This is a genomic window from Ilumatobacter sp. (assembly GCF_046290335.1).
Taxonomy (GTDB): Bacteria; Actinomycetota; Acidimicrobiia; order Acidimicrobiales; family Ilumatobacteraceae; genus Ilumatobacter_A.
Genome location: NZ_JBKAGH010000004.1, coordinates 57,672 through 114,514, shown reverse-complemented (window position 1 = coordinate 114,514; position 56,843 = coordinate 57,672). Strand labels below are relative to the sequence as shown.

The window sequence follows — 56,843 nt, the reverse complement described above, 5'->3', positions numbered from 1 at the left end:
CTTTCCGCAGGTGTGGGAGCAGCCCGACTCGTGTCTTCCCGAGGCGGCCGTCGCCACCTGGCAGGGCTTCGTGTTCGTCAACATGGCCGAGGATCCGCAACCGTTCGACACCTACGCCGACAAGTTGATCGAGCACTTCGAACGCGATTTCGACATGACCGGTCGTTACCGCGCCTTCTGGGCCACCAAGGAGGTGCCAGCGAACTGGAAGGTGTGCATGGAAGCGTTCGGCGAGGGCTACCACGTGATCGCCACGCACCCGCAGATCCTCGAGTTCACCGCCGACGAGAACAGCGAGTACTCGATCTGGCCCGAGTCTCCCCACGTCACACGCTTCGTCAACGGCTTCGGCGCGCAGAGTCCGCACCTGTCCGAACTCACGCCGCAGCAGGTCGTCGACGCGTACCTGGCCTTTGCTGCGAACTCGCCGAAGGGCAAGGTGCCCGACGGCATGCGCATCGACGTTCCCGACGACGCGAACCCGAGGGCGGTCGTGGCCGACATCTTCCGAGCGGCGATGTCCGATCGATTCGGCGTCGATCTGTCGGATCGATCCGACACGGAGTTGCTCGACGCGACGCTGTACCACCTGTTCCCGGCATTTGCCCCCTGGGCGGGGATCGGCCAGTCGCTCGTCTATCGCTGGCGACCGGGGAGCACCCCTGACACCTGTTTCATGGACGTCATCCGCATGGCTCCGAATCCTGACGACGGCTCGGTGCCCGAGCCCGCACCCCAGCAGCGGCTCACCCTCGAGCAGCGGTGGCACGAAGCGGAGGGGATGGGTCAACTCGCGGACGTCTTCCAGCAGGACATGGACAACCTGCCGCGTGTGCAGGCCGGGTTGAAGTCGCGTGGCAAACGCGGGGTGAGCTTCGGCGTCTACCAGGAGACCCGGATGCGGATGCACCATCGGATGATCGACGCCTACATCGACGCCGGACTCGCCCGCGACGTTCGTTCGGCCGACGAACTCGACCCGTGGCGGACCCCGGCGGGCTGACGTACCGGTCGCTCGCCGTCGGTCGGTCGCCGTACAGTTCGCTCCATGGCGGTGCACGAGTTCACCTTGAGCGGTGACGCGGACGACGCGAAGCAGGTGACGAGCGACGCGTTCGTCGAGCGCGGCTTCGCAGTGTCATGGGACGACGAGTGGACGTTCGTCGCGACGCGTGGCTCGCGGATCAAGAACATCCTGTTCGGTGGCTTCTCGCCGTATGTACGCGTCGACGTCGCGTTGCGTTCGTGGGACGACGACACCACGGTCGTGCGTTTCGACCGTCGCACCGGCGGCTGGGCGGGTGGCATCGCCGGCATGAAGAAGACCCGCGATGCGTCGTCGGACGTGCGTGAGCATCTCGCCGACACCTTCGAACGAGCGGGCGTGCTCGTCGATCGACGAGACGGCGGTCGTTGACGCGCGCACCGTCTCGCGGCAGCACCCGAAAAAGGCGAGAGCTCCGGCGGCGCTGCCAGACCGAAGTCGGCGCGCCTTCCGGAGCCCTCTTGGGACGTATCCACCATCGGTCGTTCGCTGGGCGTTAGCCTGCTGCTCGACCTGTTCACATCGCCCGTCTCGCTGCCCCGAAAGGCGGCGCGGCGGGCGATGTCCGTTTGTCAACACCATTCACGCTGACCCGGTTGCCCGTGCCGTCGATCTCGGCGCCGACCGAAACGTCGTTCCTGGCGACCAGTTGGGGTGGTCACCGCTCACTTCGCTCCGTGCCACGTGCGCTGCCAGCTCCGGTTGCCCATCGCCGCCAGCAGGTCTCCGTCGACGCCGGTTCCCCGTCGCCCCGGTCTGACCCGACGCCGCCGCAGTTACCTGCGTCGATCGTCGCCTCGCCCGCACCGATCCGGTTGCCCGATTCGGGTGGCCGAGGTGGCCGGTGTACTCGTCCCTGTCCCGATGCCGCTGTGACTTGCGCCATGCGCTCTTCGGAACAAACATCAGTCAAGTCGATGCAAAACCCCAGGTCAAGAGGTATTCACAAAGTCACAGACTTACCCACAGAACTTTTCCGTTATCCACGGAGTTCACCTCGTCATCCACCACGCGTCCACTGATTTTCACTCGATGTTCACCACGACCACACAGGTTTTCGCACATCTTGCACGCGTGCAATTCGCTCCAGCGGGTGATGCGACGCGTGATGTGACCGGCGACCCGACGCGGCCGGCACGCGTCTGGCGCCGGTGATGACTGCGTCGTGGCGGTCGTCACCCGGCAGACTTGTGGGATGCGACGCGTCGAGATCTTCGATACCACACTCCGAGACGGGCTCCAGGTGGAGGGCGTCACTGCGACGGTCGACGACAAGCTCCGCATCGCGGAGCAACTCGACCTGCTCGGCGTGCACTACATCGAAGGCGGGTGGCCAGGAGCGAACCCGAAAGACGTCGAGTTCTTCGAACGCGCGCAGCGCGAACTGACGTTGAACACCTCGACGCTCGTCGCGTTCGGCTCGACGCGTCGCCCGCGCGGCAAGGTCGACGACGACGCGACGTTGCGTAACCTCATCGAGGCGAACACGGCGGCGGTCTGCATCGTTGCGAAGAGCGCCGAGTATCACGTCGTCGAGGCGTTGCAGACGACGCTCGACGAAGGGGCCGCGATGATTGCCGACTCGGTTCGGTTCCTGCGCAACGAGGGCCGCCTGGTGTTGGTCGACCTCGAGCACTTCTTCGACGGCTACCGGCAGAATCCCGAGTTCTCGCTTCGTGCGATCGAGGCAGCCGTCGTCAACGGCGCCAGCCACCTGGTGCTGTGCGACACCAACGGCGGCACGCTGCCTCACGAGGTCGCCGCGATCGTGCGAGACGTCTCGGCGCACGTGGGTGGTGACGCCACGATCGGTATTCACTGCCACGACGACACCGGATGTGCGGTCGCCAACTCGATCGCCGCGGTCGAAGCCGGCGCCCGCCACGTCCAGGGCACGCTCAACGGGCTCGGTGAGCGGACCGGCAACACGAACCTCACCACCGTCATCCCCAATCTGCAGTTGAAGATGGACTACGAGTGCCTGCCCGAGGGGCGACTCGAACTGCTGACGTCGGTGAGCCATCACGTCGCCGAGACCCTGAACCGTGCCGTCAACCCGCAGGCGCCCTACGTCGGCTCGTCGGCGTTCGCACACAAGGCCGGGCTGCACGTGTCGGCGATCGCTCGCGCGAAAGATGCCTACGAGCACATCGCTCCCGAGGCGGTCGGCAACGGCACCCGCTTCGTCGTGTCGGAGATGGCCGGTCGCGCGACGATCCAGATGAAGGCCGACGAGATCGGCATCGACATCGACGGCCAGCAGATCAATGCCGTGATCGACGACCTCAAGCGCCTCGAGCACGAGGGCTACCAGTTCGAGGCCGCCGACGCCTCCCTCGAGTTGCTGATGCGTCGCACGGCCGGTTCGGTGCCGGAGTTCTTCCGCGTCGAGTCGATGCGCGTGATCACCGACGAACTGCCCGGCGATGTCGTGCCCGGCAAGTTCAGCACCGAGGCGACCGTCAAGGTGTGGGTGGGGCCCAACGGTCCCGACGGGGCCGACGCTCAGCGTCACGTCTGGACGGCCGAGGGCAACGGCCCGGTCAACGCCATCGACACAGCGCTGCGCAAGGCGATCCAGCGATCGCTGCCCCACGTCGCCAACATCCATCTCACCGACTACAAGGTCCGCATTCTCGATGGGGGAAGCGCAACGGGGGCAACGACGCGAGTGCTGTTGTCGGCCACCGATGGCACGCGTGACTGGACCACGATCGGCGTGAGCCCGAACATCATCGAAGCCTCGTGGCGCGCCCTCGAAGACAGCCTCGTGTTCGGACTCCTTCACGAGACGAGTTGACTTCTCGAACGGCCGACTCACGTTCCGTGTCTGTCTGGTGACCAAAGGTGGGTTTCTTTCCTGCTGACATCGAACTGGTGAACACGAACTGACAAACTGGCCGAATGGGAGAGATGGATGGAGACTCACTTGATGGCCGTACGCTGCGCCGAACCAGAAATCGAACGGCCGTGCTCGACGCGGTACTCGAATTGTTCGAAGGCGGCTCGATCGAACCGTCGGTCGACGAGGTGGCGGCTCGAGCCGGCGTCTCGAATCGGTCGATCTATCGGTATTTCGAGGATCGAGACGGACTCGTTCGAGCGGCGGTCGCCCACGCACTGAACCGCTACGGGCCCGAGATGTTGCTCGAGCAGTCGGGCGTCGGATCGTTCGAAGAACGCGTCGACCACTTCGTCGATCATCGTTTGCACGTCTACTCGGCGATGGCACCGATCACGCGAGCCGCGAAGGTGGCTGCGTTCAACGAGCCGACGATCGCGCACCAGTTCGAGATCGGCCGGCTCAACATGCGTCAGCAGTTCCTCGACCATTTCGCCGCCGAGTTGTCACCGCTCGCGCCGGGCATGCAGACCCGGGTCGTCACCGCAGCGGAACTGCCGTTCCAGTTCGAGTCGTTCGAGTTCTTGCGACGATCGACCAACGGCATGTTCGACGAAATGCGCACGATTCTCGTCGACCTGCTCACGATGTGCCTGGGGCGCTTCCGGGCGTCGGTGGCCTGACGCGTTCCGACCCAGCCGACAACGCCAGCAACACCGGCACCGCCGAAACCGACGGAGTGGCCTCGGACGCGCTTGACTAGGGCCATGGCAGCTCCCAAGTTCAGCCCGACGGCCCCGACCGCTGTCGCGCGCGCGTACACGTCCCCCGACCACGTGCCGTCCGCCTGGATGCCCGATCGTCCAGCGGACATCGAGGGATTCCAGCCCGTCGGTGATCGACTCGGTTCGCAAGGGCCCGATCAAGGGTTCGCCATCAAGATCGCCAACTCGCTGCGCTCGAAGCTGCACCTGCAGCCCGGCGAACATCCCGACGACGTCATGCGCGGTTGCCTGGGCGTCGGCCTGCGCCGAGCCTCGCTGTTCTCTCGGGCGCCCGTCGTGCACGATCTCACGATCGCCTACACGGTGTGGGGGTTCATGGATACCGCACCGGCGGCCGATCTGGTGGCGATGCGTTCGGCCATGTTCGAAGGCCTCCGCCACGTCGGCCATCACTACGTCGAAGCGCGACAGGTCGTCGACGCGGTGCGCGAGTCGACGCTGCGGATGACGCCAGCCCAGGTGCAGGACGCGTACGCGTCCGACTGGCGCTCGCTGCTCGACGTGTGAACCGAACCCTCGAGGTCGGCGACATCGATCTGCGCTCGACGCTGCAGATGATCGGGATCTACGGGGCCGATCCGACTTTTCGCTCGGCGGGTCGCGAGTTCGCGAAAGCGGTGCTGACGCCCGACGGCCCCGGGACGATGCGGTTGCGCTGGGACGACCGCGGCCGTGTCGAAGCCGAGGCGTGGGGAAGCGGGGCGTCGTGGCTGCTCGACCGGGCCCCGCACTGGGTCGGTTTGCACGACGATCTCGCCGGATTCGACCCGTCGTTGCACCCGCGTGTGGCGGAATGGTGGCGGCGCCATCGCGGCGTGCGTCTCGCAGCGTGCGGGGTCATCTGGCAAGAACTCGTGCTCGTGCTGCTCGGCCAACGGGTGACGACGCAGGAAGCGTCGAAGAGCTGGAATCGCATGTGCCGTACGTGGGGCGCGCAGGCGCCAGGACCGTGCGAACTGCTGGTGCCGCCGACCCCGACCGCCATCGCCACGCTGTCATATACCGATCTGCACCGGATCAACGTCGAGCGGCGTCGCGCCGAGGCGATCCTGCTGGCGGCCAAACGTGCGAATCGTCTGGAGGAGGCAGCGACGATGCCCGCCGACCAGGCGATCGAACGCTTGTCGGCGCTGCCCGGCCTCGGCATCTGGACGGCGACCGCAACCGTCATCGCATCGCACGGCGATCCCGACACGATCGTGCTGCGTGACTACGGGATGCCGACGCTCGTCAACTACGCGTTCACCGGCGACGCCACGCGTCTCGATCCTGATGACGGTGGTGATGCCAGGATGTGCGCGCATCTCGAACCCTGGCGCGGTCATCGACAACGCATCATCCGGCTGCTCTACGCGGCGGGTGTCCATGTGCCCCGCCGTGGCCCGCGAGCGTTCAACCCCGACATCCGACGTCTCTGAACGCGCGTCCGAGACGACCGAACCTGACGCAGGCGCCGACGCCGTGCCTCTTGATCCAATAGCCTCGGCGACGATGAGTGACTACCTGCCGCCAGTCGAGGACATCCGATTCGTGATGAACGAGGTCGCCGACCTGGGCGATCTCCTCGCGACCGAGCGCTTCGCACACGTCGACCCCGCCACGCTCGCCGAGGTCGTTGCCGAGGTCGGGCGTTTCATGGCCGAGGTGGTGGCGCCGACGAACGTCGACGGTGACCGGATCGGCGCTCGCCGCCAGGACGACGGATCCGTCGTCGTTCCGGAGAGCTTCCAGCGAGCATTTCACGGCTGGGTCGAGTCCGGTTTCGGCGCGATGCCCTTCGAGAGCGAGTTCGGCGGTGCCGACTTCCCGTGGATCTCGGCGATCGCGGTCCAGGAACTGTTCACCTCGTCGAACATGGCACTCTCGCTGTGTCCGCTGCTCACGCAGGGCGCCATCGACGCGATTCTCGCCCACGGCTCCGACGAACAGAAGGCCACGTATCTGCCCAAGATGCTCACGAGCCAGTGGACGGGCACGATGAATCTCACCGAGCCGCAGGCAGGGTCGGACGTCGGTGCGGTGACGACGAAGGCCGAGCCCAACGGCGACGGCTCGTACGCGATCACCGGCCAGAAGATCTACATCACGTTCGGCGAGCACGACCTCGCCGAGCAGATCGTGCACCTCGTGCTCGCGCGAACCCCCGGTTCGCCTCCCGGCACCAGGGGCATCTCGATGTTCCTCGTGCCGAAGTTCCTCCTCGACGGCCAGGGAGCCCTCGGCGAGCGCAACGGTATCGAGTGCGTGTCGATCGAACACAAGGTCGGCATTCACGGCTCGCCGACGTGCGTGATGCAGTTCGAAGGCGCCACCGGTTGGCTCGTCGGCGGCGAACACGAGGGCATGCGCAACATGTTCACGATGATGAACAACGCCCGGCTGTCGGTGGGGCTGCAGGGCCTGGCCGCCAGCGAGCGGGCGTACCAGCAGTCGCTGCAATACTCGCTCGACCGAGAGCAAGGCACCGCGATCGGCGCGCCGAAGGGCTCGTCGAGTCCGATCATCGAGCACCCCGACGTTCGCCGGATGCTCATGACGCAGCGAGCGTGGCTCGACGCGATGCGCTGCCTCGTCTACACCAATGCTGCCGCGCTCGACCGGGCCACCGCAGCCACCGACCCCGACGATGTGACCGCCTGGCGGGAACTGGCCGACCTGCTGATCCCGCTGTCGAAGGGGCTGTGCACCGACGTCGGCAACGAGATGACGTCACTGGCGCTCCAGATCCACGGCGGCATGGGCTACGTCGAGGAGACCGGCGTGGCACAGCACTACCGAGACATTCGGATCGCCGCGATCTACGAAGGCACCAACGGCATCCAAGCCGCCGACCTCGTCGGTCGGAAGCTGGCGATGCGTCACGGTGCGGTGATCACCGAGTTGCTCGACGAGTTCGCGCAGCGAGCGGCGACGTTGTCGAGCATCGAGGGGCTGGCTGGCTTCGGGGCGCATCTCCAGGATGCGCTCGGCGTCGCACGGACAGCGACCGAGCACCTGCTGTCGATCGCTCGCACCGATCCCCGATCGCTACTCGGCGCATCGACCCCATATCTACGGTTGCTGGGTACGACGGTGTGCGGAGGCCTGCTCGCCAAGTCGGCGATCGCTGCGACGGAGGCAACCGGCTACGACGCCGGGTTTCTCGCCGCACGACTCGAGAGCGCCAAGTTCTTCGGCGAGCAGATCCTGCCGACCGTGGCCGGACTCCTGCCTGCTGCCACGGCCACGGCTGATGGTTTGTACGCGCTGTCGCCGGCGCAATTGCGCTGAGCCCCGATGTCCGCCACCTTCGATCCGACGCAGCATCCTCACCGACGGCGCAATCCGCTCACCGGCGACTGGGTTGTCGTGTCGCCGCAGCGCACGAAACGCCCGTGGCAAGGTCAGCTCGACGACGCGGCTGCCGACCAGACGCCGCGCCATGACCCGGAGTGCTACCTGTGCCCGGGCAACGAGCGCGCTGGCGGCGTCCGCAATCCCGACTACGAGTCGACGTTCGTCTTCCAGAACGACTTTTCCGCGCTGCTCCCCGGCGTGCCCGCGCCGATCGGCGATCCGGCAGACGACCTGTTCGAGATCGATGCGGCGGACGGCGAATGCCGGGTGATCTGCTTCTCGCCGCGTCACGACCTCACCCTCTCGAAGATGTCGCTCGACGAGATCGCCGTCGTGATCGAGCTCTGGCGCGACCAGCTGGCCGACCTGTCGGCGACCTACGAGTGGGTGCAGCTGTTCGAGACGCGCGGCGCGATCTCCGGTGCGTCGAACCCCCACCCGCACGGCCAGATCTGGGCGTCGAAGTATCTGCCCGACGAAGCGATGCGTGAGGTCGAGTCGCAGCAGCGTTACCGGTCCCTGCACGGCTCGTCGATGCTGCTGGACTACGCCGAGCGTGAAGCTGTCGACGGCTCACGAACGATCGTGGCCAACGAGCACTGGATCGTCGTCGTGCCGTACTGGGCGTATTGGCCCTACGAGACGCTGGTGCTGCCGCGGACGCCGGCGAGGACGCTGCTCGATCTCGATGACGCATCGTCACAGGCGCTGGGGGAGGCGCTGCGGGTGATGCTCGGTGCCTTCGACCGGCTCTTCAACACGCCGTTCCCGTACTGCTCGGGTTGGCACAACGCTCCGACGTCGTCGACGACCGACTTCCAACTCCACGCGCACTACTACCCGCCGCTGCTGCGTTCGGCCGACGTCGCGAAGATCCCGGCGAGCTACGAGCTGCTTGCGAATCTGCAACGCGACCTCACGCCCGAGACCGCCGCCGCGAATCTCCGCGACGTGCTCTGACCCGGGACGTTCGTGCTGCGACCCGGGACGTTCGTGCTGCGACCCGGGACGTTCGTCCCTGGTCGCCGCGGCTCGTTCGACGTAGGTTCGGCGAATGGCCCCCGGATTTCGCGAGCCGCTCTCTGCGACCGATGCCTCGTTTCTCCGGATCGAGACCGAGCACGAGCCGCAGCACGTCGGATCGTTGTCGATCCTCGAGGGAGCGCCGCTTCGCGACGAGCGAGGTGCGCTCGACATCGATCGACTGCGCCGGCACGTCGGGAGCCGGCTGCATCGGGTACCGCGGCTACGCCAACGGATCATGGAGGTGCCGCTGTCGCAGGGGCGCCCGGTCTGGGTCGACGACGACCGCTTCGACCTCGACTATCACGTTCGGCTCACGGCGCTCCCACGGCCCGGCGACGACGAGCAGCTGTCGACGCTGATGTCTCGGCTCCAGTCGTTGCCGCTCGATCGCCGCCGCCCGCTGTGGGAGATGTGGCTGATCGACGGTCTCGAGGGCGACGAGGTCGGTCTGATCATCAAGACGCATCACGCGCTCGGCGACGGCATCGCCAACGTCGATCTGGCGATGGCACTGGTCGACGTCGAGCCACACCCTCCGGCAGCTGAGCGCGACCCCAGCGATCGGTCCGACGTCGTCTGGGAACCACGCCCTGCGCCGTCGAGCCGCGACCTGCTCGGCGATGCGATCGGTCGCCAGCTCACTCGACCGCTGCGGGTCGGTCGCGACGCGCTCGCGTCGGCCGTTCGGCCTCGCTCGCTCGTCGACGCGGCCTCCAATGTCGTGCGGACAGCGGCGAGCTTCTCGAAGCGGCCCCCGAGTGCCCCATGGAACGTCGCAGTCACGCCTCACCGGCGCTGGGTCCACGCCGACGTGCCCTTCGACCTGGCGGCAGCCATCCGCGAACGCGTCGACGTCACCTTGAACGACGTCGTGCTCGCGGCCTGCACGGGGGCGCTGCGGCGATTCCTGCTCGCCCGAGGCGACGACGTCGAACACCGCACCCTACGCGCGATGGTGCCGGTGTCGAAGCGAGGCGATGACGAACACGGTGACACGCTCGGCAACCGGATCTCGCTGATCATCGTCGATCTCCCGGTTGCCGAATCAGATCCGGCGGTTCGTCTCGAGCGCCTGCACGAGACCACGAGGGCGCTCAAGCGCGACGACGGACTCATGGATGGCGCGCAGCGAATCGTCGAACTGGCCGATGCCGTCCCGATCCTGGCGACGGCGCTGACCAGATTCGTGAGCCGATCCATCCCGATGAACCTCGTGATCACCAACGTGCCGGGCCCGCCGATTCCGCTGTATCTGCTCGGCGCGAAGATCCTGCGGACCTATCCCTACGTGGAAGTCATCGACGGCGAAGGGCTGACGATGGCCGTCGTGTCCTACGACGGGCAACTCTGCTTCGGTGTCACGTCGGACCGCGACGTGCTGGCGGACCTCGACGACCTCGCCCGAGCCGTCGAGGAAGAATTCGAGGCGCTCCTCGCTGCCGTCGACGATCGGGTCGACGATCCGACCAGTGTTCCGTTCAGCGCGGACTGACGCCGGTGGCGTCGAGCGCAGCGAGAAAGCGATCGTTGCCCGCTCGATCGCTGATCGTGATCCGCACGCCGACGTCGGGGAACGGCCTCGCGACGACGCCGTGGCGTTCGAGCGCCACGCCGAGGTCGCTCGCAACGTCGCCGACGGGAAGCCACACGAAGTTTCCCTGTGGGTCGGGTGTCGTCCAGCCGCGGGTTCGCAGCGCATCGCGCACCCGTGCTCGCTCTTCGATGACCATCGCGACACGGACACGCATCTCGTCGACTGCCGCCAGGCTCGCCAGCGCCGCACGCTGAGCGAGTTCGTTGATCGCGAAGGGGACGAGCGTGCGGTCGATCATCGCGATCGCGTCGCGGTGGCCGACCGCGTAGCCGACCCGCAACCCGGCGAGGCCGTGGGCCTTGCTGAACGTTCGGGTGATCACGAGGTTGGCGTGCTGCTGGAGCAGCGGTGTCGAGTCGGCGACGCGCGGGTCGTCGACGAACTCGTTGTACGCCTCGTCGAGCACGACGAGACACGTGTCGGGCACGGCCGCGAGGAAGGCGGCGATCTCGTCGGTGCCGACGACCGTACCGGTCGGGTTGTTCGGGTTGGTGACGAACGCGACTTTCGTCTGTGGTCCGATCGCGGCGGCGAGCGCCGGGAGGTCGAAGACCTCGTCGCGCAGCGGCACGCGGATCTGTTCGGCCTCGACGAGCATCGCGAACACCGGATACGCCTCGAACGACGGCCAGCACATCGCCACCTCTTCGCTCGTGTCGACGTACGCCAGGACGATCTGCTGCAGGATGCCTGCCGACCCGGCCCCGATCGCCACCTGGTCGAGGTCGACGCCGACGTGCGCGGCGAGCGCCTGGCGGAGCGCGGACGCTCCGTGGTCGGCGTAGAGGTGAAGGTGTTCGATGCCCGCCGCGATCGCACCGGCCACCGACGGCAACGGCCCGAACGGCAACTCGTTCGAGGCGAGTTTGATCGCGTCGACCACGCCGTGGTCGGCTTCGGCCGCGGCGGCGGAACGTCCGGGGCGGTACGCAGGCAGCGCGGCGATGGCGGGTCGAGGTCGTCCGGTCATGGGCGCAGTCTGCCAGCACGTACCCGCTGGCGCGGTGCTTGCCGGCTGGCTGTCTAGACGACGCTGCCGAGCCACGAACCGATCAGCCACGTGACCGCACAGGCTGCAACCGCCCAGGTGACCTGGCGGAGCGCCGTGCGGAACTTGGAGCGTTCGGTGAAGGTGGCGAGCACGATGCCGACGATCGTGGCGGCCAGGAGCCCCAGGAGCGCCGACGCGATCACCGCACCGTTGCCTTCGGTGAAGAACCAAGGGAACAACGGGATCATGGCGCCGATGGCGAACGCGAGGAACGAGCTGATCGCGGCGGCGACGGCGTTGCCGGTCTCGTCGGGGTTGACGCCGAGTTCTTCGCGAGCATGGACCTCGAGGGCGACCTCGGGGTCGAGCATGACCGCTTCGGCCATCTCACGAGCTCGCTCCTCCGAGAGACCTCGACTGCGGTAGATGGCGGCCAGCTCTCGCGTTTCGGCGGCGGGCTGGCGGGCCAGCGAGCGACGTTCGATCGCGAGTTCTCGTTCGACGAGTTCGGCCTGGGCCTTCATCGAGACGTACTCGCCGGCGGCCATCGATGCGGCGCCGGCGAGGAGCCCGGCGACACCGGCCACGAGGACGCTCGATCGGTCCGACGCGGCGGCGGCCACGCCGAGGATCAACGCCACGTTGGAGACGAGCCCATCGCTGACACCGAACACGGCGGCACGCGCCGTACCGCCCGTGACATCTCGGTGTCGGTGAACCATGTGTGAATGCCGGTGATCGTGATGATCGTGATCATCGTCCGGGTCGTGTTCGTGTTCGTGCTCGATGAGCTCGTCGGACATGAACCCCACGGTACCCAGCTTCGACGGGGTCCGGTGAGCCGAGTGAGTTCGGATCTCGCACCGACTTGGTTCTGGAAGCGAACTCACTCTAGGTTGTCGACGTGTCCGATCCCGATCCGTCGTTGCCCGCTGTCTCGGCGTGCTCGATCCAGGCCAGTCTCGACGTGCTCGGCGACCGCTGGACGATCTTGATCCTGCGCGACGCATTTCGCGGCGTGCGTCGCTTCGACGACTTCCGCAAGGACCTCGACATCGCCCGCCCGGTGCTGACCGATCGACTGAAACGGCTGGTCGAACACGGCGTGCTGATACGTCAGCTCTATTGCGAGCGACCGCCGCGGCACGAGTACCGCCTCACACCGAAGGGCATGGCGTTGTCGCCGACCCTGGTCGCGCTGATGCGGTGGGGCGACGACTGGCTGTCGTCGGACGGCCCTCCGACGGTGCTGACGCACGAGGCGTGCGGCCATCCCCTCGACCAGCAGTTCGTCTGCTGGCACTGCGACGAGACGTTCACCCCTCACCAGATCGCCAGCCGCCCCGGCCCTGGCGCCCCCACCACGTGAGCCCACCCTCAGCCCACCCGATCCTCCCGGAGCCCCGATGACCCACCACCACGAACTCCTCGACGCGTCGCTCGCCGACCTGATGGCACTGGCTGCTGCTCGTCGCGATGAACGCTTCGGCACCCGGGTGACCTACAGCCCGAAGGTGTTCATCCCGCTGACCTTCCTGTGCAACGACACCTGCGGCTACTGCACGTTCGCGCAACCTCCGGCACGCGTCGAGACGCCGTACCTCGAGCCCGAAGCGGTGCTGCGCATCGCTCGCCAAGGCGCACGCAACGGGTGCCACGAGGCGTTGTTCACCCTCGGGGAACGGCCGGAAGACCGCTACGAGGTGGCGCGTGCCTGGCTGCGTGAACGGGGCTACGACTCGACGGTCCACTACGTCGCGGCGATGGGTGAACTGGTGCTCGCGGAGACCGGACTGCTTCCGCACGCCAACGCCGGGGCCTTGTCGATCGACGAACTGCGTCAACTGCGGCCGTGGAGCCCGAGCCAGGGGATGATGATCGAGTCGGTCGCCGACGATCTCGAGGCGCACCGTGGCGCACCCGACAAGACCCCGGCACGACGCCTTGCCACGCTGGAAGCCGCCGGCGAGCTGCAGATCCCGTTCACGACCGGTCTGCTGATCGGAATCGGCGACACCCGCGCCGACCAACTCGCCGGGCTGGAGGCGATCGCCGCCTCGCATCGTCGCCATGGCCACGTGCAGGAAGTCATCGTCCAGAACTTCCTCCCCAAGTTGCGCACCTCGATGAAGGGCGTGCGGGCGTGTCCGAGCGACGACTACCTCTGGGCGATCGCAGCGGCGCGCCTCATCCTGCCGGCCGATGTGCACCTGCAGGCACCACCGAACCTGTCGGACGACTTCGGATCGCTGCTCGACGCCGGCATCGACGACTGGGGAGGGGTCTCGCCCGTCACCGCCGACCACGTCAACCCGGAACGGCCCTGGCCGGACCTCGATCGACTGCGCGAGGTGACCGAAGCCCGCGGCTTCGCCTTGGCGCCGCGCCTCACGGTGTATCCCGAATTCGTACGCGATCGCGCAAGGTGGATCGACGAGTCGCTGCACTTCGCCGTCATCGATCGTGCCGACGCCGAATGGCTCGGGCGCGACGATCCCGGCCAGTTCTGGCCCGAGAAGACCACCGCCGCCGACACCGTCGCCGACGGTGCCGAGTTCGTGCTCGTCGGCCATCGGTCGACGGCGTGGTACTCCGGATCGGACAGCACGCCGCCGACGCTCATCCCGGCGCCCCCGTCGCCGGCCCCGCTGCGCGGTGCGGTCGCCGACGTGCTCGCCGGCATCGAGTCCGGCGACGAGATCGGCATCGACGAGATCACCACGCTGTTCGGCGCCCGCGGCCCGGAGGTCGGTGCCGTCGCCCGCGCCGCCGACGATCTTCGTCGCGAACTCGTCGGCGACACCCTGACGTGGGTCAACAACCGCAACATCAACTACACCAACGTCTGCACGTTCAAGTGCAAGTTCTGTGGGTTCTCGAAGGGCCCGTTGTCGCTCAATCTGCGCGGGACGCCCTATCTGCTGACGCTCGACGACATCGCCCAGCGAGCACTCGAAGGCTGGGAGCTCGGCGCCACCGAGGTCACGCTCCAGGGCGGCATCCACCCCGATTTCGACGGCGACTACTACATCGACGTGACGAAGGCCGTGAAGGACGCCGTGCCCGACATGCACGTCCACGGCTTCACGGCGCTCGAGGTCACCGAAGGGGCCAAGCGTCTCGGCGAGGATCTCCCGACGTACCTGCGGCGCCTCGAAGACGCTGGCTTGGCGTCACTGCCGGGCACCGCGGCCGAGATCCTCGACGACGAGATCCGAGCGATCCTGTGCCCCGACAAGGTCGACACCGAAGAGTGGCTCGAGGCCCATCGCGCAGCGCACTCGGTGGGGCTGCACTCGAACGTCACGATGATGTACGGCGCCGTCGAGGAGCCGGTCCACTGGGCGCGACATTTCGTGCGGACCCGCGAACTGCAACGCGAGAACGCCGCCGCGGGGCGGGTCGGTTTCACCGAGTTCGTCGGCTTGCCGTTCGTCCACATGGCCTCGCCGATCTACCTGCAACGACGCGCTCGGCGCGGCCCGACGTTCCGCGAGAACCTGCTCGTCCACGCGGTCGCTCGCCTCGCATATGGCGCACTGATCCCGAACATCCAGGCGAGCTGGGTGAAGGTCGGTCTCGTCGGCACCGCGCAGATGATCAACGCCGGATGCAACGACCTCGGCGGCACGCTGATGGACGAGAACATCTCCCGGGCCGCAGGTGCCAGCCACGGGCAGTCGATGACCGTGCAGAGCTTCCACGACTTCGCCGCCTCGGTCGGGCGCCCGATCGAGCAGCGCACGACCGGCTACGGCCGCGTGGTGGCGCCGGCGTGAGCCTCGTCCAACGGGTCGGCGACGCTCGCCTGCCGACCGAGCACGGCGAGTTCCGAATCGTGTCGTATCGGGCCGTCGACGGCCACGAACACGTCGCCATGGTCGCCGGGGAGATCGCCGGTGCGGGCGTGCTCGCCCGGCTGCACAGCGAGTGCCTCACCGGTGACGTGCTCGGCTCGCAACGGTGTGACTGCGGACCACAGCTCCAGGCGGCGTTGGCGCAGGTCGCCGACGCCAGCCGCGGCGTCGTGCTGTATCTGCGCGGTCACGAAGGCCGCGGTATCGGCCTGGCGAACAAGATCAAGGCCTACGAGCTGCAAGACAGCGGCCTCGACACGGTCGATGCGAACACCGCGCAAGGTCTGCCCGTCGATGCTCGCCAGTACGACGTCGCCGCGGCGATCCTCGGAGATCTCGGCGTCACGTCGGTGCGCCTGCTGAGCAACAACCCGGCGAAAGCGGCGGGTCTCGTCGAACACGGCATCGCCGTCGACGAACTGGTCGCGCTCGCGGTCGAGCCGCATCCCGAGAGCCTCGCCTACCTGCAGACCAAGGTCGCTCGTCTCGGTCACCTCACCCGGTAGCCCGCAGGCCCACGCGGTCGGGCGACGACCTCGAGTGGTGGGTCCCGTCGGGGAGGGTGACGGTGAGGTGACGGGTGGCGGCGTCGAGGTCGACCCGCCATCGGCCCTCGTGGAGTCGATGGTGGTGGAAACCGCAGACCGGGAGCAGATTGTCGAGGTCGGTCGGGCCGTGGTGCTCCCATTCGTGGATGTGGTGCACGTGACAGCGATCGAAGTGCTGATCGCAGCCGTCGATGGCGCACGTTCGATACATCGCACGAAGTGCGCTTCGTTGAGCTGGGGTCGCCAACCGGCTCGCCCTGCCGACGTCGAGGACGTCGCTGTCGGCGCCGAGGACGACGGGGATGATCTTCGCCTCGCAGGCATGCCGGCGAGCGGTCTCCGCCGGGATGGGCGAGCCGTCTGAGTACTCGCACACGGTGGCGGCGTGTCGGCCATCGGTGAGCGTGCGGAGGTCGATGAGCACGGCCACCTCCGCCGGACCCATTCCTTGGGTGACGGCGTCGCCGACGACGATGTGCTCGAGCGCAGTCGCCAGCAGCTGGTCGCGGCGGAGCCCGGCAGAGCGTTCGAGCTTGGCGAGCGCCGCCGCTTCGTGATCGAGAGCCCGCCGGATGCGGTTGCCGGCTTCGGGGGTGAGTCGTGCGTACAGCGTGTGCATCCCGGTCTCGTCGTCGATCTTCATCGACACGGTCGCGTCGGCTTGCTGGCGGGCGGCTCGGTCGAGTCCGTCGTCGTCGGTGATCTCGTCGACGATCGCGTGCAGCTTGCGGCGAAACGATTCCGGCGACAGCGAGGCCGCGAGTTCGGTGATCTCCTGATCGCGTCCGAACAACGCGGTGCGCTGCTCGTCGTCGAGCCGACCGGCGGCTCCGGCGAGCGCGTCGGCGTGTTCGGCGCCGACCTTGCCCTTGCCGAGTGCCTCGTTCAGCCGAGGTACCTCGCCGAGCGCCTTCGACCGTCGATCGGCCTTCTCTGCCGATCGCCGGGACGCTCGCCCCTGGCGACCGAGCACGTCGGCAGCCGGGACGGCGTCGCCGATCTCGTGCAGCTCGCTGATGCGTCGGGCGATGGCTGCTTCCAACTGGTCGGTCTTGCCACGGACGACGGCGAGGTCACGGAGTGCCGCGATGGCGGCCCCTGCCGACAACGCCGACACGTCGAGTGCCTCCAACCTCTGGAGTCGTATTCCCACTGACATGACATCATGGTAACGAACGTGTGTTCGATCATCAAATCGAAGATCATGCAGGATTCTGATGGGCTACGTTCCGGTGATCGCTCCGAGCGATACCTCCCGTCACTCGGGAACCGGCGACGAACCGAGGACGTCGAATCAGGTATGAAATCTCTGCTGCGGCCCGCCCTCGTCGCGATCGGCGGGCTGACGCTGGTGGCGTGCGGGGGCGCCGCCGTCGTGGAGGGGCCGGCTGACGCGGATCTCGCCGACCGACCGCCGTACGGGCCGGGGGTCGAGGTCGGCGAGACCTACGACTACGTGCTCTACGTTCATTGCGGAGTCGAATGGGCTCGTGTCGACGGTGTCTGGTGGCGGACGATGCCGATCGACGACGGCAACGCCAACCCGCCAGCGGGTTGGGGCAATCCGTACGACGCCGGCGAACTGCTCGTCCTCGACGACGTCACGGCGGTCTATCGCGGCGGGCCTGACGTTGCGGTCGAGTTCGCGCGAACCGACATCGTCGAGGCGCCGGACGCCTGCGAGTGACGGTGAGTCAGTCGAGGACGACGTCGAGGCGCAGGTCGTCGCCGATTCGGCGGACGTCGACGAAGCGGCCGCGACGCAGGTCGTCGATGGTGGGGCCGCCTTCGCCGACGAACATCGGCTGGGCGTCGTCGCCACCGAACATCGCCGGGGCGATGTAGATGACAAACCGGTCGACCAGCCCTTCGGCGTGGAACTGCGCGACCGTGCTGGATCCGCCTTCGACCATGAGCTGCAGCACGCCCTCGTCGCCCAGCCGGTCGAGCAGGTCGGTCAGCTCGCCGCGCCATTCGAGGCACGGGTGGACCTTGGCATCGGGGGCCGCCGCGCCGAGCACGACGCGGCGTGGATCGGGACCGTCGACGAGGCGGGTCGTCAACTCGGGGTCGTCGGAGCGGATCGTGCCGGCGCCGACCAGGATGGCCTGGCTCTCGGCGCGGAGTTGGTGGGTGTCACGGCGAGCGTCGTGGCTCGTGATCCAGCGGCTCGACCCGTCGGGAGCCGCCGTGCGCCCGTCGACCGTCGTCGCCAGCTTCACGATCACGTAGGGGCGGCCGGTCCGGCGATGGTGGAGGTACGGCGTGAGCTGTTCGGTGATCGCGTCGACGAGGATTCCCGTCTCGACCTCGATGCCAGCGTCGCGCAGCGTGGCGACACCGCGCCCTGAAACCTGATCATCGGGATCGAGCACGCCGACGAGCACACGAGCGATGCCCGCCTCGAGAATCGCTTCGGAGCACGGCCCGGTGCGACCGGTGTGCGCGCATGGTTCGAGCGTCGTGGCCAGGGTGCCGCCTCGGGCCGCCGTGCCGGCAGCGGCCAGCGCGACGACTTCGGCGTGGGCCCCGCCAGGCGGCTGGGTGGCGCCGGTGAAGACCTTTCCATCGACCGTTCGAACGGCCGCGCCGACCCAGGGATTCGGCGCCGTCGACGTCCGGACGGTGGCCGCGGCCTCGTAAGCGGCCTGCATCAGCGCATTGTCGTCGAATACCACCCTGCCATGATGGCCGCTCGGAGCCCGTGGGTAAAGATGAGTGCATGTCCGACACGCCGCACACCCCGCTCGACAACCCGCCCGACACCCCACCCACCAGCCCGGCCGACTCGACCTTGGAGCTTCGATCCACCGTCGCGGGCGACGGCTCGGTCACGCTCGCGGTGCATCGCGCCGACGTCGCGGCGCCAGCGCCGGACGAGGTCGTGGTGCGCGTCGAAGCCGCTCCGATCAACCCGTCCGATCTCGGCATGCTGTTCGCCGGCGCCGACATGGCCAGCGCCACCGGTGTCGCATCACCGTCCGACGAATCGCTGCCGGCAGTCCGAGCGATGATCCCGACCGGTACCGCTGGCCTCGAAGGTCGCCTCGACACCGCCATGCCGACGGGCAACGAAGGCGGCGGCACCGTCGTCGCCACCGGTGACTCCGACGACGCACGCGCCCTCGCCGGCAAGGTCGTCGGGTTCCTCTCCGGCAACGCGTACGCCGAGTACCGGACGATCAAGGTGTCGAGTTGTCTCGCGATGAACGACGGCACCGACCCCGAGGACGCGGCCGCCTGTTTCGTGAACCCGCTCACCGCGCTCGGCATGGTCGAGACGATGCTGGACGAAGGGCACCGCGGGTTGCTGCACACGGTCGGTGCCTCGAACCTCGGGTTGATGCTCAACCGCATCTGTCTCGCCGACGGGGTGCCCCTCGTCAACATCGTCCGTCGCGCCGAGCACGTCGAGTTGCTCCGTGGGGAAGGCGCCGAGCACGTCGTCGATTCGAGCGCCGAGAGCTTCGTGAGCGACCTCACCGATGCGTTGCGGGCGACCGGCGCGACGATCGCGTTCGACGCCATCGGGGGCGGCGATCTGGCGAGCGTCATCTTGTCGCGGATGGAGAAGGTCGCGAGTGAGGGCGATCAGTTCAGCCGGTACGGGTCGAGTACGCACAAGCAGGTCTACGTCTACGGCGGTCTCGATCGGAGCCCGACGATCCTCAACCGCAACTTCGGGATGGCGTGGTCGGTGGGCGGTTGGCTGCTGACTCCGTTCCTGATGAAGGTCGGCCCCGAGGCCGCTGAACGACTGCGCCGCCGCGTCGCCGACGAGATCACCACGACGTTCGCGAGCAGCTACGGGATGCGCCTGTCGCTGACCGACGCGGTCGACCCCGAGCAGGCTCGCCGCTACGCCCGGATGGCGACCGGCGACAAGGCGCTGATCACACCACACGCAGCCGATGCGTGAGTCTCGACATGGGTTTGGGAAGCTGACCGGATGGAAGATGAGCGAATGAACGTCACCGAAGCCGTCAACCGTCGCAAATCGATCCGCGCGTTCCGACCCGATCCGGTCGACGACGACGTGTTGCGCGAGTTGTTGACCGCGGCCTCACGGTCGCCGTCGGGCGGCAACGTGCAACCGTGGCGGATCTACGTCGTCAACGGCGAGTCGATGGCACGGTTCCGCGAGTTCATCGCCACCCGCCAGCCCGGCGCGCCGGCGTACGACATCTACCCGCCCAGCCTGCACGAGCCGTACCGGTCGTCGCGGTTCAAGATCGGCGAGCAGATGTACGCGTCGATCGGCGTCGGTCGTGACGACAAGGCGGGTCGCCTCGCCCAGTTCGCGAAGAACCTCGACTTCTTCGGCGCGCCAGCGGCGATCTTCTGCTTCGTCGACCGAGTGATGGGGCCACCGCAGTGGTCGGATCTCGGCATGTTCCTCCAGACCTTCATGCTGCTCGCGCAGGAGGCAGGCCTCGATACCTGTGCCCAGGAGGCGTGGGCGGTTCACGAAGCAGCGGTGAGCGAGTTCGTCGGTGCGCCCGAGGAGCAACAGATCTTCTGCGGTGTCGCGATCGGCCAAGCCGACTGGGACCATCCGATCAACTCGGTCGACTCCGAGCGCGAGCCGTTCGACGTCTTCGCCCGCTTCGTCTGACGCTCCACCTCAGGCCGCGGCGACGGCCTGAGGTCCGGGGAGACGAGCGAACAACCGGTCGAACACGTTGACTCGATCGAACTGCATGCCGTACTCGCGAGCGGCGGCTCCCCAGCGGGTTCGTTCGCCGGGCGACAGACCGAGGACGATCTCGTTGAGCGCGTTCGCGATCGCGTACGGATGCGACGTCGGGACGATCTTCGCGTGCGGCCCGACCGCCTCCCCGATGCCGCCCGTGTCGCAGGTGATCACCGGCCCGCCGCCGGCCAGCATCTTTTCGACCAGCGCGATGCCGAACGTCTCGACGAACTCGGGTCGCGGTTTGCTGGGGAGGGCATACGCCGCTGAAGCGGCCATCAGGTGCGGCTTCTCGTCGTCGCCGACGTCGTCGAAGAACACGATCCGGTCGGCGTGCGGGGTCGATGCCGCGAGCGCTCGCAGTTCGAATGCTTCCGGGCCGTTGCCGCAGATCACGAGCTTGGTCCGTCGGGCCGCCGCGCTCATGGCGAAGCCGTTGATCAGATCGTCGACGCCTTTCGCCTTGCTGAGTCGCGAGAGGAACATCACGTAACCGTCGCGCTCGAGGCCGCGCCGAGCGAGGACCGCATCGGTGTCGGCCGGGTCGAGCGTGGTGTAGGCGCGGCTGTCGATCGCCGGATACGAGATGTGGACTCGCTCGCTGCAGGCATCGGCGAACGACGTGCCCCAGCGCGCATCGACCTCCGTGGCCGCGGCGACGATGAGTTCCTTGGTGTACTCGGAGACGGCGACGCACAGATCGTTGGACAGATAGGTCGTGAGCACCTGTGCAGCGGCGCCGAAGCGGCCTTCGTCGACGGCGGTGCGCACGACGTTGGTGATGTCGGAGCCGACCGCTTCGGCGATCGTGGTGAGCGGCGCGCACATGCCGGTCGCCCGGGCGATCTGAGCGGCCTGTGAGACGGCGGTGTCGTGGGGCGTGAGGTACAACGACATCGCGGTCGTCGGGACGCCCTCGGTGAAGAGTTCGACGAGGCGACCGACGATGCCGCCCAGATGGCGGCCATCGGGCACCTTGTAGTCGCCGACCGGTTCGGGTCGTTCCACGGTGATGCCGGGGGAGTAGGGCAGGACGGCATCGAGGGGCTTGAGCGGCAGGCCGGCCGCTTGGAGGGTCGGGATCGACCAGGTCACGATGCGAACGTCGTCGTAGCCGCGGGTGAGGGCCACCTCGGCCAGGTTGCGGGCCTCGCCCGAGTGCCCGCAGATGACGGGATCGGCGCGCACCACGATGACGAGACGTTTCGTCGGATCCGACGGCGGCGCCTCCGATTCGGCAGGTGGCAGGCCGGGGCCGGTGTGCTCGATGTGATCGGTGAGCATGGTCATCGGGTGTCCTCCATGTCGTGGTGCGGGTCGTGGCGGTTGTCGCGGTGTGGGTCGCGGTGTGGGTCGCGGTGAACAGATGGCGGTCGCCCGGTGGTGCCCCAGTCGGATGGGGTCGGCCCGAGTTCGATGACCAGGCGGCCACCTCGGTGCAGTTCGTGCAAGGTCAGCCAGGTCCGCTCCAGCGGTACGCCGTCGAAGGTCACCGATTGCACGTACTGGGGTGGGAGGTCGGGTTCGGGTTCGACGAATCCGACCGTGTCGATCGTCAATGCGCTGGCGCCGGTGCGGAGCCGGACGTGAGCGAACGACGGTGTGTTGACGAACACGATCTGCTGCCCGGCGACCGGAAGCAACCCGATCGATGCCCAGACGTACCAGGAGCTGAGTCCGCCCGAGTCGTCGTTGCCGGGCAGCCCACCGGCACCGATTCCGAACTGGTTCATCACGATGGCGTGGACCATGTCGGCGGTTCGGTCCGGTCGACCGATGTAGTGATACGACCACGGCGCTTCCATGTCGGGCTCGTTGTTGAGGCCTTCGAAGCGGTCGAGCGCATACCCGGCTGCGACTTCGTCGGCGCTCGGTGCGTGGCCGAGTTGCTTCACGGGCTCGGCGCCCACGCCGAAGAACCGGTCGAGCAGTTCGCCGTAAGCCGCTTCGCCGCCGGCTAGTTCGATTCGCCCGGCCATGTCGTGTCCGAGGCGGAACGAGTAGTTCCACTTGCCGCCCTCGTAGAACCCCGAGTCGTGGACGAGCCCGGTCGCCGGATCGTACGCATTGCGCCAGCGCGTGGCGAGGGCTTCGAACTGCTCGGCCAACGCGTCGTCACCGACGTGGCGGGCGACGAGTGCCGTGCAGCGGTATCCGAACGCGAGGTCGAGCGTGTGCGTGATCGGGTGGGCGACACCGGTTTCGAGGAACTCCTCGCCGTACTGGCGGCGCAGGTCGGTGTCCATGTGGACCAACGCCCAGTCCCAGTCGATGCCCGGCAGGCCGAGATCGCAGACGTCGGCGAGGAACGTGTGGGCGAGCGCACTGCCCTGCCGGAAGAAGCGGTCCGCTCCCTTGGCCATCCGATAGCCGATCGGCAGGTTGCCCTCCTCCTCGCAGATCCGGACCAGCGCATTGGCGAGCTCCACGGCACGGTCGGGGAACAGCACCGTGAGGAGCGGCAACTGCGTCCGGTAGATGTCCCACATCGTGCAGATGTCGAACACGTAGGGCCCCGACGCCGGCCAGAACGGGCTCTCGTCATTCGCGAAGCACGGCTTGATCATCGAGTGGTACAACGCGGTCGAGAACACCGTCTGGCGCTCGGTCGCCAGCGCCGACGACCCGGCATCGACACGGATCCGGTCGAGGTGCTCGGCCCAGACGGTGCGGGTTTCGGCGCGCCGCTGATCGAAGTCGAACGTGTCTCGCGCCAGATTGGCGGCGGCCTGCTCCCGGCCGCGCATCGAGAAACCGATGCGTAGCTCGATCGTCTGGCCCGCTTCGGCCGGGCCCGCCCAGATCGTGCCGAAGGGGCGCAGGGTCGTGGGTCGGATCGAGTCGAACTGGAGGCTGGTACCGCCCGCCATGAGGCGTCGGTCGTACCAGAGCATCTGGCGCCAGTCGGGTGTGTCGCACTCGATGTGGAACGCGAGCGGCACGCCTTCCATCACGACGTCACCTGCGACCACCCCGGGTTCGATCGCCTCGAGGGTGGCTCGCAGCGGGACGGTCGCGCCTCGGTCGATCGCCAAGCCGCCGTGCGACGCGTCGAGCACGATGCGCGCGTTGCGATGCGCCGGGAACGTGTAGCGATGGACCGCGCTCTTGGGCCCGACGGTCACTTCGCAGCGCACACCGTTGCCGAGCGTCGCGGCGTAGTAGCCAGGCTCGGCGACCTCGCTCGTGAGTGCCCAGTTCGTCCCGAGGTCGTCGAGCGGGTCGAGCATCGGCGTGACGCGGAGGTAGTTGTAGTACTTGCGGATCGCGCCGGTGCCCGACTGCTGGAAGTGGGTGAACCCCGATGCCACCGGGCGGTCATGCAATTGCCCGGGGATTCCTTCGGTCGAGCGTTCGTAGAGCCCGTAGCCCGTCGGGTACGCGCCCGAGTAGGCGCACGCCGAGACCATCCCGAACGGGTAGGTCGCACCGGGATGGGTGTTGCCGACGGCCGGCTTCGGCCACCACCAGGTCGCGGCGAGTCCGTCGGGCGTCGGCAGATCGGCCGGACGACTCCCGATGAACGGATCGACCGCGTCGATCACGTCAGCCGGGTGCCCTCGCTCTGTGCCACCGGTGCTGCCGGTGTTGCCGGTCGTGGCGTCCTCATGACGAAACCGTACGAAAGCGATGTGTTCGCAGTGTTTCGACGCCATGAACGCGTCGTCAGCGCTGCCGTTCTCGCGATGGTTCGCGGTCGCGCCGATGCCCTACGGTCGGCGCATGACGTTCTCGATCCGTGCGACGGTGATGCAGACGCCCGATCCGTCGACGCTCGAGGTGCGTCGCGACATCGTGATCACGGTCGACGACGCGGGCATCATCGCCTCGATCGATCCCGCGTCGGAACTGCTGTCGGACACCACGCCGCCGGGGATCCCGACGGTGACGCTCGAGAGCGGCGCGGTGCTGATTCCGGGGTTGATCGACACCCACCTTCACGCGCCGCAATGGCCGCAGCTCGGCACCGGGCTCGACTTGCCGCTGGAACGCTGGCTGTTCGACAACACGTTCCCGCTGGAGGCGCGTCTCACCGACCCGGAGTTCGCGTCGGTGGTCTGGCCCGCGATGGTGTCGACGTTGCTCGCGCACGGCACGACGACCGCGGTGTACTACGCGACGATCGACGTCGAGACGACCACGATGCTGGCAGCCGCGTGCGCAGCTGCCGGACAACGCGCCTTCGTCGGTCGCGTCGGAATGGATCACCCGGACGGGACGCCCGGGTGGTATCGGGACGCGTCGGCGGCGGCGGGCGTGGCGGCATCGCAGGCGTCGATCGATGCCATCGACGCGTTGGGTTCGCCACTCGTCGCCCCGATCATCACCCCGCGATTCGCGCCGGCCTGCACCGACGAGTTGCTGCGCGGCCTCGGTGAACTCGCGGCTGCGACGGGGGTTCGTGTTCAGACGCACTGCTCCGAGAGTGACTGGGAGCACGGCTACGCGTTCGAGCGCTTCGGCTGCTCCGACACCGAGGCGCTCGACCGTTTCGGTCTGCTCGCCGACCACACGGTGCTCGCTCACGGCGACCATCTCGGCGATCAGGACCTCGCGACGCTCATCGCTCGGGGCGCCGGCGTCGCGCACTGTCCGCTGTCGAACGCGTACTTCGCCAACGCCGTGTTCCCCGCCCGCCGAGCGCTCGACGCCGGCCTGCGACTCGGCCTCGGCACCGATGTGGCCGGAGGCGCACAGCCTGGGCTGCTCAGCCAGTGCGCCGACGCTGTCACGATGTCGCGGTTGCTCGACGAGGGAGTCGACGCGCGCCTCCGTCCCGACGAGCGTGGAGTCGCGGGGTCGCGGATCTCGATCGTCGAGGCGTTCTGGATGGCGACGGCAGGCGGCGCGGAGCTGTTGGGGATCCCGTGTGGCGTGCTCGAAGTTGGTCGTTCGTTCGACGCGGTCGCGGTCTCGACGCAACGGCCCGGTTCGGCGTTGCGGGTGTGGGATGAGATCGACACCGACGAGCGGGTCTTCGAGAAGATCGTCCGACTCGCGTCGCCCGCCGACATCACCGACGTCTGGGTGGCCGGCCGCCGAGTCGCCGGCTGACACGTCGCGCCGGGGAATGCGATCCACGGCGGCCGGCGCGTACGGTCGGGGGATGGACTTCGCGCCCGATCCCGATCACGAGGCGATCGTCGACGCCGTCGACGCCGTGTGCTCCCAGTTCGCCGACGCCTACTGGTCGGCATGTGATCGCGAGCACCGCTTCCCGTGGGAGTTCTACGAGCAGATGGCGGCGGGTGGATGGATCGGCATCGCCATCCCGACCGAATTCGGCGGCGGTGGGCAGGGGATCACCGAAGCGGCGCTCGTCCTCAACCGCATCGCCGCGTCGGGCGCCGGCATGAACGGGTCGTCGGCCGTGCACCTGACGATGTTCGGCCTCAATCCGGTGGTGAAGTTCGGCAGCGATCGGCTCAAGGCCGAGTTCCTCCCGCGGGCAGCGACCGGCGACCTCCACGTCGCGTTCGGCGTGACCGAACCCGACGCAGGGACCGACACCAGCCGGATCGCCACCCGGGCGGTCGACGACGGCAGCGGCGGATTCGTCGTGACCGGCCGAAAGATCTGGACCACGAAGGCACTCGAGTCGGAGGTCTGCCTGCTGCTCGCCCGGACCGACGGCGAACCGGGCAGCTTCGACGGACTCTCGCTGTTCCTGGTCGATCTCGACGAGCGCCACGTCGACATCGCACCGATCCCGAAGCTGGGGCGCAACGCGGTCGCATCGTGCGAGGTGGCCTACGACGAACTGCCGGTGGAAGGCTGGCGGCTGGTCGGGGAGCGGGGGCGAGGTTTTCATCACATCCTGCACGGCCTCAACCCCGAACGGATCCTGCTCGCCGGCATGGCGTGTGGCCTCGGGGAGGTCGCCATCCGGCGCGCCGTCGCGTACGCGAAGGAACGGGAGGTGTTCGGTCGTCCGATCGGAGCCAATCAGGCGATCGCCCATCCGCTCGCCCAGGCGCACATGGAACTCGAAGCGGCCAAGACGATGATGCTGCTCGCGGCGTGGCGCTACGACCACGGTCTCGACTGCGCCGAACACGCGAACACGGCGAAGTATCTCGCTGCGGAGGCGAGCTATCGCGCAGCCGACCAGGCGTTGCAGACGCACGGTGGGCTCGGCTACGCGGAGGAGTATCACGTCGAGCGGTATTGGCGAGAGGCTCGGCTCCAGCGACTCGCCCCGGTGAGCCAGGAGATGACCTGCAACTTCATCGCGCAGAAGGTCCTCGGCCTCCCTCGCAGCTACTGACCGCGACGCCCGGGATCAACACCTGGGGTCTGACCCCAGGTGTTGATCACCTGGGGTCAGACCCCAGGTGTTGGGGCGGGCTACGGGGCGGGAACGATCACCAACGAGGGTGATCCGTCGGTGGTCTGGACGTCGATCTGGGCGGCATCGAGCGCTTCGGACACCTCGGGATCGACACACAGCGGCAGTCCGTAGGCCGTCGCGGTGTGGTCGCCGCTGAGCGGCCGCTCGACGAATCCGAGCGAGATGCCGGCATCGTCGCCAGCTGCCGGCGCGACCCGCAGCACGGCATCGTCGGGTATTCCTTGCTGCGAGCGCGACTCGCTCAGCAATGTGGCAGCATTTTCGGAAAGGGTCAACAAGGTGATCATCCTCCAGGACGGTCGTGGGTGGACGTTCGAAGACGTACCCCTTCGAGTCGGGTCAAAACCTGTAGTCCGGTTCGGTGACCGCCTTTGCGCCGATCACCCGGCCCGGGATTCGATCACGCTGAACGCGTGCGGAACTCGTCGACCGGGACCCAGCGGTTGGGGAGCTCGCGTTCGATCGCGGCGCGCAGCGTCGCGGTGTCGTCGTCGGTGAGCAGGCTCCAGACCAGTTCCTTCGTGTCGAGGTGGGTCGTGCCGTCGAGCTGGCGAGCTTCGACGAGAAACGCTGCGACATAGAGACTCTCGTTGTGCGTCGTCTGCACGAACGAGCCGTTGTAGAAGCTGAAGTTCGCGGCACGCGGGAACGTCGTCCACTTGGTGACCTGCCCGATCGGTACGGCGGTGCGTTTGTTGTGCCGCAGCACGTCGCCGTCGCGGGTCAGAACCGGGTTCGACGAGCGGCTGAACCCGTCGATGAACACCCAGCCACCGAGCAGTACGCCGAACAGGCCGAAGAAGATCAGTACGCCCAGCGCGCCGAACGGCTCGGTGACGACGCCGACGATCACGGCGAGGACGAGGACCGGAACGCAGTACCAGAGGTAGAACTTCCTTCGGCGCCCGGCGATCGCGGCTCGATCGATCGTTCGCTGCCAGATGACCTCACCCGCCTGACGTTCTCCCATGTCGCCGCAAGTTACTCCGCCGACGTGAACCGATCGTGATCCGCTCGTTCGTCGCCGAGCGGGTCGATCTGGGAAAGTGGGGAATGGCCATCGACTTCTCGCTGACACCCGAACTCGAAGAGATCCGGTTGCGGATCCGATCCTTTGTCGACGACGTGATCAAGCCGGTCGAGGCGCGGATCGACGGAACCGGCGGCACCGAACCGCTCAGCGGTCGCGAACGGATCGAGGAACTCATCGCGCTCCGCAAGCTCGCGTACCAGGCGGGTATCTGGCTGCCGCACATGCCCGAGGAGTGGGGCGGCATGGGGCTCGGGCACGTCGAGCTGGCGATGGTGCAGGCCGAAGCCGCCAAGTCGCACTACGGGCCGTGGGTGTTCAACTGCCAGGCCCCCGACGAAGGCAACATGCACACACTGCTCCACTGGGCGACCGACGAGCAGAAGCAGAAGTACCTCAAGCCGCTGTGTGACGGCACCGCGTGGTCGTGCTTCGCGATGACCGAGCCGGAAGTCGCCGGTTCCGACCCGACGCTCATTCAGACCCGCGCGTACCAAGACGGCGACGAGTGGGTCATCAACGGCCACAAGTGGTTCATCTCCAACGCTCGCCGTGCCAACTTCGCGATCCTCGTGTGTCGCACCGAGGACAACCCCGACATCCCGCAGGCGGCGAACTCGGCGTTCATCATCGACCTGCCGAGTGAGGGTTGGAACGACGTGCGCGAGGTCGAGACGATGCACGGCGGCACCGGCCACTCCGAGATCGTCATCGAAGACCTGCGGGTCCACAACGATCAGATGCTCGGAGGCCGCGGGCAAGGCCATCTCCTCGGCCAGTACCGGCTCGGTCCGGCGCGTCTCGCGCACTGCATGCGCTGGATCGCGCAGGCCGAGACGGCGCTCGACATGATGGTCGACCGGTCGCTCAACCGGTACTCGCACGGCTCCCTGCTGGCCGAGAAGCAGGGCATCCAGTGGATGATCGCCGACTCGTCGATGGAGCTGTACCAGGCCAAGCTGATGGTGTTGCACGCCGCCAGCAAGATCGACAAGCAAGAAGACTTCAAAGGCGAGGTGTCGATGGCGAAGCACTTCGTCGCGAACATGCTCAACCGGGTGATCGACCGGTCGATCCAAGTGCACGGAGCGCTCGGATACTCGACCGACACGCCGCTCGCGCACATGTATCAACATGCTCGCTGGGCTCGGTTCGCCGACGGCGCCGACGAAGTGCACCAGATGCGGATCGCACAGCGCACGATCGCCGCCTACACCGACGAGGGCTCGACCCGCCGGGCGACGGGCAACCTACCCATCTGAGCGAGAACGACGCAACGACGACCATGACACGAACGCTCGTCGTCACCGGCGGTCACCCGTTCGAGCCGGCACCTTGGAACGAGGTGTGGGCCTCGATGCCCTTCCCAGTCGAACACATGGCGCAACCCGAGGCACTCGAGCGGATCGTGCCGGGGCGCGTCGACGCGGACGTCGTGATCTTCTACGACATGCCCGGGCTCCGGTTCACGAGGGATCCGTCGGACCCGCTGGAGCGGATCGATCCACCGTCGGGCTACCTCGACGGTCTGCGTCGACTGCTCGCGGGTGACGGATGCGAGCGCGTCGGCATGGTGTTCCTGCATCACGCCGTCGCGAGTTGGCCGGCATCGGAGGAGTTCGCGGAACTCGTCGGCGGACGATTCCACTATCAGCCGGGGACGCTGCGCGGCGTCGAGTATCCCGACTCGGGGTACGTGTTCGACGTGCGCCACACCGTGGAGGTGCTCGATACCGACCATCCGATCTGCGCTGGCCTTCCCGCGTCGTTCGAGCTCACCGACGAGCTGTACCGATTCCCGGTGTTCGAGGAGTCGGTGACCCCGCTGATGCGCACCACGTATCCGATCAACGCGTCGACGTTCTTCTCGGCCGATCTCGCGATCCGAGGCGAACGCAACAGCGACCGAGGCTGGTCGCATCCCGACGGCAGCGACCTCGTGGCCTGGACCCGCGACGTCGACGGCGGGCGACTGGCCTACCTCCAGTTCGGCGACGGACCGGTCACCTACGCCGACCCGACGTTCCGCCAGATCCTCGCCAACGCCGTCGCCTGGGCCGCCGCAGCCTGAGGCGTATCGGTTTGTGTCTGACACAAACCGATACGGTGTCGGCAGGTTCAGCTCGACACAGCGTGTTGCTGCAGTTCGGCGAGGTCGACGTACTCCAACGTCGAGACGTGCGTGGATTCGAGCACCACGTCGCACGCTCGGCCAGCGTCGAAGGCTTCTTTCCACCGCATCGCGCACACGCACCACTGATCGCCGGGGTTGAGACCGGCGAACCCGTACTGCGGCATCGGCGTGGACAGATCGTTGCCGCGCGACGCGGAGAACTCGAGGAAGTCCTCCGTCACCCGGCAACACACCGTGTGCATTCCGGGGTCGTCACCGTGATTCTCGCAGCATCCCGTTCGGTAGTAGCCCGTCATCGGGTCGTAGGAGCATGGCATCAGTTCGGTGCCGAGGACGTTGATCTGCTGCATCGACCCATCTTGGCCGACCCGGCGTCAGCGTGGTGAAACCGTGACCGGCAGCGTCGTCAGACCCCGACCGAGGATCGTGGCACCCCACGACAAGGCCGACTCGTCGACGGCGAGTCGCAGCCCCGGGAGCCGGTCGACGAGTCGTCCGATCGCAACGTCGGTCTCGAGCCGGGCGAGCGGTGCGCCGAGGCAGAAGTGAAGGCCATAGCCATAGCCGAGATGGCGATGTGCGTTGGGTCGTGCGAGGACGAGATCGTCGGGACGCTCGAACACCGCCGGATCGCGGTTGGCGGCACCGATGCCGAGAAACACGGTGTCGCCAGCAGAGATCTCGACGCCGCCTCGTTCGTGGTCGACAGCCGAGCTGCGAACCATCACCTTCGAACTGCCGTCGAACCGATGGAGTTCTTCGAGCGCTCGACTGCGCCCATCGCGATCTTCGAGGAACGTCGCGTGGGCCCCAGGGTGCGTGAGCAGCGTGTGCACGCTGTTGCCGATCAGGTTCGTCGTGGTCTCATGGCCGCCGAACAGCAGCAAGGTGCAGGCCCCGACGAGCTCTGTCGCTTCCAACGGTGGATCGGCGACGGCGGCGGCTTCGATCAGCGCGGATACGAGATTGTCGCCGGGGTCTCGGCGGTATCGCTCGATCAGGTCGGTGAAATACGCCGCGAACCGAGCGCTTCCAGCCGCCGCGGTCGCTGCCTGGTCGGGACGGTTCGATGCACCGAACACGATCCCGGCGAGCTGATCGCTCCACGTCTTGAATTCGTCGCGGTCCTCGCTCGGCACGCCGAGGAGTTCGGCGATGACGATGGCGGGCACCGGGAATGCGAACTCTTCGATGAGATCGACGGTGTCGCCGTCGAGCAGCCGTGCCTCGAGTTCATCGAGGTGCTCGTCGACGATCTCGATCACCGGATCTCGAAGCCGTTCGACTGCCTTGGGGGTGAACGCTCGACGGACGGGCCCGCGCAGGCGCTCGTGTCCGGGCGGATCGTGGAACACCATCCAGCCGCGCAGCAAGTCGAACGTGTTGCCGAGGAGTGCCTGGTTCGTCGGCGACAACCGAGCCTCGAGCGGTGAGAGTCGATCAGACGACAGTCGCGTGTCGCGGAAGGCCGCGTCGACGTCTGCGTGGGTCGCCACGAACCACGCGTGATGCTCGGGAAGCCAGGTGATCGGCGCGTGCTCGCGCAACCCGCGGTACACCTCGTACGGGTCGCTGATGGCCAGAGGGTCGAGCAGATGGGTGATCACCGACGCCCGTTGTAGTGCATCGGCAGCTCGTCGGCACGACTCGTCAGGTCCACCAGCCGGTGAGGTCGGCGACGAGATGGCCTCCCGCGGAGCTGAACAGGCAGGCCTGATCGCCGTCGTCGAGTGCAACGATCGCACCGTTGGCGGTCACCGTTCCCGGCACCGGGTTGAGCGCGGAGGCCTCCGGCATCGGTCCGCACTGCCAGGCGGTCACGAACCCGGGTCCGGGGTGTCCGATCGACGCGAGATTGAGGCTGGCCGCAGCGGGACGCTCGAGCCCGGTCGGCCGTGGAACCGCCACCGTCGTGACGCCACGGGCCGAGAGCGACCCGGTCTCGCGAGTGTCGAGCAGGCGTGTCGGTGTCGCCGGGACGTAGCGGCGTCCGCCCGGGGCGAAGGTGCCGGTGATGTCGATGGTGACGTCACTCGCGGTCGAACTCGTCACGCACAGTTCCTGCCCGGATCCGAGTTCGAAGATGCCGTTGTTGCCACGTGTCTGGCCAGCTGCGAACGTGAGCGACGCAGTGTTCGTGTCGCCGTTCGTGCAGGCGTCGATCCGGAGGAATCCGTTGGACAGCGGCTTGATCGCAGTGACGTTGACGGCGACGGCGGTCGCGTCCGCATCGACGATGCCGCGCAGGTCGATCGTCTGGGTGACGCCGGGTCGCAGAGCGCCATCGAGCCCGAGCCCGCTCCGAGAGTCGGCGACACGTCGCACGTCGAGGTCGCTCAGGCCGATGGCGCCGCTCTCTGAGATCACGCCCGTCATGTCGACGGCGAGGTCGGTCGCCGTCGAGGTGAACACGCACAGGGCCCCGTCGTCGTCGAGCGTGGCGATCGTCGAATTGGAAGTGTTGCCGCCCTGAGCAAAGTTGAGCGAGGAGGTCGGCGTGTCGTCGGCGGTCGTGCTGCAGGGGGTGAGACTGAGGAAACCATTGCTCGCCGGGCCGATCGCTGCGACGTTGACGACGGCTGCTCGAGCATTCGTGGGAATGCCGTTCGTGCCGGCGACGGCGAGGCGAATCGTCGCGCCAGCGGTGAGGCGAGCGTGGGCGGCCCCGGTCTCACGAGTGTCGAGGAGTCGGGTCGGTCGGATCGGATCGAGGTAGAGCATCCCGCCCGCGGGGGTGATCGGCGGCTCGGGCGGCTCGGGCGGCCCGGGCGGCTCGGTCGGCGGGGTGGTCGTGCCCGGTGTCGTCGTCGGCGGCGGCGAGTCACCGGTGCCGCCGGGATCGACCGTCGGCCCGCCCAGCGCCGCCACCGACACCCGGTACGAGCCGATCGATGCGTAGGAGCTGAAGCCGGTGGAGGGCGTCTGCCAGCCGATGCTGCGGATCTCGACGTCGTACTCGCCGGGATCGAGGTCGTCGATGCGCAATGTCCAGCCGGTCGGGGCCGTGGGGGTCACCGTGATCGTGTCGGCCGCAGCGGTGCTGCCCGCGCGACGCACGGTCAGGCGGGCGAGCAGGTTGGTGGTTGGTGCGTCGGGTTCGACGAGGATCGACGCGTTCGTGCCCGTGACCGTCAGCGTGTAGTCGGACACGCCGCCTCCGGTGCCGATGGTTCCGACCGTCGTCGAGTCGACGTCGAGCGGAATCGGTGCAGCCTCGCCGACCGTCGAGCCGCCGACCGTCGAGTTGCTGTCACGGCCAGGGAGGAAGTTGTCGATGATCGCCAGGTCGTCTTGGGTGTTGTTGGCGCCGGGGTATTCGCCGCTCGACCACTGCGTCACCGGCCGGCTGTAGCCCGACCCCATGATCGGAGCCCAGTCGCCGTGGCCGGAGTAGTACGACGATCCGCCCTGTACACCGTCGTGTGACAGACCCAGCGTGTGGCCGGCTTCGTGTGACGCAGCCTCTGCGACGGACTTCGGACGTCCTCCGACGATCTGGTTGGTCGCTGGATCCTGTTCCTGGAGCCGGTTCGAGAAGACGAACGCAGGGGAGTAGTAGGGGTTGCCGAAGCCGCCGACGTAGGCGACTCCACCCGCATTCCCGTACCAGGCCGAGTCGTGGGTGATGACGATGCGGGTTCCGTACTGCTGATCGCTGCTGTTGCTGCGCGTCAGCGCGGCTTCGCCGGGATCCTGGGTGGTGACGTTGACGTGCCACGGTGCGAAGTCCTCGGCGACTCTCGCCCAGATCTCGACGATCGCATCGAGTTCGCGTTGGGTGAAGCTGTCGACCTCGAAACCCGGTCGCTCCCGGGAGTACGGCCCGACGTCGAAACGCGCATTCGACCCGTTCCACGCCGTGTCGGTGACGGAGTGGCCGTTCACATCGAGAAAGATGACTCGATCCGCGCCGGGGCGAGAGTTGAGGCTGAGCGCCTGCGCTTCGGTCACGGACGATCCCGCCTCGGCGATCTCGATGCCATCTCCGATGTCGGGTGGCAACACGAAGGGATCATCCGCAGCCGGTGCTGGCGGTCCGATGGGGACCGGTTCCTCGACGAGGATCGCACCGTCGATCAGACCGAAGGTCGGGTCGTCGTCGAGGCTGTCGAAGAGATCGTCGCGGTGGTCGTCGCCATGTGGTTCGAGAAGTTCGAGGTACTCCGGGTCGAGGAGCGGGACATCGGTTGCCGCGAGGTCAGGTGTCTGGGTGGCAGCGAACCCGATCGTCGCCAGCGTCACGACGAAGACCGCCGTGCCACCGCTGCGAAGCGCTCGAACTGCCATGTACCAGACCAGTCCGACCGGCCACGCTCTGTGCCGAGCGCGTCACGAAGCTTGACGAACTCTTCATCGCCGTGCTGATCGCCCAGACGCTCGTTCGGCGTCGCTGTCACGTCGAGATAGCGTCGCCGTGGCATGACCTCCGGCCCTCGTTTCCGTTTCGCCCCATCACCCACTGGGATGTTCCACGTCGGAGGAGCGCGTTCGGCGCTGCACAACTGGGCGCTCGCCCGACGCCTCGGTGGCACGTTCGTGCTGCGGATCGAAGACACCGACGAAGCCCGCAACAACCCGGAGTGGACGCAGGGGATCATCGACGCATTGGCGTGGATCGGCATCTCATCCGACGACCCCCACTTCGAAGGCCCCAAATTCCAGAGCGCCAACGCCGACGCTCATGTCGCGGCAGCGCAGCGGCTCGCCGACGCCGGCCACGCCTACTACTGCGATCTGACCGGCGAGGAGGTGCAAGATCGCGCACGCGAACTCGGCATCACCGGCTACGACGGGTACTCGCGCGACCGAGGCCTCGAGCCCGGGCCGGGCCGGGTGTTGCGCTTCCGGGTGCCCGACGGCGAGACCGTCGTCGAGGACGCGGTGCGAGGTACGGTCACCTTCGACAACTCGACGATCGAGGACTTCGTGCTGCTCCGCGGCAACGGCTCGCCGGTGTTCGTCCTCGCCAACGTCGTCGACGACATCGAGATGGCGATCACCGACGTCGTGCGCGGCGAGGAGCACCTGCCGAACACGCCCAAGCAGCAGATGTTGTGGTCGGCGCTCGGTCACGAGCCACCGCGCTGGGCGCACGTGCCGGTGCTGGTCAACGAGCAGCGCAAGAAGCTGTCGAAGCGGCGCGACAAGGTGGCGCTCGAGCAGTACCGAGCCGACGGCATCCTTCCCGATGCGATGGTGAACTACCTGATGACGCTCGGCTGGACGATGCCCGGGTCGGAAGAGGCCGGTAGCGAGATCTTCCCGTGGTCGGAGATGGAGGCAGCGTTCCGTCTCGACGACGTCACACCATCTCCGGCGTTCTTCGACGTGAAGAAGCTGATTGCTTTCAACAAGCAGTACATCAAGAACATGGGTGTCGACGCGTTTGTCGCAGCGGTCGACAGCGAGCTTCCCGCCGAGTGGGATCGGGCCCGGTTCCGCGAGATCGCCCCGCACATCATGGAGCGACTCGAGACGCTGCGCGACGCTCCCGCGCTCGTCGACTTCCTCTTCCTCCCCGACGGCAGCGACCCCGTCGTCGATGACGCGTCGTGGGACAAGGCGATGCAGCCGGACTGGGCACCGGCGCTGCTCGCCGAGGTGACCGATGCGTATGCCGAACACGACGCGTCGTCGTGGAACGCGGACACGTTGAAGGCGGCGATCGAAGCCGTGATGGAACGCCACGAGGTGAAGCTCGGCAAGGCGCAGGCGCCGGTTCGCGTGGCCGTGACCGGCCGTTCGGTCGGGCCGCCTCTGTTCGAGTCGCTCGAGGTGCTCGGCCGTGACGAGACGTTGCGTCGATTGCGTGTCGCGTTGACGCGACTCGGCGACTGAGCTGCGACAGACTGTCAGGTGATGTCATCGACGTCGCCGCCCCATGAGGTCTCGTCACCGAGCGCCACCAGCCCCACCGGCGACGCAGCGACCGTCGACGCCGATCGCGACCGATCCGTGGGCTCGCGCTGGCGGCGTGTCCTGCTCGGCGCTGGTCTCGCCGTGCTGCTCGGTGTGGTCTACTTCGTCGTGTCACTCGTCCAGGTGTGGTCGGTCGGTCGGGCCGATGAGCTCGATCAGGTCGACGCCATCGTCGTGATGGGTGCGGCACAGTACGACGGCCGACCGTCTCCTCAGCTCGCCGCGCGGCTCGACCACGTCGTCGAACTCTGGCCGCAAGGCCTCGCTCCGCTGGTCGTCGTCACGGGCGGCAACATCCCGGGTGATCGCTTCACCGAAGCCGACGCGTCTGCGGCGTATCTCAGCGATCGCGGCGTGCCCGACGACGTCATCTTGCGAGAAGACCAGGGGTCGTCGTCGTTCGAATCGCTGCGTTCGGTCGCGGAGATGCTGCGCGGACGCGGCCTCGACCGCGTGTTGATCGTGACCGACCCCTACCACGCATTGCGGAGTCGTGAAACGGCCGAAGAACTCGGACTCGACGTGCGCGTGTCGTCGACCGACACGTCGGTCGTGCGCGGCAGTGATTCGTTGCGACGTCACGTGCAGGAGGCGGCCGGTGTCGCCGTCGGGCGCATCATCGGTTTCGAGCGCTTGGCCGACCTCGTCGACTGATTTCGTGTTGTCGGACGCGCCAGCCCGGACAACGACGAACGGCCGCCCCGGAGGACGGCCGTTCGAGTGGCTGGGGTGAAGGGAATCGAACCCCTAATAACAGAACCAGAAACTGTCGTGTTGCCAATTACACCACACCCCAAAGTGTGAGCGACGAGCACGATATCGCCAATCCGGCGTCGCTCCGACGCACACGACGCGCAACCTCGACACGTGCCAGGTCCGCAACCTCGTCGCGGGCGCGTGGGAAGCGATTCGACGGGCGCTATCGTCAAGGTCCGCATCGGCGTCAGCCGCTGCAGCAGCTTGGCCCGTTCGTCTAGAGGCCTAGGACACCACCCTCTCAAGGTGGCGGCACGGGTTCGAATCCCGTACGGGCTGCCAAGAAAAAACCAGGTCAGAGCCACCCTCGGGGGTGGCTCTCCTGGTTTTCTGGACTCGTTGCCAATCCGTTGCCAATCCGTTGCCAATCTCTCACCGAGGAGGAATCGGATGAAGGGCTTCATGAGGCAACGAGGGCGTCGTGGGAGCTGAGGGTGTACACGGGTCGCGATCCGGTCACCGGCAAGAAGCGGTACTCCACCAAGACGGTGCGGGGTGGGAAGCGCGAAGCCCAGTCGGCGCTGGCATACGAAGGTCAGAGAATCGGAGCATGAGGAGGCCGACGGCGTCGAACCGCATCGTCCGACATCGCCGCGAGGTCGACGCGCTCTGCCGACGGTTCGGCGTGGCACGGCTCGATGTGTTCGGTTCAGCCCTTGGTGAACGTTCGATCTCCGGGTCGATCTGATCACCCGACCGCGCTCCTCGACCGGCTCGATGCCTTGCTGCCGGCCGACCGCACGTCGTAGCTCATCGCTGGCCCCGCACGCTTCCCTCGTCCACGCCCGCATCGCCGACCGCACCGTTGCCGAGTCGGATGAAGGATGGGTTCGCCTCCGCGGTGCGTCAACGGTGGGGATCGTCGACGAGGCGTCGGATGAGTTCGGAGAGCTGGTTGCGGACCCGGGCGCGGTCGTTGTCGGTGTAGCCGGCGGTGCGGAGCCATCGGTCTTCGGTGAACGCCCATCCGGTGGTGAGAGCCATGAGGGCGACGGTGAGGACGTCGAGGTCGATGTTGCCGAGGTCGCCGCCGATCGTGGTGCGTTCGAGCCGGCCGCGATGGACGCTGAACGCGTTGAACGGGCCCTCGCTGGACGCGGGGTGGCTGCCGTCCATGAGGGCACGCGCCATCGTCTGGAAGCTCGCCGGGTGGCTCGCGACGTGCTCGAGGCCGCGCATGAAGCCGTCGACCGGGTCGTCGGTGTCGCGCACCGCGTCGGCGTACTGCTGCATCGTTCGTTGCAGGACTTCGGCGACGAGTTCGTCCTTGGAGCCGAAGTGGCGGGTGATGAGTGAGTGCTGGAAACCGCCGTGACGGGCGATCTGCCGGAGCGTGACCTCGGAAGGTGCTCGGGTGGCGAGCAGATCCTCGGTTGCTCGGAGGATGTCCTCGCGTACCTCATCGCGCTTGCGGTAGGGAGCCCGTTCGACCATCGTGTGGACCAGGGTACTGCGGGGGACGCTGCCGACTTCGGGGAGGTCTCAGCTCGTCATGCCGTTGAGGCCCACGAGCGCTCGGGCGTGTTCGATCTCGCCCATGTGACGCAACCCGTGCTGGTACCACCAGCACTCCATTGCGTCCAGCAGCGTGATCCCCACGTCGCCGGCGACGCGGGCGGAGTAGGTGTCGGCGATGACCGGAGGAAACGGACGCGGGACGATCACCGTGTCGAGCCGGTCGGCCTCGAGATCGGCAAGGAAGGCTTCGGTGCGCGACCACACGGCGTCCATGTAGGCGACGAATTCGGCGTAGTCACCGATGCGCTGCTCGACCATCTCCTCGGGTGTGTGCTCCTTGCCGTGGTCGTCGATGGAGAGCTTCACCCGGGACGCCCAGTCGTCGTCCCAGATCGGCGAACCGCCGCCCGAGATCACCGCGTAGGTGACGTCTTCCATGTTCACGTAGTGGAACAGCGAGAACGCGATCGGCAGGACGGCGTCGCGCTCGACGTGGTTGACCTGATCGAGGTCCATCGTCGCCGTCGCGTCCTCGTACAGCGAGTGCATGGCTCGCATCCGTCGCCGAAGCGAGTCGAGGATCAGTTCGCCACTCATGGTGTCATCGTCTCGGTCATGTCATCGACACTATCATATTTGTATACAACTGGATACAAATATGGTACGGTGCTCGGATGAGCGCCGACCAGAACGCCACGCCCTTTGCACGCCGCCACGAGTCCGGCCTGTGGGAGGACGAGTTGGGTGGGCTCGGCCCGGCGAAGCCAGGGCACGGACCGCGGCAGGACCCGACCGGGGAGTTCCCGACCGGACCCGATGTCGGCGTGCGTTTCCCCGACGTTGTCGCCACCTCGCCCGCCGGCGAGATGATCGACCTCCACCCGCACCGTGGCGATCGGGCGGCGGTGTTCGTCTTCTACCGGTCCGCCGTGTGGTGACCGCCGTGCCGCACGCAGCTGGTCGAGCTGCAACAGCACGCACACGCATTCGCCGACGCCGGCATCGCTCTCTACGCGCTCAGCTACGACGAGGCCGATGCGCTGGCCGACTACGCCCGCGCCCACGCGATCACGTTCCCGTTGCTGTCCGACCCGGACAGTGAGGTCATCGAGCGGTTCGGGATCCTCAACACCTTGATCGACCCCGACGACCATCCGTGGTACGGCATTCCGTTCCCCGGCACGTACGTCATGGACGCCGGCGGCACCATCACCGCGAAGTTCTTCGAGTCGAGCCTCTTGCTGCGACCATCGGCGGAACAACTGCTCCACGCCGCGCTCGGCGAGACGATCACCCTTCCGCCGGTCGACGCACCGCCCGGTCAGGTGGCGTTCGACGTGACCTTCGACGGCGAGGTGCTGCGAGCCGGCGTGATGCACGACCTGGTCGTGCGGTTCGTCGTCCCCGACGGACAGCATCTGTACGGAGAGCCCGTTCCTGCGGGGATGGTCGCCACCTCGGTCGAGATCGCGTCCGACGTCGGGCTCGTCGTCAAGCCAGCGATCCTTCCCCCGACCACGCCACACACCCTCACCGGCACCGGTGAGACGCTCCAGGTCTTCGAGGGCGACGTGCTCGTGCGAGTTCCGCTCACGCACCTCGGGCGGTCGCTGACGCGGCTCGACGACGGCGCCCTCGTGCAGCGCGTGACCGGCACGGTGACGTGGCAATCGTGCGACGACGACGTGTGCCACCTTCCGCGCCGGGAGCGCTTCACCATCGACATCCCCGCCGCCCGATACGACGGCCCGGGCAGCGAGCTCACACAGCCGAACGGCATGGACATCCCGGCGCACCTGACCAGGATGGTCGGCCGCCGAACCGACAAGGCGCTCGCCCAGGTCCTCGCCGAGATGGCTGGCGACGCGCACCCCGACGAATCACCCACACCGGAGAGCTGACGACATGACCGACCTCCTCGACATCACCACCCACGATCGGGTCCGCATCATCCGGCTCGACCGCGCCGACCGGATGAACGCCCTGAACGACGAACTGGCGTGGGGGATCATTGCGGCGATCGACGAGGCCGCGCACGACGACGACACCTGGGTCATCGGGTTGACCGGGACGGGTCGAGCGTTCTGCGCCGGGCTCGATCTGACCGGCGTCGCCGGCGATGGCCCACACCCGTCGGGTCTCTCGGACCAGGACCTGCTCCTCGACGATCTGCACTGGGTGGGACGGTTCTGCCGCGACCTGCGCGAGCGATGCGACAAGCCGATCGTCGCCGGCATCAACGGGGCCGCGGTGGGTGCCGGACTCGCACTCGCCCTCGCTGCCGACATCCGACTCGCGGCGCGCGGCGCCCGGCTCGTGGCCGGCTACCCCGCATCGGCGGCTCTCCCGACGGCGGCATGTCGTGGACGCTCGCCCAGCTCATCGGCTACGAGCAGGCCATTCGATTCCTCCTCGAGAACCGAACCGTCACGGGAGAGGAGGCGGCACAGCTCGGGCTCGTCGGCGAGGTGGTCGACGATGACCAGTTCGAGCAGCGGTTCCACGCGTATCTGCATCAACTCGCCCAGATCTCACCGATCACGTCACGCTCGACCAAACGCGTGATGCGGGCGGCGACGGCGCATCCCGATCTCGAGGCCCATCTTCGCTACGAGCTCCAGACCATCAAGCGGGCCTTCGCGAGCGACGATGCGCGAGAGGCTCGCACAGCGTTCCGGGACAAGCGTGACCCTGCCTTCCAGGGGCGGTGACGAGCATGGACACAACTATCGACGACGCTGCCCCCGACGGCACGATCGACTGGATTTCGCTCACTGGGCGTGCCGGTAGCGCCGGCCACGACCTGGTCGGCTGGCTGATGTGGGACCCGGACGCGATCGGCCGCTTCGAGGCACTGGGGGTGCCGAACGGCGCAGGCTGGTTGCTCTCGTGGCGGATAGCCCCGCTCGGCAACGTCTCTCCGGCCGCGGCAGCGGCCGCCACCTACTCGGTCAACGCCGCGGTGATCGAGTTCGTGATGGGCCTCTACAGCGACGTCACCGACGTCGACGCCATCTGCGCAGTGCGCGACGAGTCGGTGGTATCGGGCCTCGGGTCGATCGCCCCAGGACTCCTGGATCAGATCGCGCCACTCGCCGATGATCTGTGGCGCGGGGTCGACTCGGTTCACCACGGTGGCCGGCCGATGTTCGCCGCCTTCCGGGCCAGACCTCGGCCACCCCGCGACGAGCGCGCACTGTCGGCATGGTTGGCGGTCAACTGCCTGCGCGAGCTGCGGGGCGACAACCACTGGGCGCTGTGCGCCGCCGCCGACCACGACGACGTCGAGGTCGGCCTGCTCCATTCGGTGATGGTCGACGTCGACGAGTACGGCAGCGAGGAATGGATCGCCCGCAGCCGCGGCAACGACGACGCAGCGATTCGCCGAGGGTGGGATCGTCTGGAGGCCAAGGGTCTGGCCACCGATGCCGCGGTGAACGCCGCCGGGCGCCGGTTCCGAGTCGACCTGGAGCGGCGAACCGACGAGCTGACCACTCCAGCGTGGCAGGCTGTGGGAGACACAACGACCCGCGCCCTCTGCGTCGCCGTCGAGGCACACCACGACGCCCTCCTCGCCCGCATCGACGCCACGGCCGGGCCCCGCTGGATGCCCGCTGCTCGTCAACGAGCGACCGAGCGACATCGCTGACCCGCCGTCACGCGGATCGCCGAAACCGGCTTGAACAAGCAGCGCTCCGAGTTCGTTGCGGTCCGACCCGAGGGTCCGTGATTCATCGTGAACCTTCGGACGCCGCGTGTTCAGCGCTGGGTTCTTGTCGAGGATGTCTTCGGTCTGGCAATACCGAGAGCACGATGACAACGTCGACGACCGCCGTCCGATCGTGGAGGCCATCAGACCCTCCTGTTCCATCCACGCTCGATCGACGAAGTGCCGAGCTGACATCGTGGATCCTGAGCGGGATCAGGCCAGGGCGCGTGCGGCGTCGGGGATCGAGGTCCGGCCGGACACGACCTCGACGGTGACGTCGGCGCCGCGCTCGGAGTCGATGAGTTCGGCGAGGACCTCGGCGACGTCGCCGCGAGGGATTTCGCCGCGACCGGTGTGCTCCGCCAGTTGCACCGACCCAGTTGGCTCGTCGTCGGTCAGCGCACCGGGCCGAACGATCGTGTGGACGAGTTCGCTCCGTTCGGAAGCGGAGCGAACGGCCTCGTCGGCGTCGTGTTTCGCCCGCAGGTAGACGCTGAAATCGTCGCTTTCGTCGGATGGGTCGTCGGGCGGATCGTCGGCTCCCATCGAACTGACGATGACGAAGCGCCTCGCTCCGACTCTGACGGCCGATTCGACCGATGCGATGGCCCCGTCACGATCGAGTGTCTGCTTGCGGTCGGGTCCGCTGCCCGGTCCCGCCCCCGCCGCGAACACGACGACATCGGTGCCCGTGAACGCGTCGTCGAGTGCGTCGTCATCGACATCTTCGAGATCGCACAGCACTGGTTGGGACCCGTCGTTTCGCAGGTCGCTGAACTGATCCTTCGAACGCACGAGTCCGCGGACGTCGTGACCGCGATCGACGAGCTTGCGTGTGAGGAGGCGCGCGATCTGGCCGTGTCCGCCGACGATGCTGACGAGTTGCGACACGCTCACGACTCCGCGGTCGTGGCGTCCGTGACGCTGCCGGACGCACTGGAGCGCTGCTGTGGACGCTCCCCGCCGTCGCCGCCGGGACTGATGCCGACGGTGCTCGGGTCGTGCAGAGCCAGATCGATGTTCGTCGTCGAAGTCATGACGACGGCGTACCCGTCCGCACCGGATGGCCAAACCGATCCGCTCCGATGTCGAACCCGCGAAACCCACTTGATCGACGCCCCTGCGATGGGGCAGTGTCTCGCTCCACACGAAAGGAGGTGCCCATGTCGATGTTCGACACCAACGTGAAGATTTCCGGCCCGGCGCCTCGCGCCGTGTGCCCGCTCGCCCTCTGACGACGCGGGATCTCCTTGCGCCGGCGGCGCTCTCGTTCGTGGATTCGTAGGCCCTCGTGGCCCGCGTCTGCACCGCGATCTGCGTCGTCGCGCGCTCCCATCCACGCCCCGACACGGGGCAGAAAGGACATCGAACGATGTTCCATGGACTGCAACCCGAGATGCTGCGCGCCGAGATCCGTGCGCGCCATGCACAGATCCGTGCCGACTTCGAGCGGTCGCGTCGTTTCCGACTCGCTCGCGGTCGGCCTCGGTTCCGCTCCAGATCTCGACATCCGTAGATGTCGGACGAGTGTGCGTGGCGGATGCCGTCGTGGGCGTCATCCGCCACGCACTCCGCACGCTCAGGCGGTGACGAGTTCGACGACGGTCCAGAGCGCAAGCGAGGCGAAGACGCCGGAGGCCACGTAGTTGATCCGATGCACGGGCACGCGGGCGACGATCTGACGGCCGAACGTCGCTGCCAGCGCGGCCACGCTGGCGAGAGCGGCCAAGGCCCCGATCCACACGGCGACCGGCTCGTCGGATCGTGCCGCGAGGCCGGCCGTCGCGAGTTGGGTCAGGTCGCCCCACTCGGCGAGCACGACGAGCCCGAAGCTTCCCAGCACCGCGGCGCGCGCCGACGGGGCTGTCACCGGCGCGGCGGCGTCGTCGATGCGATCACGTCCCGCCCGCGCGGAGCGGAACAGCACGACCGCCCCGGCGGCGAACATGACGGCGACGACGGTGCCGACCACCGCATCGGGCAGCAGGCCGATCGCACTCCCGGCGGCGACGGCGATCGTCACGTGGATCGTGAACGCCGCCACCGCTCCGACCCACACCCACAACGGGCGACGAAATCTGGCGACGAGCACGACCGTGGCGATCATCGTCTTGTCGGGCAACTCGGCGGGGAAGACGGTGGCGAATGCTCGCAGTACGTCGGTGATCGGCATGTGGCTCCTGGTCGATTCGGCTGGTCGTGCGGCGACCGCCGTGACCGGAGAAGACCTCGGCCGCGACAGACGTCGATGGCCGAAGGTCTCGCCCACCCACGATCACATGGGCCCACCGACCGGGCCCGGGTATCGGGGCCAGTGTGTCGACCGGTGGAGAATCGGGCTACTCCCCTTCGTCGCCCCCCAGGCTAGCGGCAGCTGCGCGGGGCCTCACCAACTTCTGCGGGAGTCGCGATGCGAGCAGCACCCCGCCGAGGGCGACCGTGGCAGACAGCACCCAGGCCGTCGCGGTTGCGTCGCCGCTGCGCCACCCGGCCCCGTCGCCGAACGTGACGATCGCCCCGACCACGCCGGTGCCGAGCGCGATGCCGAGGTTGTCGAACAACTGCAGTGACGCGGTGGTCGCCCCCACGCTGTGTTCCTCGGCGGAGCGCAGGGCCAATTGCGAGTGCGCCGCATACGCGAGCCCCATGCCGAACCCGGCGAGCCCTCCACCGAGATGGATGAACCAGAACGGCACGAGACCCGGGAGCGCCCCGGCGGCGGCGGTCACGATGCCCGACGCCAGCACGCCGAAACCGACGCGGATGAACAGCGCCTCACCGAGTCGCACGATCCAACGGTCTTGAATCCACGTCGCCACCGTCCAACTCACCGTGACGACGGTGACCGCCACACTGCCGGCGAGCGTCGAGCGGTCACGGCCGTTGGTCAGCGCGAACGGGATGAAGGCGTCGAGGCCGAAGAACGCAAACGTCAGCACGCCGCGGGACGCGATCGCGGCGGGCAGGCCGGCTGCGCCCCGCAACGTCCCCGGTGGGGTGAGGCGTGACAGCGGGCGAAGGCCGACGATCGCGCCAGCGATGGCGCCCGGGAGCAGGAGCCACAGATCGGCGGTGAGCGCGCCGACGACGATCGCGGCGCCGACCGCCACCCGGATGGCTTCGACCAGACGGAGCCGGAGGAAGGGGGTCGCGAACGCGCCCTGCTCGTCCGGGTGCTCGGTCCGGTCGACCGGTCCGAGACGCATCATCGCGGGCAACACCAACGCTCCGGCGCCGATGACCAGCGGCAACAAGGCGAGAAACACCCAGCGCCACCCGACCGCGGCGGTGATCCGTTCGGCGAGCACGGGTCCGATGAGGCCGGGAACGACCCATGCCGTCGACAAGATCGCGAACATCCTCGGCCGTTCCTCGACGGAGAACGCCCGCCCGATCGCCACGTAGCCGATGGCCGGCACGACACCGGCGCCGAATCCCTGGACGAAGCGCCCGACCACGAGGACCGGCATGCTCGGCGCCAGCCCGGCGATCACGAGGCCGATCGCGAACAGCACGAGGCCGAGAAGGTAGGGCGGCCCGGCGCCACGCCGATCGGCTTGCTCGCCGGCGAAGACGATGCCGATCATCGTGCCGAGGAAGAACGCCGTGGTCACCCAGCCGTACCAGGCGATACCGCCGAGGTCAGCTTCGATTTCCGGCAGGATCGTCGTGACGGCGAGCGCCTCGAATGCGACGAGCGTCACCACTGCGACCAGTCCGATCTGCAGTGAGCGTCGCCCCGCGAACACGGGTGGCGGTTGCGAAGCCGACGGTGATGCGCCTGCCGTCACAGTGACACGTCCGCGGGACTTTGTGCCCTAACGGCCCGCGGAGAACTCGGAACAATGGGAGGTGTCCACAACGACGACACATCCTCCCGAAGCAGGCGCCGTGCACCCCAGTTCGAATACCTCGTCATCCCGACCGACTCGTGCCGCTGACCGGCGGCGGCCGGAAGGGGTGCGCTGATGGACGCACTCGATCTGGCTCGATGGCAGTTCGGCATCACGACCGTCTATCACTTCTTCTTCGTCCCCATCACGATCGGGCTCTCGCTGATCGTTGCGATCATGCAGACCCGCTGGTTGAAGACGCGCAACCCGGAGTGGCTGCGCCTCACCAAGTTCTTCGGCAAGTTGTTCACCATCAACTTCGTGTTGGGCCTGGTCACCGGCATCGTGCAGGAGTTCCAGTTCGGGATGAACTGGTCGGACTACTCCCGCTTCGTCGGCGACATCTTCGGCGCGCCGCTCGCGATCGAAGCGTTGCTCGCCTTCTTCCTCGAGAGCACGTTCCTCGGACTCTGGATCTTCGGCTGGGGGCGCATCCCCGAGCGGTTGCATCTGAGTGCGATCTGGATCGTGCACATCGGCACGCTCATCTCGAGCTATTTCATCCTGACCGCGAACTCGTTCATGCAGAACCCGGTCGGCTACCGCAACAACCCCGAAACCGGGCGGGCCGAACTCACCGACTTCGTCGCGGTGCTCACCAACAAGGTGCAGCTGATCACGTTCCCGCACGTCATCGCGGCGGCGTGGATGAGCGGCGGTGCGTTCGTGCTCGGCATCGCCGTGTGGCACGTGTGGCGCAACGCGACGCCGAGCGACGACAAAGCGATGTACCGCCGCGCCGCTCGCATGGGCGCCGTGTTCGTGCTGGTCGGCGGGATCGGCACCGCGATCACCGGCGACTTCCAGGGCAAGGTGATGACCGAGGTCCAGCCGATGAAGATGGCGGCGGCCGAAGCCCTCTACGAGACCTCGCCCGAAGGTGAAGGCGCTGCGTTCTCGATCATCACCATCGGCACCCCCGACGGTCAGACCGAGAAGTGGGCGCTGACCGTTCCCGACCTGCTGTCGTTCCTCGCGACCGGCACGCTCGACGGTGAGGTCCAGGGGATCAACGACCTCCAGCAGGAATACGAACTCGCGTACTCCGACCAGGCGCTGACCGCTGCTGACAACTATCGCCCGATCATCCCGGTGACGTACTGGACGTTCCGTTGGATGATGGGCACCGGTGCGGTCGCCGCCGGCCTCGCAGCGCTGGCGCTCTGGGCGATGCGCAAGGATCGTCCGCTGACGCATCGGGCGTGGCCATGGATCGCGGTGGCGGTCGTGCTGATGCCGATGGCCGCCAACTCGTTCGGGTGGATCTTCACCGAGATGGGGCGCCAACCCTGGCTGGTGTTCGGCGTGATGACGACGGCGACGGGGGTGAGCCCCGGCACGACCGCCTGGGAGGTCGGTATCTCATTGGCAGCGTTCACGCTGCTGTACAGCGTGCTCGCGTACATCGAGGTCAAGCTCATCTTGCGCTACGGGCGGGCCGGCGCGGAGCCCGCGCCCACCGAATCGCTCGATCCGTCCGAACGCAGCGACGACGAACCGTTCGTCTTCTCGTACTGAAGCACTGAAGGTCTGACATGGAACTCACCACCGTCTGGTTCATCCTCATCACGGTCCTCTGGACCGGCTACTTCGTCCTCGAAGGCTTCGACTTCGGTGTCGGCATGCTGTTCCCGATCCTCGGACGCGGCGACGGCGGCCCCGACGACATCGAACACGACGGCGAGACACGTCGGCGCGTCATGCTGTCGACGATCGGGCCGGTGTGGGACGGCAACGAGGTCTGGTTGCTCACCGCGGGAGGTGCGACCTTCGCTGCGTTCCCCGAGTGGTACGCCACCCTGTTCTCCGGCTTCTACCTGCCCTTGCTGTTGATCCTCGCGGCGCTGATCGTGCGAGCGCTCGCGTTCGACTACCGCGGCAAGGTCGACGATCCCGTGTGGCGTCGGCGGTGGGACCTGGCGATCATCGTCGGATCGTTCGTCCCCGCGTTGCTGTGGGGTGTGGCGTTCACCAACATCGTGCGCGGGGTCCCGATCGACGCCGACAAGGAATACACCGGTTCGCTGTTCACACTGCTCAACCCCGCAGCCCTGCTCGGAGGGGTGGCGATGGTCGCGTTGTTCATCGCCTACGGCGCGATGTTCCTCGCGCTCAAGACCGACGGCGCGATCCGACATGACGCTCGCCAACTGAGTCTGCGTGTCGGCGTGGTTGCCACCGGGCTCGTCGCCGTGTGGCTCCTGATCATGCAGGGGTCGACCGGTTCCGGCTGGTCGTGGCTACTGACGCTGGTCGCCGCCGGGTTGCTGATCGGTGCGCTCGGCCAGGTGCGTCGGGCTCGCGAAGGATGGGGCTTCTCGCTGACCTTCGCAGCGATCGGCGTGGCGGTGATCTCGCTCTTCGTCGCCCTGTTCCCCGACGTGATGCCCAGCTCGACCGACCCGGCCTTCTCCTTGACGACGACCAACTCGGCGTCGACCGACTACACGCTGCGGATCATGACCTGGGTGGCGGTCATCTTCACCCCGGTCGTGTTGCTGTACCAGAGCTGGACCTACTGGATCTTCCGGCGTCGGGTCTCGGGCCATCACATCCCGACCAAGGTCGCCGCCGCTGCTCGCAACCAGCCCGTGACGGAGCGGACCGAGGTCGAGCGCTGATGGGGCCGGTCGACCCGGCCTTGTTCCGGGCCGTTCCGAGTGCGCGGCGAGCGGCGATCCGGCTCGCGGTCGTCGGGGTCGCGTCGGGCGTCGCCTCGCTCGGCCAGGCGTTGAGCGCGGCGTGGGCAGTCGCGTCGCTCGTCCGCGGCGACTCGCTCGTCGGGCCCCTCGCGACGCTTGCGGTGCTGATGCTCGCCCGGGGCGTGCTCGCAGCGATCGGCGAGATCGTGGCGCGACGAGCCGGGCACGACGTGAGTGCTGCGGTTCGTGTGCATCTGGTGCGCCATTGGTTGTCGAAGCCGGTCGAGGAGCGGCCGTCGCACGACGAGGCGATCAGCCTCGCGGGCGCAGGCGCGACGAGTCTGGAGCCGTACGTTGCGCGCTACCTGCCGGCGCTGGTGACCGCCGCGATCGTGCCGGTGCTGGTGATCGTCGTGCTGCTGTGGGTCGATCCGTGGAGCGCGCCCATCCTGATCCTGACACTGCCATTGCTGCCGTTGTTCGCCGCGCTGATCGGACAGCACACCGCCGACGAGAGCGAGCGGCGCTGGTCGGCAATGCACGTGCTGGCCGGGCATTTCCTCGACGTGGTGCGCGGGCTGCCCACGCTGGTGTCGTACGGCCGTGCCGAGCACCAGGTGGAGCGAGTCGAGGCGGTGGGGGATCGGCATCGGCGGGCGTCGGTGTCGGCGCTGCGCACGGCGTTCACGTCGTCGACGGCGCTCGAACTGCTCGCCACGATCTCGGTGGCGATGGTCGCCGTCGCCGTCGGGTTGCGCCTCGCCTATGGCGTGATGGACCTCCAGGTCGGCCTCGCCGCCATCCTGCTGGCGCCGGAGGCGTACTGGCCGATCCGCCGCGTGGGCCAGGAGTTCCACAACGCCGCCGACGGCGCGGCCGTGCTCGAACGGGTCGGGCCGACGCTCGGGTCGGATGCGACGCTGCCGCGCGTCGACCGCGTCGACGACAGCCGTCTCGACCCGGTGCTCGTCGAGGACGTGACGTTCGGGTACCCGGATCGTGCCGACCTCTTCGACGAGCTCACGTTGGCAACGCCCGCGGGGCCGGGAATGACGGTGTTGGTCGGCCCCTCGGGGAGTGGCAAGAGCACGGTGCTCGACCTGCTCGCCGGCATCCGGACACCCGGCTCGGGTGTCGTCGTTGCGCCCGCGTCGCATCTCGCGACGCAGCGACCGCTGGTGCTCCCCGGCACGGTCGCCGACGCGTTGCGGCTCGCCGCACCCGATGCTTCCGACGTCGAGTGTTCTCGCGCCCTCCAGTCCGTCGGCCTCTGGTCGGCGCTCGCAGAGCGTGAGGGTCTCGCGACGCGCCTCGGCGACGACGGCGTCGGACTCTCGGCAGGTCAGCGAACGCGACTCGCGCTCGCTCGGGCGATGCTGACCCGTGCCCCGCTCGTGCTGCTCGACGAGCCGACCGCACACGTCGACCTCGACGACCTCGACATGCTGCGCGACGCGATCGTCGCGATGGCGGTGACCCGACGGGTGATCGTCGCCACACACGACATCGAGTTGATGACCCGCGGCGACAGTCGCTGGGAGATGCCGGTCGAATCCGTGCACGACACGTCGGCACACACCGCGACGACGCAGGATCCGGAAGGTCGTGGTGCGGGGTCCGGAACCTCTGCGTCGACGGAGCCGTTGAGCGGTTGGCAGCAACGCAGCGTGCAGCGACGCCTGGTGATGGCCAGCGCGCTCGGTGGGATGTCGATGAGCGCCGGCGTGGCGCTCACGGCGACGTCCGGATGGCTGATCGTGCAGGCCTCGACCATGCCCGTCGTGCTGACGTTGCTCGTCGCGATCGTCGGAGTTCGTACCTTCGGCATCGCCCGACCCGTCCTGCGCTACGCCGAACGCGTCGTATCGCACGATGCAGCACTCGAGACGCTCGCGCAGCGCCGAGTCGACGTGTACCGACGGCTGATCCCGCTCACCCCGGCCCGACTGGGTCGCCGCAACCGGGGCGACGTGTTGACGGCGGTCGTCGCCGACCTCGACGATGCGGTCGACGAGCAGGTGCGAGTGCGAGTTCCGTGGTGGTCGACCGTGATCGCGAGCGCGAGCGCGGCGGCCATCGTCGCGATCTTCGTGCCGTGGGCGGCGGGGATGATCGTCATCGGCGCGTTGCTCGCGTTCGCTGCGGCGCGGCGCGGCGCGATCGCGGAGCGCGCCGCGCACGACGATGCGGTGCGAGCTCGTGGAGCGGCCCAGCAGATCGTCACGGCGCTCGTGGATCGCCTCGATCAGGTCCGCGCGGTGATCGACGACCGCTCCGGCGACGCAGGTCCGGCATTGCTCGGCGGGGTCGACGCGGCGCATCGTTCGCAAGCGGTGGCCGAAGGGCGTCTGATTCGCACCCGCGCGATCACGCTCGTGGCGCTGTGGAGCGTGCTGGCGACGACCACCGTCGTCGTGTCGATCGTCGCGGCGGCGGCGCTCGGCGCTGGCACGATCTCGGGTCCGGTGGCTGCGCTCGTCTCGCTGTCTCCGATCGCGCTCAGTGACGGGTGGGTCGGGCTGGCCGAGATCGGCGGCGCACGCGCCCGAGCGAACGCCGCCGAGGCTCGCCTCGCCGCCGTGCTCGATCAGTCGCCCGCGGTCGACGACCACGGGGAACGGTCGCTCCCCGACGGCGTGTTGCCCGTCGTCGCCACCGACCTCTCGGCGGCGTGGACCGACGAGCAGCAGCCGCTCGGCCCGTTCTCGCTGCCGGTCATCGAGCCGGGCACACGTGTGCAGCTGACCGGGCCGAACGGGATCGGCAAGTCGACGATGCTCGCCGTGCTGGCACGCCACCTCACGCCCGTTTCCGGGACGCATCTGCTCGCCGGGGCCCCGGCGTCGGAGGTTCGCCTCGCCGACGCTCGCGCCGACATCGCGATCGTCGACGACGAGCCCCACGCGTTCGCCGGCAGCATCCGCGCCAATCTGGTGTTGGCCGCTCCCGGTGCGAGTGACGACGAGCTGCTCGCCGCGCTCGACGCAGCCGATCTGACGCGCTGGTTGCGTCGCCATCCCGACGGCCTCGACGCCACACTCACCGGGCTGAGCGGTGGCGAACGCACCCGTCTCGCGATCGCCCGTGCCGTGCTGTCGCGCCGTCGGCTGGTGTTGCTCGACGAACCAGCCGCCCACCTCGACGAGGCGACGGCGTCACGTTCGCTGCGAGCGGTGATGAACGATCCCGATCGAGCGGTCGTCGCCGTCAGCCATCAGCCACTCCCGATGGTGGACGATCTCTCGATGACGACGCTCACCTCCATCACGCCGTCCGCCGGCCACACCATCTCTCCCCGGTAGACAGCGGACCCCGGCTGGCCGGATGGCGTAGCGGCGGCGGGCCCCGCGGTGACTCGACGCGGGGACTCGACGCGGGGACTCATCGGTGGCTCATCGGTGGCTCATCAGTGATGCGTAGGTTGCGGCGTGGTGGACATCTGGGTCTGTCGTGATGTGAGGGAGTTGTGATGTCGAAGTCTGTTGTGGGTCGTGGTCGGTTGGCGTTGGTGGGGTTGGTGACGGTGGGGTTGTTGACCGCTGGGGTAGCGGTGCGGGCGCAGTCGGATGGGGAGTCGGGGTCGGTGTTCGTGCCGGTGGTTCCGTGTCGTTTGGCGGATACGCGTCCGGCGCCGGTGGGTGTGGGTTCGGTGTCGACGTTGGGTGCGGGGTCGTCGTCGACGTTCGAGGTGTGGGGCGACAACGGTGAGTGCGAGGGGATCCCGTCGTCGGCGACGGGGGTGTCGTTGAACATCACGGCGTTGGGTGCGTCGGCTCCGAGTTTCTTGACGGTGTGGCCGTCGGGTGATCGTCCGACGGCGGCGTCGTTGAATCCGTTTCCGGGTCAGCCGCCGGTGCCGAATGCGGTGGTGTCGTCGTTGTCGGGTTCTGGTTCGTTCGACGTGTTCAACAATGCGGGGTCGGTGAATGTGGTGATCGACGTGAACGGTTACTACATCCCGTCCGAAGGCGGCCCAGCGGGCCCTGCCGGTCCGCAGGGCGATGCCGGTTCGCAGGGCGATGCCGGTCCGCAGGGCGATGCCGGTCCGCAGGGCGATGCCGGCCCGCAGGGCGAGAAGGGCGACACGGGTGATGCTGGCGCTGTCGGCGAGAAGGGCGACACGGGTGATGCTGGCGACACCGGCCCGAAGGGCGACATCGGCGACGCTGGCCCGCAGGGCGACACTGGCCCGCAGGGAGATCAGGGAGATCCTGGTGCGGCCGGTGTCGATGCCGAGTCGCCGGCCCGCGTGATCTGGGTCGCCGACGACGGCACCGGTGACTTCCTGCTGTTGTCCGCAGCGCTGGCATCGATCACCGACGCATCGTCGAGCAACCCGTATCTCGTGAGGATCGCGCCCGGCATCTACACCGAGACGTCGGTGGTGGCCCTGAAGGACCACGTCGACGTCGAAGGTTCCGGCCAGGGCGTCACCGAGGTGACGTGTGCGTGCGGGACGGCTGGGTTCCCGGGCGCTGCGGTGACGGCGGGGAATCTCACCGCCGAACTCCGCCAGATCACCATCACCAACACCGGCGGCAGCACCTTCGCGACAGGTGTGTATGTGACAAATGCGTCCGACGGCACACTGAAGCTGAGCGACCTGACCGCCACTGCGTCGGGCAGCACGAACCTCATCGGTGTCCGGAACCAAGCGTCGTCGCCGGTGATGAGCAACGTCGTTGCCACGGCAACCGGCGGCGCGGCCACTCAGGGTGTGTCCAACGACTCGTCGTCGTCCCCGACGATGAACGACGTGACCGCGATCGGTACCGGCGGCACCACATCCTCCGCTGGCGTGGCCAACTCGACAGCCTCGTCGCCCACGATGAACAACCTGACAGCGATCGCCTCCGGCAGCCCCGTCAACAACGCCGTGAACAACTTCGCATCCTCGCCGACCATTCGCAACTCGTCGATCACCGGCGACGTTCTCAGCAATTTCGGGTCCGTGAAGATTGCCGACACCGTGCTCGATGGTGCTGCGCTCGGCATCGGATTCGCCTGTGTCGGTGTGTACTCCGCAGCGTTCGTCGAGCTCGACGCGGCCTGCACCTGAGCTGGATCGCGTGAGCGAGCCGAGCGACGATGCCGTCGTCGCTCGGCTCGGGGACCACTCCGAGTACGTCAGCCGATGCGCGGGAACTTGGTGGTCTTGCCGGAACGACGTTGCGAGCGGATCCATGCGAGTCCGGCGCCGAACACGCTGACGAGCACGAGGAAGACGATGGCCCCTTCGAGGGTCAAGGTCGACCCGTCGTCACCGGTCATCGCGGGATCGAGAGCAGCCAGCCACATGGCAACAGTCTGGAACAGTCGACGTCGGCGTGGCTCGTCGCGCCGGACGATTCCCGAAGCGCGGGATCGCTCGGGCCGTCTACGAGCTGGCTGATCGACCCTGTTCGAGGTCGGCCGTCATCGATGTGAAGGCGTGGTTGCGGTCGCCGATCACCTCGTTGGCCTGATCGACGACCAGGGTGTGCCCGAGCACGAAGCTGGCCTCGTCGGAGGCGAGGAACAGCACCGCGTCCGCGATCTCTTCCGGGCGCGCACCACGACCGAGCGGGCCGCGTGTGCCGATTCGCTTGCTGGCTCCTTCGACGTCGTCGGCGTCGCCGGTCGCGAGCTTGGAGGTGAGCGCCGTGACCGTGCCGCCGGGTGCGACGGCGTTGACGCGGATGCCGTGGCGCCCGAGTTCGGCGGCGACCGATCCGGTCAGGCCGACCACGCCGTGTTTGGCAGCCGTGTAGACGTGCGGTCCGAGCCCGGCTCGCAGCCCGGCCGTCGAGGTGGTGCTGACGATCGCGCCAGAGCCCTGCGGGATCATCACGCGCGCCGCGTGCTTGATCCCGTAGAAGACGCTCGACAGCAAGACGTCGATCGTTCGCTGCCAGGCGCCGCCGTCGATGTCGGCGATCGGGCCGACTGCGCCGAGGATGCCGGCGTTGTTGAACATGATGTCGAGCTTGCCGAACCGCTCGACCGCTTCGTCGACGACCGCAGCGATGTCGGCTTCGACCCCGACGTCGGCGCGGTGGAAGTGCGCCGCCTCGCCGAGTTCGTCGGCGACGGCTTGGCCGCGTTCGACGTCGAGGTCGACGATCAGACACTGCGCGCCCTCGTCGATGAATCGACGGGCAGTAGCCCGCCCGATCCCGTTGGCGCCACCGGTCACGATGGCTGCTCGTCCACTCAGTCGTTCACTCATGACCGCGAAGCTACGAACCGCGCCGACGCGAGTGCGAGTCGCGTGGCTCGGCGTGCTGCTGAACCGGAAGGCCCGGCCGCACGACTACTCGCAGCCCGGAAGCTGATCGAAGACGAAGACGCCGTCGATCCCCTCGAAGCGGACTGTGGTGGATCCCGACATCATGAAGCCGTCCTCCAGGAAGAACGCCTCGTCGAGTGTTGCTTCGCCGTTCAACGTGACCGTACCCGCGCCGAGTAGCTCCGGTTCCGCGTCGGTGGTGTCCCAATAGCGGCCTGCGAAGTCGAGAAACGACCATCCGCCGTCGACGAACTCGACCTCGATCGGATGCGAACTGCCGACATCGACCGGCTGGCTCTGGGGGTTGAAGTCGTCGCAGCCAGATTCGTCTCCGCACCCCGCTGCGAGGGCCAGTGCGCCGAGGTGGACCAGCGCGATGAAGCGAGCTCTAGCTCGGCGACGTGCAGAACTCGACACCGGTACCGGCTGCATGGTCCTCGAACTCCTCATCTGCTGAAGGGCACTTCGCGATGCTGACCACGAGCGTGGTGGTGAGCGCGTCGACTGCGCCACCAGACAGCTCGACCAGGTTGTCTCCGTCGCGAGACGGCAGGCTCCCGATTTCGATCGACGCAACCGGCGTCATCGCGTCCTCGCGTGGAAGCGTTCCTCGAAGGTGAACGATCTCAATAGTGGGACCGGCGTGCTCGTAGGCGGTCAACGGGACGCCCCCGAGTAACTCCGATGCTGGAACGCAATCGCCCAGGACACCGCCAGACGCAACACAGACCAGCGAATCCGGATCAAGTGGTGGAATCTTGGTCGACACGATCAAGCTGATCGGGCGGACGGGCGAGTCCGTCGGGTTGGACTCATCTGACAGACCGGGTATGTACTGGGGCACGGTAGCGAGAGCCGAACCAGATGAGGGCAGCGGAGCCATCACCGCTGCGAGTTCGGCGCCGCTCAAGCCAATGATCTCTCGCACTCCCAAGATCCCGGACCGAGAGAGTTCCGCCTCCAACGGCAATGTGAGTGCGTCGGTCGTGCAGAAGCCTACGAACGCAAAGCTGTCCTGCGATACCGCTAGAACGAACTCGGCCCTTTCGACATCACCGCCGTGGGACCGGTCGGCGACACCGATGAAGACGTCGACGGAAGGGTCGCTGGCAGCCAGTGCCGGCGCGAATGAGGGGTGCATCGCGATTTCCCGGTTCGTGGTTGCCCTGAGACGACCGTCGTCGGCAACCGCGACATCGAGGACGACAGGCGTCGTTCCCGCCGCCTCCGCAAGGGTGGCCGCCACCGCTTCGGCGTTGCCCCCTACCCGAAGCCACTCTGTTGTCGAACTCAGAAACGGTACGAGGGGAGCATGGTCATAGTGGGTGAACTCGTCCCCGGGGCACCGCCCTCGTTCGCGAAAATCGGCGATCGGGTCCCCCGAGAGGGAAGCAGCGGACGTCACCGGCTGCTCGCCCAGAGGTAGGAGCGGACCGTCGCCAGCTTCATCTGCAATTCCGCAGGCGGACAGGGCGATCAATGTCAAGAAACACCAAGACATACTCCGCTGTCTCTTGGGCATCATGTTCCCTCCATGGTCAGGTTGTCCACGTAGAGCCAACCCCACGTAGTACCAGATACTGACTGACCTCGAGCTCGAACAGCGAAATCGTATGCGTGTGCAGATGGAGGATTGAACCACGTTGTGTCAACGAACGAGTAGGTGGTGGTGAGCGGTTCAGGTGCCGTGAGCCGCGCTCGTGTCCATACACCGGCGCTCGGCGTCGGGTCGTTGGGGTCCGTACTGCCCAATCCATCCTCGTACTGGCAGGAATTGTTCCCATCGAAGTTGATCGTCCGATACCACGCCTCGACGACCCCGGTGCTTACGTAAGGCGACGAGTGCTCGCGCATCCAGACCGTTCCGCGATACTGCTCATCGTCGTCCCCATTGAGCAGTCGCACATTTTGCTGTATGAAATGACTCTGCTGCGTCACGTGAGAGTTCATCGTCGGGTTGATTCG

General features: G+C 67.5%; 51 protein-coding genes, 2 tRNA genes and 2 pseudogenes (2 of these 55 cut by a window edge). 32 read left to right on the top strand and 23 right to left on the bottom strand.

Going from position 1 to position 56,843, the window contains the following annotated elements:
- From ACE37B_RS16595 to ACE37B_RS16555, 9 genes are all read left to right on the top strand, one after another.
- Positions 1-1,003 carry the 3' portion of an aromatic ring-hydroxylating oxygenase subunit alpha gene (locus ACE37B_RS16595; RefSeq protein ID WP_409924446.1) on the top strand. It extends 470 nt beyond the left edge of the window, so 1,003 of the gene's 1,473 nt are visible here — the last part of the coding sequence; its start codon lies off the left edge, out of view; its stop codon occupies positions 1,001-1,003.
- 45 nt (positions 1,004-1,048) lie between these two features.
- Entirely contained in the window at positions 1,049-1,417 is a 369-nt protein-coding gene (locus tag ACE37B_RS16590) for a hypothetical protein (RefSeq protein ID WP_409924445.1), read from the top strand.
- 823 nt (positions 1,418-2,240) lie between these two features.
- Positions 2,241-3,845 carry a citramalate synthase gene (gene cimA, locus ACE37B_RS16585; protein ID WP_409924444.1) on the top strand — a complete coding sequence of 535 codons (1,605 nt, stop codon included), beginning with the start codon at positions 2,241-2,243 and terminating at the stop codon, positions 3,843-3,845.
- 170 nt (positions 3,846-4,015) lie between these two features.
- Complete coding sequence (locus ACE37B_RS16580) at positions 4,016-4,570, top strand: TetR/AcrR family transcriptional regulator (protein WP_409924443.1); 555 nt, start codon at positions 4,016-4,018, stop codon at positions 4,568-4,570.
- A gap of 84 nt (positions 4,571-4,654) precedes the next feature.
- Positions 4,655-5,179 carry a hypothetical protein gene (locus ACE37B_RS16575; protein WP_409924442.1) on the top strand — a complete coding sequence of 175 codons (525 nt, stop codon included), beginning with the start codon at positions 4,655-4,657 and terminating at the stop codon, positions 5,177-5,179.
- Positions 5,176-6,090, top strand: coding sequence for a DNA-3-methyladenine glycosylase family protein (locus ACE37B_RS16570; protein WP_409924441.1), 915 nt, complete (start codon positions 5,176-5,178; stop codon positions 6,088-6,090). The genes ACE37B_RS16575 and ACE37B_RS16570 overlap by 4 nt, the downstream gene beginning before the upstream one ends.
- Before the next feature lie 73 nt (positions 6,091-6,163).
- Positions 6,164-7,942, top strand: a complete 1,779-nt coding sequence (locus tag ACE37B_RS16565; protein ID WP_409924440.1) for an acyl-CoA dehydrogenase — start codon at positions 6,164-6,166, stop codon at positions 7,940-7,942.
- A 6-nt stretch (positions 7,943-7,948) separates the two neighbouring features.
- On the top strand, positions 7,949-8,968 hold the full coding sequence (locus tag ACE37B_RS16560; protein WP_409924439.1) for a UDP-glucose--hexose-1-phosphate uridylyltransferase: 1,020 nt from the start codon (positions 7,949-7,951) through the stop codon (positions 8,966-8,968).
- A 94-nt stretch (positions 8,969-9,062) separates the two neighbouring features.
- A complete protein-coding gene (locus ACE37B_RS16555) occupies positions 9,063-10,526 on the top strand; it encodes a WS/DGAT/MGAT family O-acyltransferase (RefSeq protein ID WP_409924438.1) in 1,464 nt (487 codons plus the stop codon).
- On the opposite strand, the gene hisC is transcribed toward ACE37B_RS16555, so the two are convergent.
- On the bottom strand, positions 10,513-11,598 hold the full coding sequence (gene hisC / locus ACE37B_RS16550; protein ID WP_409924437.1) for a histidinol-phosphate transaminase: 1,086 nt from the start codon (positions 11,596-11,598) through the stop codon (positions 10,513-10,515). The genes ACE37B_RS16555 and hisC overlap by 14 nt on opposite strands.
- Positions 11,599-11,651: 53 nt before the next feature.
- Complete coding sequence (locus tag ACE37B_RS16545; RefSeq protein ID WP_409924436.1) at positions 11,652-12,422, bottom strand: VIT1/CCC1 transporter family protein; 771 nt, start codon at positions 12,420-12,422, stop codon at positions 11,652-11,654.
- Positions 12,423-12,523: 101 nt separating this feature from the next.
- Here ACE37B_RS16545 and ACE37B_RS16540 point away from each other — a divergent pair, with 101 nt between their 5' ends.
- From ACE37B_RS16540 to ribA, 3 genes are read left to right on the top strand one after another with little or no spacing between them, the layout of a single operon-like run.
- Positions 12,524-12,988: a winged helix-turn-helix transcriptional regulator gene (locus ACE37B_RS16540; RefSeq protein ID WP_409924435.1), complete on the top strand. Its 465-nt coding sequence runs from the start codon at positions 12,524-12,526 to the stop codon at positions 12,986-12,988.
- Positions 12,989-13,025: 37 nt separating this feature from the next.
- Positions 13,026-15,398: a 5-amino-6-(D-ribitylamino)uracil--L-tyrosine 4-hydroxyphenyl transferase CofH gene (gene cofH, locus ACE37B_RS16535; protein ID WP_409924434.1), complete on the top strand. Its 2,373-nt coding sequence runs from the start codon at positions 13,026-13,028 to the stop codon at positions 15,396-15,398.
- Positions 15,395-15,982 (top strand): GTP cyclohydrolase II, encoded by a 588-nt coding sequence (gene ribA / locus ACE37B_RS16530; protein ID WP_409924433.1) that lies wholly within the window; start codon positions 15,395-15,397, stop codon positions 15,980-15,982. Before cofH ends, ribA begins: the two co-directional genes overlap by 4 nt.
- On the opposite strand, the gene ACE37B_RS16525 is transcribed toward ribA, so the two are convergent.
- Positions 15,972-17,183 (bottom strand): DUF222 domain-containing protein, encoded by a 1,212-nt coding sequence (locus ACE37B_RS16525; protein ID WP_409924432.1) that lies wholly within the window; start codon positions 17,181-17,183, stop codon positions 15,972-15,974. The genes ribA and ACE37B_RS16525 overlap by 11 nt on opposite strands.
- 141 nt (positions 17,184-17,324) lie before the next feature.
- Between ACE37B_RS16525 and ACE37B_RS16520 the strand changes: the two genes are divergently transcribed.
- Positions 17,325-17,711: a hypothetical protein gene (locus ACE37B_RS16520; RefSeq protein ID WP_409924431.1), complete on the top strand. Its 387-nt coding sequence runs from the start codon at positions 17,325-17,327 to the stop codon at positions 17,709-17,711.
- A 7-nt stretch (positions 17,712-17,718) separates the two neighbouring features.
- Here the strand turns inward: ACE37B_RS16520 and ribD are convergent, their stop codons facing one another.
- Complete coding sequence (ribD, locus tag ACE37B_RS16515; protein WP_409924430.1) at positions 17,719-18,702, bottom strand: bifunctional diaminohydroxyphosphoribosylaminopyrimidine deaminase/5-amino-6-(5-phosphoribosylamino)uracil reductase RibD; 984 nt, start codon at positions 18,700-18,702, stop codon at positions 17,719-17,721.
- A gap of 44 nt (positions 18,703-18,746) precedes the next feature.
- Here ribD and ACE37B_RS16510 point away from each other — a divergent pair, with 44 nt between their 5' ends.
- Both ACE37B_RS16510 and ACE37B_RS16505 read left to right on the top strand, forming a co-directional pair.
- Complete coding sequence (locus ACE37B_RS16510) at positions 18,747-19,943, top strand: zinc-binding dehydrogenase (protein ID WP_409924429.1); 1,197 nt, start codon at positions 18,747-18,749, stop codon at positions 19,941-19,943.
- Positions 19,944-19,988: 45 nt separating this feature from the next.
- Entirely contained in the window at positions 19,989-20,639 is a 651-nt protein-coding gene (locus ACE37B_RS16505; protein ID WP_409924428.1) for a nitroreductase, read from the top strand.
- 9 nt (positions 20,640-20,648) lie between these two features.
- Here ACE37B_RS16505 and ACE37B_RS16500 read toward each other — a convergent pair whose 3' ends face one another.
- Complete coding sequence (locus ACE37B_RS16500) at positions 20,649-22,007, bottom strand: glycosyltransferase (RefSeq protein ID WP_409924427.1); 1,359 nt, start codon at positions 22,005-22,007, stop codon at positions 20,649-20,651.
- Positions 22,004-24,373: a glycoside hydrolase domain-containing protein gene (locus ACE37B_RS16495; protein WP_409924426.1), complete on the bottom strand. Its 2,370-nt coding sequence runs from the start codon at positions 24,371-24,373 to the stop codon at positions 22,004-22,006. The genes ACE37B_RS16500 and ACE37B_RS16495 overlap by 4 nt, the downstream gene beginning before the upstream one ends.
- Before the next feature lie 67 nt (positions 24,374-24,440).
- On the opposite strand from ACE37B_RS16495, the gene ACE37B_RS16490 reads away from it, so the two are divergent.
- Positions 24,441-25,772: an amidohydrolase family protein gene (locus tag ACE37B_RS16490; protein ID WP_409924425.1), complete on the top strand. Its 1,332-nt coding sequence runs from the start codon at positions 24,441-24,443 to the stop codon at positions 25,770-25,772.
- A gap of 52 nt (positions 25,773-25,824) precedes the next feature.
- Positions 25,825-26,985: an acyl-CoA dehydrogenase family protein gene (locus ACE37B_RS16485; RefSeq protein ID WP_409924424.1), complete on the top strand. Its 1,161-nt coding sequence runs from the start codon at positions 25,825-25,827 to the stop codon at positions 26,983-26,985.
- 80 nt (positions 26,986-27,065) lie between these two features.
- On the opposite strand, the gene ACE37B_RS16480 is transcribed toward ACE37B_RS16485, so the two are convergent.
- Positions 27,066-27,356, bottom strand: coding sequence for a hypothetical protein (locus ACE37B_RS16480; RefSeq protein ID WP_409924423.1), 291 nt, complete (start codon positions 27,354-27,356; stop codon positions 27,066-27,068).
- A 113-nt stretch (positions 27,357-27,469) separates the two neighbouring features.
- Positions 27,470-28,039, bottom strand: coding sequence for a hypothetical protein (locus ACE37B_RS16475; protein ID WP_409924422.1), 570 nt, complete (start codon positions 28,037-28,039; stop codon positions 27,470-27,472).
- Between the two features lie 35 nt (positions 28,040-28,074).
- Between ACE37B_RS16475 and ACE37B_RS16470 the strand changes: the two genes are divergently transcribed.
- The gene (locus ACE37B_RS16470; protein WP_409924421.1) at positions 28,075-29,361 is read left to right on the top strand and encodes an acyl-CoA dehydrogenase family protein; all 1,287 of its coding nucleotides are present in this window, start codon (positions 28,075-28,077) and stop codon (positions 29,359-29,361) included.
- 23 nt (positions 29,362-29,384) lie between these two features.
- Positions 29,385-30,170, top strand: coding sequence for a ThuA domain-containing protein (locus tag ACE37B_RS16465; RefSeq protein WP_409924420.1), 786 nt, complete (start codon positions 29,385-29,387; stop codon positions 30,168-30,170).
- A 47-nt stretch (positions 30,171-30,217) separates the two neighbouring features.
- On the opposite strand, the gene ACE37B_RS16460 is transcribed toward ACE37B_RS16465, so the two are convergent.
- The 3 genes from ACE37B_RS16460 to ACE37B_RS16450 are packed head-to-tail and all read right to left on the bottom strand — an operon-like array spanning position 30,218 to position 34,520.
- Positions 30,218-30,583: a DUF2237 family protein gene (locus ACE37B_RS16460; RefSeq protein ID WP_409924419.1), complete on the bottom strand. Its 366-nt coding sequence runs from the start codon at positions 30,581-30,583 to the stop codon at positions 30,218-30,220.
- Between the two features lie 24 nt (positions 30,584-30,607).
- A complete protein-coding gene (locus ACE37B_RS16455) occupies positions 30,608-31,840 on the bottom strand; it encodes a cytochrome P450 (protein ID WP_409924418.1) in 1,233 nt (410 codons plus the stop codon).
- A gap of 43 nt (positions 31,841-31,883) precedes the next feature.
- On the bottom strand, positions 31,884-34,520 hold the full coding sequence (locus ACE37B_RS16450) for a zinc-dependent metalloprotease family protein (RefSeq protein ID WP_409924417.1): 2,637 nt from the start codon (positions 34,518-34,520) through the stop codon (positions 31,884-31,886).
- A gap of 132 nt (positions 34,521-34,652) precedes the next feature.
- Here ACE37B_RS16450 and gltX point away from each other — a divergent pair, with 132 nt between their 5' ends.
- Positions 34,653-36,071, top strand: a complete 1,419-nt coding sequence (gene gltX / locus ACE37B_RS16445) for a glutamate--tRNA ligase (RefSeq protein ID WP_409924416.1) — start codon at positions 34,653-34,655, stop codon at positions 36,069-36,071.
- Positions 36,072-36,092: 21 nt separating this feature from the next.
- Positions 36,093-36,806, top strand: a complete 714-nt coding sequence (locus ACE37B_RS16440; RefSeq protein ID WP_409924415.1) for a YdcF family protein — start codon at positions 36,093-36,095, stop codon at positions 36,804-36,806.
- A gap of 67 nt (positions 36,807-36,873) precedes the next feature.
- Here ACE37B_RS16440 and ACE37B_RS16435 read toward each other — a convergent pair.
- Positions 36,874-36,948: transfer RNA gene (locus ACE37B_RS16435), tRNA-Gln, on the bottom strand.
- A gap of 166 nt (positions 36,949-37,114) precedes the next feature.
- Between ACE37B_RS16435 and ACE37B_RS16430 the strand changes: the two genes are divergently transcribed.
- Positions 37,115-37,190, top strand: a tRNA-Glu gene (locus tag ACE37B_RS16430).
- A gap of 564 nt (positions 37,191-37,754) precedes the next feature.
- On the opposite strand, the gene ACE37B_RS16425 is transcribed toward ACE37B_RS16430, so the two are convergent.
- Complete coding sequence (locus ACE37B_RS16425; RefSeq protein WP_409924414.1) at positions 37,755-38,342, bottom strand: TetR/AcrR family transcriptional regulator; 588 nt, start codon at positions 38,340-38,342, stop codon at positions 37,755-37,757.
- 48 nt (positions 38,343-38,390) lie between these two features.
- A complete protein-coding gene (locus ACE37B_RS16420; protein ID WP_409924413.1) occupies positions 38,391-38,963 on the bottom strand; it encodes a DinB family protein in 573 nt (190 codons plus the stop codon).
- A 77-nt stretch (positions 38,964-39,040) separates the two neighbouring features.
- Between ACE37B_RS16420 and ACE37B_RS16415 the strand changes: the two genes are divergently transcribed.
- The 6 genes and pseudogenes from ACE37B_RS16415 to ACE37B_RS16390 all read left to right on the top strand — a co-directional run bounded on the left by ACE37B_RS16415 (position 39,041) and on the right by ACE37B_RS16390 (position 42,015).
- The gene (locus tag ACE37B_RS16415; RefSeq protein ID WP_409924412.1) at positions 39,041-39,304 is read left to right on the top strand and encodes a hypothetical protein; all 264 of its coding nucleotides are present in this window, start codon (positions 39,041-39,043) and stop codon (positions 39,302-39,304) included.
- 12 nt (positions 39,305-39,316) lie between these two features.
- Positions 39,317-39,571, top strand: a pseudogene (locus ACE37B_RS16410) (redoxin domain-containing protein); the annotation flags it as partial.
- On the top strand, positions 39,557-40,267 hold the full coding sequence (locus tag ACE37B_RS16405; protein ID WP_409924691.1) for a protein-disulfide reductase DsbD domain-containing protein: 711 nt from the start codon (positions 39,557-39,559) through the stop codon (positions 40,265-40,267). The pseudogene ACE37B_RS16410 and the gene ACE37B_RS16405, both read left to right, overlap by 15 nt.
- Positions 40,268-40,271: 4 nt before the next feature.
- Positions 40,272-40,670, top strand: a pseudogene (locus ACE37B_RS16400) (enoyl-CoA hydratase/isomerase family protein); the annotation flags it as partial.
- Positions 40,577-41,077, top strand: a complete 501-nt coding sequence (locus ACE37B_RS16395) for an enoyl-CoA hydratase/isomerase family protein (protein ID WP_409924411.1) — start codon at positions 40,577-40,579, stop codon at positions 41,075-41,077. The pseudogene ACE37B_RS16400 and the gene ACE37B_RS16395, both read left to right, overlap by 94 nt.
- Positions 41,078-41,082: 5 nt before the next feature.
- Positions 41,083-42,015: an SCO6745 family protein gene (locus tag ACE37B_RS16390; RefSeq protein ID WP_409924410.1), complete on the top strand. Its 933-nt coding sequence runs from the start codon at positions 41,083-41,085 to the stop codon at positions 42,013-42,015.
- 273 nt (positions 42,016-42,288) lie between these two features.
- On the opposite strand, the gene ACE37B_RS16385 is transcribed toward ACE37B_RS16390, so the two are convergent.
- The 4 genes from ACE37B_RS16385 to ACE37B_RS16370 form a co-directional block, all read right to left on the bottom strand.
- Entirely contained in the window at positions 42,289-42,972 is a 684-nt protein-coding gene (locus tag ACE37B_RS16385; protein WP_409924409.1) for an SDR family oxidoreductase, read from the bottom strand.
- On the bottom strand, positions 42,969-43,112 hold the full coding sequence (locus ACE37B_RS16380; protein ID WP_409924408.1) for a hypothetical protein: 144 nt from the start codon (positions 43,110-43,112) through the stop codon (positions 42,969-42,971). The genes ACE37B_RS16385 and ACE37B_RS16380 overlap by 4 nt, the downstream gene beginning before the upstream one ends.
- A 542-nt stretch (positions 43,113-43,654) precedes the next feature.
- Complete coding sequence (locus ACE37B_RS16375) at positions 43,655-44,248, bottom strand: TMEM165/GDT1 family protein (RefSeq protein WP_409924407.1); 594 nt, start codon at positions 44,246-44,248, stop codon at positions 43,655-43,657.
- A 166-nt stretch (positions 44,249-44,414) separates the two neighbouring features.
- Positions 44,415-45,779, bottom strand: a complete 1,365-nt coding sequence (locus ACE37B_RS16370) for an MFS transporter (protein WP_409924406.1) — start codon at positions 45,777-45,779, stop codon at positions 44,415-44,417.
- 264 nt (positions 45,780-46,043) lie between these two features.
- On the opposite strand from ACE37B_RS16370, the gene ACE37B_RS16365 reads away from it, so the two are divergent.
- The 4 genes from ACE37B_RS16365 (at position 46,044) to ACE37B_RS16350 (ending at position 53,669) form a co-directional block, all read left to right on the top strand.
- A complete protein-coding gene (locus ACE37B_RS16365) occupies positions 46,044-47,486 on the top strand; it encodes a cytochrome ubiquinol oxidase subunit I (protein ID WP_409924405.1) in 1,443 nt (480 codons plus the stop codon).
- 17 nt (positions 47,487-47,503) lie between these two features.
- On the top strand, positions 47,504-48,589 hold the full coding sequence (cydB, locus tag ACE37B_RS16360) for a cytochrome d ubiquinol oxidase subunit II (RefSeq protein ID WP_409924404.1): 1,086 nt from the start codon (positions 47,504-47,506) through the stop codon (positions 48,587-48,589).
- Positions 48,589-51,912, top strand: coding sequence for a thiol reductant ABC exporter subunit CydD (gene cydD, locus ACE37B_RS16355; protein WP_409924403.1), 3,324 nt, complete (start codon positions 48,589-48,591; stop codon positions 51,910-51,912). Before cydB ends, cydD begins: the two co-directional genes overlap by 1 nt.
- A 167-nt stretch (positions 51,913-52,079) precedes the next feature.
- Positions 52,080-53,669, top strand: coding sequence for a pectinesterase family protein (locus tag ACE37B_RS16350; protein WP_409924402.1), 1,590 nt, complete (start codon positions 52,080-52,082; stop codon positions 53,667-53,669).
- 68 nt (positions 53,670-53,737) lie between these two features.
- On the opposite strand, the gene ACE37B_RS16345 is transcribed toward ACE37B_RS16350, so the two are convergent.
- From ACE37B_RS16345 to ACE37B_RS16325, 5 genes are all read right to left on the bottom strand, one after another.
- Positions 53,738-53,908 carry a hypothetical protein gene (locus ACE37B_RS16345; RefSeq protein WP_409924401.1) on the bottom strand — a complete coding sequence of 57 codons (171 nt, stop codon included), beginning with the start codon at positions 53,906-53,908 and terminating at the stop codon, positions 53,738-53,740.
- Positions 53,909-53,987: 79 nt separating this feature from the next.
- The gene (locus ACE37B_RS16340) at positions 53,988-54,818 is read right to left on the bottom strand and encodes a glucose 1-dehydrogenase (RefSeq protein ID WP_409924400.1); all 831 of its coding nucleotides are present in this window, start codon (positions 54,816-54,818) and stop codon (positions 53,988-53,990) included.
- A gap of 84 nt (positions 54,819-54,902) precedes the next feature.
- Entirely contained in the window at positions 54,903-55,295 is a 393-nt protein-coding gene (locus ACE37B_RS16335; RefSeq protein WP_409924399.1) for a hypothetical protein, read from the bottom strand.
- The gene (locus ACE37B_RS16330; protein ID WP_409924398.1) at positions 55,267-56,403 is read right to left on the bottom strand and encodes a hypothetical protein; all 1,137 of its coding nucleotides are present in this window, start codon (positions 56,401-56,403) and stop codon (positions 55,267-55,269) included. Before ACE37B_RS16330 ends, ACE37B_RS16335 begins: the two co-directional genes overlap by 29 nt.
- A protein-coding gene (locus tag ACE37B_RS16325; RefSeq protein ID WP_409924397.1) for a hypothetical protein crosses the window boundary here: on the bottom strand, positions 56,400-56,843 show its final stretch. Its footprint extends 690 nt past the window's final position; the window shows 444 of its 1,134 coding nt (coding positions 691-1,134); its start codon lies beyond the right edge, outside the window — the gene reads right to left on this strand; its stop codon occupies positions 56,400-56,402. The genes ACE37B_RS16330 and ACE37B_RS16325 overlap by 4 nt, the downstream gene beginning before the upstream one ends.

Coding starts and splice junctions, on each gene's coding strand:
- ACE37B_RS16485 (WP_409924424.1), top strand. CDS start 25,825: ATGGACTTCGCGCCCGATCCCGATCACGAGGCGATCGTCGACGCCGTC.
- ACE37B_RS16390 (WP_409924410.1), top strand. CDS start 41,083: ATGGACACAACTATCGACGACGCTGCCCCCGACGGCACGATCGACTGG.
- ACE37B_RS16555 (WP_409924438.1), top strand. CDS start 9,063: ATGGCCCCCGGATTTCGCGAGCCGCTCTCTGCGACCGATGCCTCGTTT.
- cydD (WP_409924403.1), top strand. CDS start 48,589: ATGGGGCCGGTCGACCCGGCCTTGTTCCGGGCCGTTCCGAGTGCGCGG.
- ACE37B_RS16460 (WP_409924419.1), bottom strand. CDS start 30,583: ATGCAGCAGATCAACGTCCTCGGCACCGAACTGATGCCATGCTCCTAC.
- ACE37B_RS16560 (WP_409924439.1), top strand. CDS start 7,949: ATGTCCGCCACCTTCGATCCGACGCAGCATCCTCACCGACGGCGCAAT.
- ACE37B_RS16330 (WP_409924398.1), bottom strand. CDS start 56,403: ATGATGCCCAAGAGACAGCGGAGTATGTCTTGGTGTTTCTTGACATTG.
- hisC (WP_409924437.1), bottom strand. CDS start 11,598: ATGACCGGACGACCTCGACCCGCCATCGCCGCGCTGCCTGCGTACCGC.
- ACE37B_RS16475 (WP_409924422.1), bottom strand. CDS start 28,039: ATGGGAGAACGTCAGGCGGGTGAGGTCATCTGGCAGCGAACGATCGAT.
- ACE37B_RS16350 (WP_409924402.1), top strand. CDS start 52,080: ATGTCGAAGTCTGTTGTGGGTCGTGGTCGGTTGGCGTTGGTGGGGTTG.
- ACE37B_RS16440 (WP_409924415.1), top strand. CDS start 36,093: ATGTCATCGACGTCGCCGCCCCATGAGGTCTCGTCACCGAGCGCCACC.
- ACE37B_RS16495 (WP_409924426.1), bottom strand. CDS start 24,373: ATGGCGTCGAAACACTGCGAACACATCGCTTTCGTACGGTTTCGTCAT.
- ACE37B_RS16525 (WP_409924432.1), bottom strand. CDS start 17,183: ATGTCAGTGGGAATACGACTCCAGAGGTTGGAGGCACTCGACGTGTCG.
- ACE37B_RS16565 (WP_409924440.1), top strand. CDS start 6,164: ATGAGTGACTACCTGCCGCCAGTCGAGGACATCCGATTCGTGATGAAC.
- ACE37B_RS16520 (WP_409924431.1), top strand. CDS start 17,325: ATGAAATCTCTGCTGCGGCCCGCCCTCGTCGCGATCGGCGGGCTGACG.
- cydB (WP_409924404.1), top strand. CDS start 47,504: ATGGAACTCACCACCGTCTGGTTCATCCTCATCACGGTCCTCTGGACC.
- cimA (WP_409924444.1), top strand. CDS start 2,241: ATGCGACGCGTCGAGATCTTCGATACCACACTCCGAGACGGGCTCCAG.
- ACE37B_RS16380 (WP_409924408.1), bottom strand. CDS start 43,112: ATGACTTCGACGACGAACATCGATCTGGCTCTGCACGACCCGAGCACC.
- ACE37B_RS16365 (WP_409924405.1), top strand. CDS start 46,044: ATGGACGCACTCGATCTGGCTCGATGGCAGTTCGGCATCACGACCGTC.
- ACE37B_RS16575 (WP_409924442.1), top strand. CDS start 4,655: ATGGCAGCTCCCAAGTTCAGCCCGACGGCCCCGACCGCTGTCGCGCGC.
- ACE37B_RS16420 (WP_409924413.1), bottom strand. CDS start 38,963: ATGAGTGGCGAACTGATCCTCGACTCGCTTCGGCGACGGATGCGAGCC.
- cofH (WP_409924434.1), top strand. CDS start 13,026: ATGACCCACCACCACGAACTCCTCGACGCGTCGCTCGCCGACCTGATG.
- ACE37B_RS16395 (WP_409924411.1), top strand. CDS start 40,577: ATGCGACAAGCCGATCGTCGCCGGCATCAACGGGGCCGCGGTGGGTGC.
- ACE37B_RS16510 (WP_409924429.1), top strand. CDS start 18,747: ATGTCCGACACGCCGCACACCCCGCTCGACAACCCGCCCGACACCCCA.
- ACE37B_RS16490 (WP_409924425.1), top strand. CDS start 24,441: ATGACGTTCTCGATCCGTGCGACGGTGATGCAGACGCCCGATCCGTCG.
- ACE37B_RS16465 (WP_409924420.1), top strand. CDS start 29,385: ATGACACGAACGCTCGTCGTCACCGGCGGTCACCCGTTCGAGCCGGCA.
- ACE37B_RS16345 (WP_409924401.1), bottom strand. CDS start 53,908: ATGTGGCTGGCTGCTCTCGATCCCGCGATGACCGGTGACGACGGGTCG.
- gltX (WP_409924416.1), top strand. CDS start 34,653: ATGACCTCCGGCCCTCGTTTCCGTTTCGCCCCATCACCCACTGGGATG.
- ACE37B_RS16590 (WP_409924445.1), top strand. CDS start 1,049: ATGGCGGTGCACGAGTTCACCTTGAGCGGTGACGCGGACGACGCGAAG.
- ACE37B_RS16340 (WP_409924400.1), bottom strand. CDS start 54,818: ATGAGTGAACGACTGAGTGGACGAGCAGCCATCGTGACCGGTGGCGCC.
- ACE37B_RS16415 (WP_409924412.1), top strand. CDS start 39,041: ATGAGCGCCGACCAGAACGCCACGCCCTTTGCACGCCGCCACGAGTCC.
- ACE37B_RS16505 (WP_409924428.1), top strand. CDS start 19,989: ATGAACGTCACCGAAGCCGTCAACCGTCGCAAATCGATCCGCGCGTTC.
- ACE37B_RS16425 (WP_409924414.1), bottom strand. CDS start 38,342: ATGGTCGAACGGGCTCCCTACCGCAAGCGCGATGAGGTACGCGAGGAC.
- ACE37B_RS16545 (WP_409924436.1), bottom strand. CDS start 12,422: ATGTCCGACGAGCTCATCGAGCACGAACACGAACACGACCCGGACGAT.
- ACE37B_RS16480 (WP_409924423.1), bottom strand. CDS start 27,356: ATGATCACCTTGTTGACCCTTTCCGAAAATGCTGCCACATTGCTGAGC.
- ACE37B_RS16375 (WP_409924407.1), bottom strand. CDS start 44,248: ATGCCGATCACCGACGTACTGCGAGCATTCGCCACCGTCTTCCCCGCC.
- ACE37B_RS16500 (WP_409924427.1), bottom strand. CDS start 22,007: ATGACCATGCTCACCGATCACATCGAGCACACCGGCCCCGGCCTGCCA.
- ACE37B_RS16450 (WP_409924417.1), bottom strand. CDS start 34,520: ATGGCAGTTCGAGCGCTTCGCAGCGGTGGCACGGCGGTCTTCGTCGTG.
- ACE37B_RS16405 (WP_409924691.1), top strand. CDS start 39,557: ATGGACGCCGGCGGCACCATCACCGCGAAGTTCTTCGAGTCGAGCCTC.